51 protein-coding genes (1 of these 51 running past the window's edge) are annotated in these 57,671 nt (G+C 50.8%); 44 read left to right on the top strand and 7 right to left on the bottom strand.

What is annotated here, in order from left to right; translation table 11 throughout:
• From QOL74_RS16530 to xylB, 24 genes are all read left to right on the top strand, one after another.
• Window positions 1-1,056 carry the 3' portion of a BMP family lipoprotein gene (locus QOL74_RS16530; protein ID WP_283410615.1) on the top strand. It extends 99 nt beyond the left edge of the window, so only the last 1,056 of its 1,155 coding nucleotides appear in the window; its start codon lies beyond the left edge, outside the window; the stop codon is at window positions 1,054-1,056.
• 108 nt (window positions 1,057-1,164) lie between these two features.
• A complete protein-coding gene (locus QOL74_RS16525; protein ID WP_283410614.1) occupies window positions 1,165-2,703 on the top strand; it encodes an ABC transporter ATP-binding protein in 1,539 nt (512 codons plus the stop codon).
• A complete protein-coding gene (locus tag QOL74_RS16520; protein ID WP_283410613.1) occupies window positions 2,696-3,928 on the top strand; it encodes an ABC transporter permease in 1,233 nt (410 codons plus the stop codon). Before QOL74_RS16525 ends, QOL74_RS16520 begins: the two co-directional genes overlap by 8 nt.
• A complete protein-coding gene (locus QOL74_RS16515; protein ID WP_283410612.1) occupies window positions 3,925-4,887 on the top strand; it encodes an ABC transporter permease in 963 nt (320 codons plus the stop codon). The genes QOL74_RS16520 and QOL74_RS16515 overlap by 4 nt, the downstream gene beginning before the upstream one ends.
• Before the next feature lie 89 nt (window positions 4,888-4,976).
• Window positions 4,977-5,708 carry a GntR family transcriptional regulator gene (locus QOL74_RS16510; protein ID WP_283410611.1) on the top strand — a complete coding sequence of 244 codons (732 nt, stop codon included), beginning with the start codon at window positions 4,977-4,979 and terminating at the stop codon, window positions 5,706-5,708.
• 53 nt (window positions 5,709-5,761) lie between these two features.
• Window positions 5,762-6,799 (top strand): S-methyl-5-thioribose-1-phosphate isomerase, encoded by a 1,038-nt coding sequence (gene mtnA, locus QOL74_RS16505; protein WP_488153925.1) that lies wholly within the window; start codon window positions 5,762-5,764, stop codon window positions 6,797-6,799.
• A gap of 12 nt (window positions 6,800-6,811) precedes the next feature.
• Window positions 6,812-7,582 carry an S-methyl-5'-thioinosine phosphorylase gene (locus QOL74_RS16500; protein ID WP_283410610.1) on the top strand — a complete coding sequence of 257 codons (771 nt, stop codon included), beginning with the start codon at window positions 6,812-6,814 and terminating at the stop codon, window positions 7,580-7,582.
• A 530-nt stretch (window positions 7,583-8,112) separates the two neighbouring features.
• On the top strand, window positions 8,113-9,615 hold the full coding sequence (locus QOL74_RS16495; protein ID WP_283410609.1) for an aspartate ammonia-lyase: 1,503 nt from the start codon (window positions 8,113-8,115) through the stop codon (window positions 9,613-9,615).
• 73 nt (window positions 9,616-9,688) lie between these two features.
• Window positions 9,689-10,408 carry a 4Fe-4S dicluster domain-containing protein gene (locus QOL74_RS16490; RefSeq protein WP_283410608.1) on the top strand — a complete coding sequence of 240 codons (720 nt, stop codon included), beginning with the start codon at window positions 9,689-9,691 and terminating at the stop codon, window positions 10,406-10,408.
• A gap of 14 nt (window positions 10,409-10,422) precedes the next feature.
• A complete protein-coding gene (locus QOL74_RS16485) occupies window positions 10,423-12,042 on the top strand; it encodes an FAD-dependent oxidoreductase (protein WP_283410607.1) in 1,620 nt (539 codons plus the stop codon).
• 32 nt (window positions 12,043-12,074) lie between these two features.
• The gene (locus QOL74_RS16480; RefSeq protein ID WP_283410606.1) at window positions 12,075-12,944 is read left to right on the top strand and encodes a CoB--CoM heterodisulfide reductase iron-sulfur subunit B family protein; all 870 of its coding nucleotides are present in this window, start codon (window positions 12,075-12,077) and stop codon (window positions 12,942-12,944) included.
• On the top strand, window positions 12,916-13,305 hold the full coding sequence (locus QOL74_RS16475) for a 4Fe-4S dicluster domain-containing protein (RefSeq protein ID WP_283410605.1): 390 nt from the start codon (window positions 12,916-12,918) through the stop codon (window positions 13,303-13,305). Before QOL74_RS16480 ends, QOL74_RS16475 begins: the two co-directional genes overlap by 29 nt.
• A 28-nt stretch (window positions 13,306-13,333) precedes the next feature.
• The gene (locus QOL74_RS16470) at window positions 13,334-15,310 is read left to right on the top strand and encodes a CoB--CoM heterodisulfide reductase iron-sulfur subunit A family protein (protein ID WP_283410604.1); all 1,977 of its coding nucleotides are present in this window, start codon (window positions 13,334-13,336) and stop codon (window positions 15,308-15,310) included.
• Window positions 15,310-15,741 (top strand): hydrogenase iron-sulfur subunit, encoded by a 432-nt coding sequence (locus QOL74_RS16465; protein ID WP_484477160.1) that lies wholly within the window; start codon window positions 15,310-15,312, stop codon window positions 15,739-15,741. The genes QOL74_RS16470 and QOL74_RS16465 overlap by 1 nt, the downstream gene beginning before the upstream one ends.
• A complete protein-coding gene (locus tag QOL74_RS16460) occupies window positions 15,729-16,745 on the top strand; it encodes a 4Fe-4S dicluster domain-containing protein (protein ID WP_283410602.1) in 1,017 nt (338 codons plus the stop codon). The genes QOL74_RS16465 and QOL74_RS16460 overlap by 13 nt, the downstream gene beginning before the upstream one ends.
• A complete protein-coding gene (locus tag QOL74_RS16455) occupies window positions 16,742-17,806 on the top strand; it encodes a 4Fe-4S dicluster domain-containing protein (protein ID WP_283410601.1) in 1,065 nt (354 codons plus the stop codon). The genes QOL74_RS16460 and QOL74_RS16455 overlap by 4 nt, the downstream gene beginning before the upstream one ends.
• Complete coding sequence (locus tag QOL74_RS16450) at window positions 17,796-18,617, top strand: FAD/NAD(P)-binding protein (RefSeq protein WP_283410600.1); 822 nt, start codon at window positions 17,796-17,798, stop codon at window positions 18,615-18,617. The genes QOL74_RS16455 and QOL74_RS16450 overlap by 11 nt, the downstream gene beginning before the upstream one ends.
• A 76-nt stretch (window positions 18,618-18,693) precedes the next feature.
• Window positions 18,694-20,190, top strand: a complete 1,497-nt coding sequence (gene scpC, locus QOL74_RS16445; RefSeq protein ID WP_283410599.1) for a succinyl-CoA:acetate CoA-transferase ScpC — start codon at window positions 18,694-18,696, stop codon at window positions 20,188-20,190.
• A gap of 237 nt (window positions 20,191-20,427) precedes the next feature.
• The gene (locus QOL74_RS16440) at window positions 20,428-21,405 is read left to right on the top strand and encodes a LacI family DNA-binding transcriptional regulator (RefSeq protein ID WP_283410598.1); all 978 of its coding nucleotides are present in this window, start codon (window positions 20,428-20,430) and stop codon (window positions 21,403-21,405) included.
• A gap of 103 nt (window positions 21,406-21,508) precedes the next feature.
• Window positions 21,509-22,993, top strand: coding sequence for a sugar ABC transporter ATP-binding protein (locus tag QOL74_RS16435; RefSeq protein ID WP_283410597.1), 1,485 nt, complete (start codon window positions 21,509-21,511; stop codon window positions 22,991-22,993).
• Between the two features lie 16 nt (window positions 22,994-23,009).
• Window positions 23,010-24,008, top strand: coding sequence for an ABC transporter permease (locus QOL74_RS16430; protein WP_283410596.1), 999 nt, complete (start codon window positions 23,010-23,012; stop codon window positions 24,006-24,008).
• 52 nt (window positions 24,009-24,060) lie between these two features.
• Window positions 24,061-25,044 (top strand): sugar ABC transporter substrate-binding protein, encoded by a 984-nt coding sequence (locus QOL74_RS16425; protein ID WP_346771762.1) that lies wholly within the window; start codon window positions 24,061-24,063, stop codon window positions 25,042-25,044.
• Between the two features lie 64 nt (window positions 25,045-25,108).
• Window positions 25,109-26,161: an NAD(P)-dependent alcohol dehydrogenase gene (locus QOL74_RS16420; protein ID WP_283410595.1), complete on the top strand. Its 1,053-nt coding sequence runs from the start codon at window positions 25,109-25,111 to the stop codon at window positions 26,159-26,161.
• A gap of 3 nt (window positions 26,162-26,164) precedes the next feature.
• Window positions 26,165-27,649 carry a xylulokinase gene (gene xylB, locus QOL74_RS16415; RefSeq protein WP_283410594.1) on the top strand — a complete coding sequence of 495 codons (1,485 nt, stop codon included), beginning with the start codon at window positions 26,165-26,167 and terminating at the stop codon, window positions 27,647-27,649.
• 96 nt (window positions 27,650-27,745) lie between these two features.
• On the opposite strand, the gene QOL74_RS16410 is transcribed toward xylB, so the two are convergent.
• From QOL74_RS16410 to QOL74_RS16385, 6 genes are all read right to left on the bottom strand, one after another.
• Window positions 27,746-29,173, bottom strand: coding sequence for an FAD-binding oxidoreductase (locus QOL74_RS16410; RefSeq protein ID WP_283410593.1), 1,428 nt, complete (start codon window positions 29,171-29,173; stop codon window positions 27,746-27,748).
• A 100-nt stretch (window positions 29,174-29,273) separates the two neighbouring features.
• Window positions 29,274-30,443 (bottom strand): YkvI family membrane protein, encoded by a 1,170-nt coding sequence (locus tag QOL74_RS16405; RefSeq protein ID WP_283410592.1) that lies wholly within the window; start codon window positions 30,441-30,443, stop codon window positions 29,274-29,276.
• Window positions 30,444-30,566: 123 nt separating this feature from the next.
• Window positions 30,567-31,556 carry an electron transfer flavoprotein subunit alpha/FixB family protein gene (locus QOL74_RS16400; protein ID WP_283410591.1) on the bottom strand — a complete coding sequence of 330 codons (990 nt, stop codon included), beginning with the start codon at window positions 31,554-31,556 and terminating at the stop codon, window positions 30,567-30,569.
• Window positions 31,553-32,362: an electron transfer flavoprotein subunit beta/FixA family protein gene (locus QOL74_RS16395; RefSeq protein WP_283410590.1), complete on the bottom strand. Its 810-nt coding sequence runs from the start codon at window positions 32,360-32,362 to the stop codon at window positions 31,553-31,555. The genes QOL74_RS16400 and QOL74_RS16395 overlap by 4 nt, the downstream gene beginning before the upstream one ends.
• 418 nt (window positions 32,363-32,780) lie before the next feature.
• Window positions 32,781-34,001, bottom strand: a complete 1,221-nt coding sequence (locus QOL74_RS16390; protein WP_283410589.1) for a sensor histidine kinase — start codon at window positions 33,999-34,001, stop codon at window positions 32,781-32,783.
• Window positions 33,991-35,064 carry a cobalamin B12-binding domain-containing protein gene (locus QOL74_RS16385; RefSeq protein WP_283410588.1) on the bottom strand — a complete coding sequence of 358 codons (1,074 nt, stop codon included), beginning with the start codon at window positions 35,062-35,064 and terminating at the stop codon, window positions 33,991-33,993. The genes QOL74_RS16390 and QOL74_RS16385 overlap by 11 nt, the downstream gene beginning before the upstream one ends.
• A gap of 187 nt (window positions 35,065-35,251) precedes the next feature.
• On the opposite strand from QOL74_RS16385, the gene QOL74_RS16380 reads away from it, so the two are divergent.
• Window positions 35,252-36,214 (top strand): dipeptidase, encoded by a 963-nt coding sequence (locus QOL74_RS16380; protein ID WP_283410587.1) that lies wholly within the window; start codon window positions 35,252-35,254, stop codon window positions 36,212-36,214.
• A 131-nt stretch (window positions 36,215-36,345) separates the two neighbouring features.
• Here QOL74_RS16380 and QOL74_RS16375 read toward each other — a convergent pair whose 3' ends face one another.
• Window positions 36,346-37,554, bottom strand: coding sequence for an argininosuccinate synthase (locus QOL74_RS16375; RefSeq protein WP_283410586.1), 1,209 nt, complete (start codon window positions 37,552-37,554; stop codon window positions 36,346-36,348).
• Window positions 37,555-38,021: 467 nt separating this feature from the next.
• Between QOL74_RS16375 and cdaA the strand changes: the two genes are divergently transcribed.
• From cdaA to glmS, 19 genes are all read left to right on the top strand, one after another.
• Window positions 38,022-38,849, top strand: a complete 828-nt coding sequence (gene cdaA, locus QOL74_RS16370) for a diadenylate cyclase CdaA (protein WP_283410585.1) — start codon at window positions 38,022-38,024, stop codon at window positions 38,847-38,849.
• Complete coding sequence (locus tag QOL74_RS16365) at window positions 38,842-40,065, top strand: CdaR family protein (RefSeq protein ID WP_283410584.1); 1,224 nt, start codon at window positions 38,842-38,844, stop codon at window positions 40,063-40,065. Before cdaA ends, QOL74_RS16365 begins: the two co-directional genes overlap by 8 nt.
• 148 nt (window positions 40,066-40,213) lie before the next feature.
• A complete protein-coding gene (locus QOL74_RS16360; RefSeq protein ID WP_283410583.1) occupies window positions 40,214-41,944 on the top strand; it encodes a sigma-54 interaction domain-containing protein in 1,731 nt (576 codons plus the stop codon).
• A 269-nt stretch (window positions 41,945-42,213) separates the two neighbouring features.
• A complete protein-coding gene (locus QOL74_RS16355; RefSeq protein ID WP_283410582.1) occupies window positions 42,214-43,122 on the top strand; it encodes a phosphate butyryltransferase in 909 nt (302 codons plus the stop codon).
• Window positions 43,123-43,142: 20 nt separating this feature from the next.
• Window positions 43,143-44,243 carry a butyrate kinase gene (gene buk / locus QOL74_RS16350; protein ID WP_283410581.1) on the top strand — a complete coding sequence of 367 codons (1,101 nt, stop codon included), beginning with the start codon at window positions 43,143-43,145 and terminating at the stop codon, window positions 44,241-44,243.
• A complete protein-coding gene (locus QOL74_RS16345) occupies window positions 44,233-44,913 on the top strand; it encodes a nucleotide-binding protein (protein WP_283410580.1) in 681 nt (226 codons plus the stop codon). The genes buk and QOL74_RS16345 overlap by 11 nt, the downstream gene beginning before the upstream one ends.
• Before the next feature lie 46 nt (window positions 44,914-44,959).
• Window positions 44,960-45,184, top strand: a complete 225-nt coding sequence (locus tag QOL74_RS16340; protein WP_283410579.1) for a 4Fe-4S binding protein — start codon at window positions 44,960-44,962, stop codon at window positions 45,182-45,184.
• A 24-nt stretch (window positions 45,185-45,208) separates the two neighbouring features.
• On the top strand, window positions 45,209-46,270 hold the full coding sequence (locus QOL74_RS16335; RefSeq protein ID WP_283410578.1) for a 3-methyl-2-oxobutanoate dehydrogenase subunit VorB: 1,062 nt from the start codon (window positions 45,209-45,211) through the stop codon (window positions 46,268-46,270).
• Window positions 46,270-47,019, top strand: a complete 750-nt coding sequence (locus QOL74_RS16330; protein ID WP_283410577.1) for a thiamine pyrophosphate-dependent enzyme — start codon at window positions 46,270-46,272, stop codon at window positions 47,017-47,019. The genes QOL74_RS16335 and QOL74_RS16330 overlap by 1 nt, the downstream gene beginning before the upstream one ends.
• Window positions 47,020-47,571: a 2-oxoacid:ferredoxin oxidoreductase subunit gamma family protein gene (locus tag QOL74_RS16325; protein ID WP_283410576.1), complete on the top strand. Its 552-nt coding sequence runs from the start codon at window positions 47,020-47,022 to the stop codon at window positions 47,569-47,571.
• Between the two features lie 213 nt (window positions 47,572-47,784).
• Window positions 47,785-48,057: an EsaB/YukD family protein gene (locus QOL74_RS16320; protein WP_283410575.1), complete on the top strand. Its 273-nt coding sequence runs from the start codon at window positions 47,785-47,787 to the stop codon at window positions 48,055-48,057.
• A gap of 22 nt (window positions 48,058-48,079) precedes the next feature.
• Window positions 48,080-49,297 carry a HesA/MoeB/ThiF family protein gene (locus QOL74_RS16315; protein WP_283410574.1) on the top strand — a complete coding sequence of 406 codons (1,218 nt, stop codon included), beginning with the start codon at window positions 48,080-48,082 and terminating at the stop codon, window positions 49,295-49,297.
• Complete coding sequence (locus QOL74_RS16310; protein ID WP_283410573.1) at window positions 49,294-49,863, top strand: ubiquitin-conjugating enzyme E2; 570 nt, start codon at window positions 49,294-49,296, stop codon at window positions 49,861-49,863. The genes QOL74_RS16315 and QOL74_RS16310 overlap by 4 nt, the downstream gene beginning before the upstream one ends.
• A gap of 34 nt (window positions 49,864-49,897) precedes the next feature.
• Window positions 49,898-50,974: a LysM peptidoglycan-binding domain-containing protein gene (locus QOL74_RS16305; RefSeq protein ID WP_283410572.1), complete on the top strand. Its 1,077-nt coding sequence runs from the start codon at window positions 49,898-49,900 to the stop codon at window positions 50,972-50,974.
• A 1-nt stretch (window position 50,975) separates the two neighbouring features.
• Window positions 50,976-51,326 carry an RING finger protein gene (locus QOL74_RS16300; RefSeq protein WP_283410571.1) on the top strand — a complete coding sequence of 117 codons (351 nt, stop codon included), beginning with the start codon at window positions 50,976-50,978 and terminating at the stop codon, window positions 51,324-51,326.
• A 110-nt stretch (window positions 51,327-51,436) separates the two neighbouring features.
• Window positions 51,437-51,949, top strand: a complete 513-nt coding sequence (locus QOL74_RS16295; RefSeq protein WP_283410570.1) for a DUF8052 family protein — start codon at window positions 51,437-51,439, stop codon at window positions 51,947-51,949.
• 28 nt (window positions 51,950-51,977) lie between these two features.
• Window positions 51,978-53,582, top strand: a complete 1,605-nt coding sequence (locus QOL74_RS16290) for a carbon starvation CstA family protein (protein ID WP_283410569.1) — start codon at window positions 51,978-51,980, stop codon at window positions 53,580-53,582.
• A gap of 239 nt (window positions 53,583-53,821) precedes the next feature.
• The gene (gene glmM / locus QOL74_RS16285; RefSeq protein ID WP_283410568.1) at window positions 53,822-55,165 is read left to right on the top strand and encodes a phosphoglucosamine mutase; all 1,344 of its coding nucleotides are present in this window, start codon (window positions 53,822-53,824) and stop codon (window positions 55,163-55,165) included.
• 551 nt (window positions 55,166-55,716) lie between these two features.
• Entirely contained in the window at window positions 55,717-57,546 is a 1,830-nt protein-coding gene (glmS, locus tag QOL74_RS16280; RefSeq protein WP_283410567.1) for a glutamine--fructose-6-phosphate transaminase (isomerizing), read from the top strand.
• The last annotated feature ends 125 nt before the right edge of the window (window positions 57,547-57,671 follow it).

Here is a 57,671-nt window from a genome sequence, read left to right as displayed (position 1 = left end):
AATGGCGGCCAGGCAGAGGCAGATGGAGAGGCACTGCGCATTGCCATTGTCACCAGCCCTTCCGGTGTTGATGACGGCAGCTTCAATCAAGACAACTACAACGGAATTCTGGCTTTTGTGGAAAACCACGGCAATGCCACGGTGAATGCGGTTCAGGAAACCACCGGTGATGTGGCGGCGGCTGTACAGGCAGTGGCTGATGTGGTGGCAGATTATGATGTCATCGTCACACCCGGCTTCCAGTTTGCCGACATTTCCAGTATTGCCAAAGACAATCCTGAAAAGAAATTCATTCTGGTGGATGCCAACCCGACACCTCAGGATGGGCAGGAGCTTTTTGACAATGTCTATGCCATGACCTTTGCAGAAGAAGAAAGTGGTTTCTTTGCAGGTGTGGCAGCAGCCCTTGAAACCAAGACAGGCAAAGTGTCCGTGGTCAACGGTATTGCCTTTCCTTCCAATGTGAACTATCAGTGGGGATTTGAATCGGGCGTTATGTATGCCAACAAGCATTTCGGTACCAGTGCCCAGGTGGTGGAGCTGCCCTCCTATGCCGGCACAGACGTGACCAACACCAATGTGGGTGGCAACTATGTGGGTAACTTTGCTGATCCGGCCACCGGCAAGGTGGTGGGCAATGCCCTCATCAACGAAGGGGTTGACATTCTCTTTGTGGCTGCCGGCGGTTCCGGTATGGGCGTGTTCACCGCCGCCATGGAAGCAGAAGGCATCTATGTGATTGGTTGTGATGTGGATCAGTTTGACGACGGCGTTTACAGCGGCGGCAATGTGATTCTCACCTCGGTGCTTAAAAATATGTCCATCAACGTAGAACGTCAGCTGAATGCCATTGTGGAAGGATCTTTCCAGGGATCCAATGAATTACTGCGGGCCAACACCGATTCCACCGGATTTGTATGGGGTGACGACCGGCATCAGCTGTCGGCAGAAACCATGGAGAAACTGGAAGAGGTTTATGAGCTGGTACAGGCCGGCACCATTGTGCCTTCAGCCAACTTCAACGGCCACAGCCCTGATAATTTCCCCGGTCTCTAATCACTCAGACAATTCATCGCATCACCGGCAGGAGAAAAATGACAACCGTTTTTCTCCTGCTTTCTGTTCATCTCAGGTATGCTGTACCTTTGGCAAAGGAGCTGTCCCATGAAAGATGCAATGATCAGCATCAGGAACGTGACCAAGCGGTTTCCCGGCATTGTGGCCAACGACAACATTTCACTGGAGATCCGGAAAGGGGAGATTTTTGCCCTGCTGGGTGAGAATGGTGCCGGAAAATCCGTGTTGATGAGCATGATTTTTGGGCTCTATGAGCCCGACGAGGGTGACATATGGATTAAAGGCCAGCGGGTGACAGATTACTCTCCCCGTCAGGCAGCCCGCATGGGAGTAGGCATGGTGCACCAACATTTCAAACTGGTGGAAAACTACACCATTGCCCAAAACATTGTGCTGGGCATGGAGCCGGTGAAGAAAACGCTGGGATTTCTGCCTCTCGTGAACCTGACAGAGAGTGAAAAGGAAATTGAGGCTCTGTCACACCGGTATAAGCTGGATGTGAATCCCCGGGCCCGGATTGAGCAGGTGAATGTGGCCACCCGTCAAAAGGTGGAGATTCTTAAAATGCTTTACCGGGAAGCGGACATTCTGATTTTTGACGAACCCACAGCCATTCTCACCCCTCAGGAAATCGAATACCTGCTGGAAATCATCCGCGAACTCCGTGAAAACGGTAAAACCATCATTCTGGTCAGTCACAAGCTGGAAGAAATCAAGGAAGTGGCCGACCGCTGTGCGATTTTAAATCGGGGACGCCTGGTGGATATCAGAGACGTTGCCACCACATCAACCCGGGAAATGGCCAATCTCATGGTGGGCCGGGAAGTGATGCTGGAGGTTAACAAGCCGGCTCCCGCCTTTGGAGAAGTGGTGTTGGAAGTGGAAAACCTTCGGGTGAAAAACCAGGACCAGGTGGAGGTGGTGAAGGGGGTCTCTTTCCAGATTCGGGGCGGAGAAATCTTTGCCATTGCCGGTGTCTCCGGAAACGGACAGGCAGAAATTGCCGAAGCCATCACTGGCCTTAAGCCTGTCACAGACGGAACCATCCGGCTGAATCAGGTGGAGATCACCCATTACCCGGTGCGTCAGCGCAACCTGGAAGGCATCGCCTATATTCCGGAGGACCGCCAGGCTTACGGACTGATTTTGGAAGATCCCATCACCGATAACCTGGCACTGAAGCGGTATTTTCAGGAGCCTTTCTCAACGCCGGGCGGAAAGTTAAGACCAGAAGCCTTCGTCAGTTACGCACGACGCCTGATTGACACCTACGACATTCGCAGCAACAGAGGCGAAGCCAGTATCACCCGCAGTCTCAGCGGCGGTAACCAGCAAAAAATGATCATTGCCCGGGAAATCGAACAGGATACCCCCCTCATCATTTTTGTGCAGCCCACCCGAGGGCTTGATGTGGGTGCCATCGAAAACACTTGGCAGCAAATTCTAAGGGAGCGGGAGAAGGGAAAGGCCATTCTGCTGATCTCTCTGGAGCTGGACGAAATCATGGCCCTGGCAGATACCATTGGCGTCATCTATAATGGTGAAATGCTGGAAATTCAGCCGGCATCTGCCCTGACGGCCATGGAGATCGGCGCCTATATGATGGGGGTGAAAGAGCATGAATAAAAAAAATCCACTGACCGCCTTCCTGGGCAACGAAAAATGGCAGTGGCTTTCCATCCCCGTTTTTGCCGTGGTGCTTTCCATAGTGGCCGGCAGTGTGGTGATGCTTCTTATGGGAAAAAATCCCCTGGCAGCTTATGTGGGCATTCTTCAGGGAGCGGGCCTGGTGCCCAAACCCAATTATGCAGGCGGTACGGGCATGCTCACCGATTTCACCAGCTTTCTTGATGCCCTGGCGCCCATGATTTTTGCCGCGCTGGCGGTGACGGTTGGCTTCCGTGCAGGCCTTTTCAACATCGGTATCGCCGGACAAATGCTGCTGGCCGGTTTTTTTGCCACACTGCTGGTGGGTTACAGTGATCTGCCCTGGTATCTGGCAAAGCCGCTGGTGCTCATCATAGCCGTGACGGCAGGCGCACTGGCGGCAGGCCTGGTGGGCTACCTGAAGCATCGTTTCAACATCAGTGAGGTTGTCTCCACGATTATGATGAACTACATTATTGCCTATGTCACCAGTTATTATATCAAAAGCTATTTTGTCAACCCGGTGTCCCGCCAGTCGGAATACATTCAGCCGGCGGCCTCCCTCACCCTCAAGAATCTTCGGGTGGGAGGTGTTCGCATCGATGTGTCCATTGGCATTGTGCTGGCCGTGGCAGCTGCCCTGCTGGTGTACTATTTACTGTATAAAACCCGCCTGGGGTTTGAAATCAAGGCAGTGGGAGCCAACAAGCAGGCGGCGGAATACGCGGGCATTCACATCGGAAAAACTACGGTGACAGCCATGATGATCAGCGGCGGCCTGGCGGGTTTGGCAGGCGCCACCTTCTATCTGGGTCATTATGCTTCCATGCAGCCAGGGGTATTGGCGGGTCTTGGCTACGACGCCATTGCCACTTCTCTCTTGGGGAACAATCATCCCCTGGGGGTGTTGCTGGCATCGGTGCTCATCACCACACTTGATAAAGGCGCCACCTACATGAGCTCAAAGGTGGGGGTGGTGCGGGAAATCTCCGGCGTGATCACCAGCCTGATTCTTCTCTTCAGCGCTACCGGCACCTATATTCGGTACCGGGTGAACCGCCAGCGGCAGGAACAAAAAGAGCAGCAGGAACACCGGGAGCCGCCTGAAGAACAATCCGCTTCACCTGCACCGGGTGAAGTGTCGGCCCAGCAGGTGGAAAAAAGCCGGGAGGCCAACCTGAAAGAAGGGGGCGATGAAGCATGATGGATCGGATGATCATTGACGGACTGGCGTTTGCACTCCCCCTGTTCATTATTGCTGTGGGAGGCATCTATAGTGAGCGCAGCGGCATCATCAACCTGGCACTGGAAGGCCTGATGGGCTTTGGTGCTTTTTCAGGAGCCCTGGCGGTGGTACTGGTGCTGCGGTCCTTTCCCGGGCTGCAACCCCAGGGAATTTACATTGCCATGATATTTGCCATGGTGGGAGGGGCTTTGTTTGCCACCATTCATGCCGCCCTGTGTATCTATTTCAAGGCCAATCAGGTGATCTCAGGTGTGGTCATCAATATTCTCAGCGTCTCCCTCACCGCCTTTCTGACCCGGCAACTGAACAGCCTGATTTTCAAAGCCCCTTCAGACCGGTTTCAGCTGGGCGTGGCCAACCGCATCACCATCCCCGGTCTTTCGGAAATACCCGTGCTGGGAGCTGCTTTCAGAAATCTGTACCCCTTTCAGATTGCCATTATCCTGGTGGCGGTCGCCGCCTATGTCCTCTTTGAAAAAAGTCGTTATGGAATGCGGCTGCGGGCCTGCGGCGACAATCCTCATGCGGTGGCAGCAGCAGGAGTGGACGTGGAACGCATTCGTTTTTCAGCGGTGGTAATTTCGGGAGCACTGGCAGGCTTGGGGGGCATCAGCTTTGCCTATTCCATTTCAGCCAACTTTTCACCCATGATCTACATGGGCTACGGCTATTTGGCCATTGCCGCCCTCATTTTTGGCAACTGGGGGATGACCACCACACTGGGAGCGGCACTTCTGTTTGGTTTTGCCCGATCCGGAGGATATGAGCTGGCCCGGGCACTGGAGATGAGCAGCACCTTCAACGATATCACCATGACCCTGCCCTATGTGCTGACATTGATATTGCTCATCTTTTTCTCAAAAACCAACCGTGTTCCCCGGTCTTTGGGAGAAATCTATGACAAAGGAAAACGATAAATAAAACCAATCAATCAAATATAATGGATTTAACAGCAGTAAACAGGCAGCATCATACAGAAGGCTGGCCGCGGGGGGAGTCGTGAACCATGAAAATCAAGGAAAAAACCGTCTCATTGAGCACACAGGCAAAAAAGAAAATTCTGGAATATATTCAGGAAAAAGAACTAAAAGGTGATGACCAGCTGCCACCGGAGGCCGTTCTCATGGAAAGCATGGGCGTCAGTCGCCACACTGTTCGAGAAGCATTGGCCTTACTGGAACAGGAACGCATTATTTACAAAATACAGGGAAAAGGCACTTTTGTCAGTATTCCACCGGTACCCATTGAAGGCGGCCTGGAAAAGCTGGAAAGCATCACCCGCATGATTGAAAACGCCGGTTATGAGCCGGGAACAAGGTGGCTCAGCATCGCAGAGGTGAGTCCCACTCAGGACATGGTGGAAAAACTGGCGTTAAAGCCTGGAGAAACCGTGGTCACTTTCACCCGGCTGCGCACAGCCAGCGGCCGTGTGGCCGCCTATTGTGTCGATTCGGTACGCCGGTCGGCGATCAGCGGCCCTGTACCCCTGGAAGTCACAGAAGAATCCATGTTTGAGTACCTGGAAGAACACTGTCAGCTCTATCCGGCCTATGCGGTTGCAGAAATAGTCCCCACGCTGACAGATCAGCGCATGATGCTGGACGCCGGCATGCAGAAAAATCAGCTGCTGCTGTTATTGCACCAGATTCATTATGACCGCCAGCGTGAGCCGTTGATCTATTCCATGGATTATTTCAACCCGGAACTGTTCAAATTTCGGGTGAATCGTATGAAATAGCGGCTGAAGCCACTTAGGCAGACAGAGGAAATCAGATAACAGGAGGAAATAGAATGAAGGAAATCATTGCATTGGAATATAAGCAGGGTGAGCTGCACATGATTGATCAGCGGAAACTGCCCCAGGTTTTTGAAATGTTCGTCTGCAAAACCTGGAAAGAGGTGGATTTTGCCATACAGGACATGGTGGTGCGGGGAGCACCGGCCATTGGAGCGGCAGCAGCTTACGGCGCAGCCCTGGCAGCCAGAGAGTACGAACAGGAAAGCAAGGATGTTTTTTTGTCGAAAATGGAAGAGAGCCTGGCGGCCCTCAACGAATCCCGTCCCACAGCAGTGAATTTAATGTGGGCGGTCAAACGTATGCGTAACCTGTTGGACAGGCATCAACAGGAAAACGTTGAACAACTGGTGGAACGCATTGAAGCAGAGGCCCATGCAGTGGTGGCGGCAGATCAGGCCATTAACATTGCCATGGGTAACCATGGTAACACCATTATTCCTGAGAAAGCCACCATTCTCACCCACTGCAACACCGGTGCCCTGGCAACGGTGGGAATCGGCACTGCTTTGGGAGTGGTGCGTCAGGCCTTCCGCAGCGGCAAGAACATCTTTGTGTATGCAGATGAAACCCGGCCCCGGCTCCAGGGCGGGCGCCTCACTGCCTGGGAGCTGATGCAGGAGGGAATTCCCGCAAACCTCATAGCAGACAGTGTGGCCGCCACACTGATCCGTGATGGTAAAATCGATGTGATTCTGGTGGGTGCTGACCGCATTGCCACCAATGGCGATACCGCCAATAAAATCGGCACCTTTATGCTTTCGGTGCTGGCAAAAACCTACAATGTACCCTTCTATGTGGTGGCCCCCACCACCACCATCGACTTTGATATGGTAAGCGGCAGTGAGATTGTCATTGAAGAACGCAGCAGTGAAGAGGTGACCCATATTGACGGCCACCGCACAGCCCCCGAAGGCATCGGAGTATATAACCCGGCCTTTGATGTTACCCCCCACGAGAACATTACCGGTATCATCACTGAAAAAGGCATCGTCAGAGCGCCTTTCAACGAGCAGATTCCAAAGTTGAAATAAGGAGGTGCAGTCATGAAAAAAGCCATTATCGGCGGTACCGGTGTTTACGGCATGGGGGGAGAAGCCCGCATTGAGACAGTAACAACCCCCTACGGCCCTGTGGAAGTTGACCTGGTGACCCTGGGGAACGAAGAGGTTGTTTTTCTGGCCCGTCACGGTAAAAAGCACTCGGTACCTCCCCATCTCATCAACTATCGGGCCAACATGAAAGCACTGGAACAACTGGGCGTAAAGTGGATCTATGCCACGGCGGCAGTGGGTTCCTGCAATGAAGATTTTGCCCCGGGAGACCTGGTGGTGATCAACGATTTTCTGGATTTCACCAAAAATCGGCCCGTCACTTTTTTTGAAGGCGGCGGTGAACCGGTGGGGCATGTGGATATGACCACCCCCTATTGCCCCATGCTCCGGGATCATTTCATGGCGGCTGCAAAGGTGGAGAACATCACCGTTAAAGGAGAAGGGGTCTATGTATGCACCGAAGGGCCCCGGTTTGAATCCCATCAGGAAATTCGCATGTTTCGGATGCTGGGAGGCGATGTGGTGGGAATGACCAATATACCCGAAGCCATTTTTGCCAAAGAGCTGGGGATGTGCTACGCCACAGTGGGGATGATCAGCAACTGGTGCACCGGTATGCAACAGGAGCAGATCGCCCTGCATGATATTGAAACGGCACTGGGAAACAACAAGGAAAAGCTGACCCGGGCATTTCTCAGGGTATTTGACCAGTCGCTGGATCAACAGCAGTGTACCTGCAATCGTTCGGTGGTCACTTTGTAAAAGAATCCCAAAAGCATGTTTCTCATGCGAAATACTTATCATGACAAGGCCCGTGATCAGGGGAACACCCTGATTAACGGGCTTTGTTGTGTGCTTGGGAGATTTGCCGGTGACTATTTTAAGGCTAAAGCCATTTCAAATCCAATAACAGAAAAATCACAAAATAGAAATGATAGAGAGAATAGAGACTATAACTTTTATTCGAGAAAGGGTTGCTTTTTGACGCAATAATGTTAAAATATTAACGAAATGAGTTTTCGATAAATTTATAAAAATACATCCAGGGTAATGAAACAGATCCATCCAAAAAAAGTACATGCAGGAAATAAAGGAAATCCGGAGAGTGATGCGACGGCAGATGGTGTCAGAATGACAGAAAAAGAAGCGTATCAATCAGAAAATAGAGAAACACACAAGGAAATATAGTTAAAAAAATAACTTAGTTTTTGAAGAAAATAACCATCAATTTTCAGATTATCGCGTGGACACAAAATGAATGAATCAACTATCAGAACTGGAGGGCGGTCACGATGGATCAGGCAAAAAATCAGCAGGCATTGGTTTCGCAGATTGGCTCCGTCGATACACAGCAGCAATGGTTAACAGAGAAAGAAAACGATTGCACAGATACCCGCATTGAAATGGATTCGCTGGGTGCCAAGGAAGTGCCGGCAGCGGCTTATTACGGTGTGCAGTCCATTCGTGCGCAGGAAAACTTTCCCCTCACCGGGAACCGGGTACACCCGCAGCTCATCAGAGCCATGGGAATGGTAAAACTGGCCTGTACCGAAGCCAATCAAGCAACTGACAGCCTGGAGCCCCGCATTGCAGAAGCCATCAAGCAAGCCTGTATTGAGTTCATTGCCGGGCAGTACCAGCAGGACATGATTGTGGAAGCCATTCAGGGAGGCGCCGGTACCTCCATCAATATGAATGTCAATGAAATTTTGGCAAACCGGGCGATTGAAATACTGGGAGGCAGGAAAGGCGACTATGGAGTGGTTTCTCCCAACACCCATGTGAACATGGCCCAGTCAACCAATGATGTGGTACCCACTGCCTTCAAAGTGGCGGTGCTCATGATGCATGAAGCGTTGATTTCAAGCCTGGTAAAACTGCATGAAACTTTACAGCGCAAAGAAATGGATTTCGATGAAATCGTCACCATCGGACGCACACATCTGCAGGATGCCATCCCCATTCGCCTGGGCCAGCGTTTCGGTGCCTATGCCAAATTCGTCAAACGGGATATCGAACGCATCAAAGAGTCCATGGAAGACCTGAAGACGGTTAACCTGGGTGCCACCGCCGTGGGGACGGGCCTCAATGCCGATATGGCATACATTGAAAAAGCCATTGAAGAACTGGCTTTAATCACCGGATTCGACATTCGGCTGGCAGAAGACCTGGTGGACGGCACACAGAACACAGATGCCTATGTGCATGTTTCCGGAGCGCTGCGCACCTGTGCGCTCAATCTGTCAAAAATGTGTAATGACTTACGCCTCATGGCCTCCGGTCCCATCTGCGGTCTTATGGATATTCACCTGCCTGCCATGCAGCCCGGATCTTCCATCATGCCGGGCAAGGTGAACCCTGTGATGCCAGAAATGATGAACCAGATCTGTTTCCAGGTACAGGGAAATGACCATGCCATTGCCATGGCGTCAGAAGCCGGTCAGTTTGAACTCAATGTCATGGGGCCGGTACTCTTCAAGAACCTTTTTGAATCCATGGAACTGATCACCAACGGGGTGGATGCACTGGTGGAGAAATGCATTCGCGACCTCCAGGCCAATGAAGCCCGCTGCACCCAGCAGGTGAACCGAAGTGTGGGACTGGTAACAGCACTGAATCCACACATTGGTTATGAAAAAAGCGCTGAAATAGCCAAAGAAGCCCTTGACAGCAAACGCAGTGTCCGGGAAGTGGTGCTGGAAAAAGGCATTTTGACCGAAGCACAGCTGGATCGTATTCTTCAGCCCCGGGAAATGACTGAACCAGGCATTGCCGGTGGTCGCATGGATCATTAAAAGAGAATAAGAACGGGATGATGCCCGCCGTCATAAGAGGCGGGCCTACCTTTGTGATAAGGAGGCCACTGTTATGGAAGAAATTCGCACCACATCTGAAGCAGCCCCCCCAAGTGCCATTGAAAAGGAATCTGTGAATATTTTCATCATGGGAAAGCACTATGAGGTGCCTGCATCCCTCACCATTATGAAAGCTTTTGAGTATGCTGGATACACGCTGATACGCGGGTGTGGGTGCCGGGCAGGCTTCTGCGGTGCCTGTTCCACCGTTTACCGCATTGGAAACCGGCATGAACTGAAAGTGGGATTGGCTTGTCAGACCAAGGTGGAAGAAGCCATGTACCTGACCCAGATTCCATTTTTTCCAGCTCATCAAGTGACGTATGATCTGCAGGAGCTGCAGCCCAGCGGCAATCAGGTGGTTGCCATTTACCCTGAAATTACCAAATGCCTGGGCTGCAACTCCTGTTCCAATGTATGCCCTCAGGATCTGAAGGTGATGAAATATGTCTCCCACGCCATTCGGGGAGAAATTAGCAAGGCGGCCGATGAATCCTTTGATTGCCTTATGTGTGGGCTGTGTGCTTCCCGATGTCCTGCCAATATAGTTCAGTATAAAGTGGCCCTTCTCTGTCGGCGGTTGCATGGCAAGCACCTGTCTCCCCAAAACAGCCATGTGAAAGACCGGGTGGCTGAAATTCAAGCCCAACACTATGAAGCAGACCTGCAGCAATTAATGGAAGCAGATCGCCAAAGTCTGGCAGAACGCTACGACAATCGGGATATCGAATAAGAGGAGGCAATGCCATGAGCTACACACAGGCCATGAGAGAACTAATCAAGCGTGTTGAAGAAACCCGTCATCAGCGATTGGGGTACTATTTTCCCCGCATGACACCGGAAGAAAAGCAGGAAGTGCTGCGCAGCTACCATCCTGATTATATTGAAAGCCAGTTTCGTCAGGTGAAGGTGGGGGTAAATGAAGGTGATCGCTTTCCCCACGAACTGTGTGATGTGTTGGAAGCCCATCCCCGCATCAGCCCCCTGGCCATCCCGCCCACAGTGAATGACCAGGAGGTGGATGTGCTGATTATCGGCGGCGGCGGTGCCGGTGCTTCAGCGGCTCTCCTGGCCCATGAGGCGGGTGCCAATGTGCTTCTGGCAACGAAGCTGCGCTTTGGAGATGCCAATACGGTGATGGCTCAGGGAGGCATTCAGGCAGCCGACAAACCCCAGGACTCTCCGCCAACCCACTACATTGATGTGATGGGAGGCGGGCATTATACCAATATTCCAGAGCTGGTTAAAGCGCTGGTGAGTGATGCGCCAGCTGTCATTGACTGGCTGGAGTCTCTGGGCACCATGTTTGATAAAGACACCGACGGAAGCATGCACACCAATCATGGTGGCGGCACCTCCCGTAAACGGATGCATTCTGCCCGGGATTACACCGGCGCAGAAATCATGCGGGTGTTGCGTGATGAAGTACTTTGCCGCAATATTCCGGTGGTGGAATTCAGCCCGGCAGTGGAATTGTTGCTGGACGAACAGGGTCGGGCAGCAGGGGCGATTCTTTACAATATGGAAACCCAGGAATATCAGATGGTGCGGGCGAAAACAGTGGTGCTGGCCACCGGCGGTTTGGGACGGCTGCATACCCAGGGTTTTCCCACCTCCAACCACTACGGGGCCACTGCAGACGGCCTGGTGATGGCCTACCGGGCAGGAGCAAAGCTGGCTTTTATGGATACGGTCCAGTACCATCCCACAGGAGCCTCTTATCCAGAGCAGGTGGAAGGATTTCTCATCACAGAAAAAGTGAGAGGGCTGGGAGCAACACCTCTTAACATAGAAGGTGAACAGTTTGTGTATCATCTGGAAACACGGGATGTGGAAGCTTCTGCCATCATCAGGGAATGCGCCCGGGGCAAGGGAATCACAGCGCCCTCAGGCATGCAGGGTGTCTGGCTTGATTCCCCCATCATTGAAACAATTCATGGAGAGGGTACCATCGAAAAGGAACTGCCGGCCATGTTGCGCCAGTTCATCAGATTTGGCGTGGACATCCGTAAAGATCCCATTTTAGTCTACCCCACCCTCCATTATCAGAATGGCGGCGTTCTCATCAATGACCAGGCAGAAAGCACGGTGGAAAACCTCTTTGTTGCAGGTGAGGTATCCGGCGGTGTTCACGGCCGCAATCGACTCATGGGTAATTCCCTGCTGGATATCCTGGTTTTTGGCCGCCGGGCAGGTCGCAACGCAGCGGCCCGGGCGCTTGAAACCAGCCGCCAGCCAGTGGATCTCACACTTTCCCATGTGACAGCTTATGTTCAGGAACTGAATGAACAGGAACTTAGTGGGCACTTGACATCGCCCATACTCATTCCGCTGAAGAAAAATTTAAATCCGCGGTTTCAGGACTAAACTGCCACAGAACAAAGACAGGAGCTGATGTCATGTTAAGTTATTATCCCGGATGTACCGTTCGGGCTCAACAAGATGACGGATTCGAAAGGGAAGCACTTGCCCTTTTGGCCAGCCTGGACATTCAGACTCACGAGCTGGAAGAGTGGGAATGCTGCGGTGCGGTTTATCCTGAAGCCCGGGATGAATATGTGGGACTGCTGTCTTCGGTGAGAGCTTTGCAACGCACTTGGGACGCAGGTTCCCAGGGGATGTTGACACTTTGCAGTGCCTGCTTTCATGTGATGAGACGGGTCAACCACAGAATGAAGCGGGATGAAGAGGCACAGCGACGGGTGGGTGGTTATCTGGGAAACATGTACCAGGGCGAAACGAAAGTGTTTCACCTGTTGGAAGTACTCCGCGATCTGGTGGGTTATCCGCGTATTCAGGAGGCGGTGGTGACCCCTTTAAAAGGAGAAAAAATGGCCTGTTACTACGGGTGTATGCTGCTTCGTCCCAAAGAAGAACTGGGACTGGTTGACAGTGAAAACCCCCGGCTCATGGAAGCCCTCATGGAAACACTTGGAGCAACAACAGTTCGGTTTCCTTATCAGACAGACTGCTGTGGCGCCTATCATGTTTATCGGGAAGCTCCCCTGGCAGCCGCTGCCAGCCTAAAGGTGATCACAGCGGCCCGGGAAGCGGGTGCCACTCAAATTATCACAGCCTGCCCCTTGTGCAAGCATAACCTGGAAGCCTGTCAGGCTTCATTGCCTCAAAAGGAACGTCTGCCGGTGGCATATATGACAGCCCCCCTGGTAAAGGCGCTGGGAGGCGTGCAGCGTCTGGAGCAAATGGCCTTCCAGAATGGTGAGAAAGGAGATCCGTCCCATGCGTTTTCCGGAGAAAACAGCCAGTAATTCCCAGCGGGAAGATGTGAAGCACATGACTGGCAAAGAAGTGAAAGACTGTTACCAGTGCATGAAATGCAGTGCCGGATGCCCCATGGCATCCCACATGGATCGGTTGCCCCATGAAATGATGCAATTGGCCAAGCTGGGACTGCTGGAAGAGGTATATGCCAGCAAAAGCCTGTGGATTTGCGCTTCCTGCATGGCCTGTTCCAGCCGCTGTCCCCGGGATTTGGAACCGGCCAGTGTGATGGAGAGTTTTCGGGTCACCTTGTTAAGAGAAACGCCCAATCGTGAAGAAACCTGCGACGGTGATCTGACTGTTCCCCGGCAGGCCATGATTGCATCCATGAGAAAGCATCGCCGATAAATGCCAACAACTGGCGGGGAGGGAAACCATGAGAATCGGAGTATTTGTATGCTGGTGTGGCAGTAACATTAAAAACACAGTGGATGTGGATGCGGTAACAGCCCGGGCGAAAACCATGCCACAGGTCGTCTATGCCCAGGATGTCCAGTATCTGTGTTCAGAAGTGGGGCAGTCGGAAATTGGCCAGGCCATCGACACCCACCGGCTCGACAGAGTGGTGGTGGCCGCCTGTTCACCGCGTATGCATGAAACCACTTTTCAAAAATTGATGGCCGCCAAAGGTCTCAACCCCTATTATGTTGAAATTGCCAACATTCGGGAGCATTGCTCCTGGGTGCATACTGATAAAGAAAAAGCCACCGTAAAGGCCATTGACCTGGTGAAAAAAGCGGTTGCCAAGACGGCCTTTGCCATTCCCCTCACATCAGACCAGCTTCCTGTTACCAAGCGGGCGCTGGTCATTGGCGGGGGCATCGCAGGTATTCAGGCGGCGCTGGACATCGCTGATGCCGGCTATCCGGTGGATCTGGTGGAAAAAGAATCGTCCATTGGAGGAAAGATGGCACAGTTTGACAAAACCTTTCCCACATTGGATTGTTCCGCCTGTATTCTCACACCTAAAATGGTGGAAGCCGCCACCCATGAAAATATCCGCCTGTACACCTATGCAGAAGTGGCGGCAGTTTCTGGCTATGTGGGCAACTTCAATGTCACCATTAAACAGAAAGCCACCAGTGTGAACCCTGAAAAATGCAATGGTTGCGGTGATTGTGTCACCAAGTGCCCTAAAAAAGTACCCAATGAGTTCGACTGTGGCAGCAGCAAGCGAAAGGCTGTGTACACCCTGTTTCCCCAGGCGGTACCCAATAAGCCGGTGATCGACAGGGACAACTGTATTTATTTTGCCACGGGAAAATGTGGTCTTTGCGCCAAAGTATGCCAAACAGGTGCCATTGAATACCAGCAGCAGGACGAAATGATCGAAAACCAGTATGGTGCCATTGTGGTGGCCACCGGTTATGAACTGAAAGTACCCGACCACCTGGGAGAGTATGCCTATGGGCAGCATCCCGATGTGATCACCAGCCTTGAACTGGAACGAATGCTGAATGCCTCCGGTCCCACCAGTGGCAAAGTGATACGTCCCTCCAATGGGAAAATGCCCCGGCGCATTGTTTTTATCCAGTGTGTGGGTTCCCGTGACAGGCATGACGGCAACCCGTACTGCTCAAAGGTATGCTGCCTTTACACCGCCAAGCATACCCTGCTGTTGAACGAAAAATTTCCGGGCACAGAAAGCTATGTCTTTTACATGGACGTGCGCACCGCCGGTAAGAACTATGAAGAGTTTTATGAGCGGGCGCGGCAGCAAGGGGCCATGTACCTCAGGGGGCAGGTATCAAAGGTGGAACCCCTGGGAGACGCAGACAACCGGGTGCTGGTGAGAGGTTTTGACGGTTCCCTGCAACGACAGGTGGAGATAGCCGCTGATTTGGTGGTGCTGGCCACCAGCATGGAAGCTCAACCCAATGCCAAAACCCTGGGAGGCATGCTGGGCATATCCACCGATTTGAACGGTTTCTACACCGAAGCTCACGCCAAGTTGCGCCCCGTGGAAACCCAGGCCCAGGGGGTGTACCTGGCAGGTGTCTGTCATGGCCCCAAAGATATTCCGGAAGCGGTATCCCAGGCCAGCGGGGCAGCGGTCAAAGCCATCATCCTCTTTAACAAGGGGCAGGTGAAAAGTGTTCCCACCACGGCCATGGTGGAAAAAGACCGGTGCAGCGGATGCATGCAGTGTCAGCCCGTGTGCCCCTACGAAGCCATCAGTCAGGAAATGGTGGTGGAGCGGGTTCATGGTAAAGAGCGGCAGCGTGCCGTTGCTACAGTGAACCGGGCGCTTTGCCAGGGATGTGGTGCCTGCGCCGGGTTATGCCGCAGCGGGGCCATGGATCTGGGCGGCTTCACCAGCCGACAATTAATGGCGGAGGTGGACAGCTTATGATGAACGAAATCTATGAACCTAAAATAGTGGCTTTCTGCTGTAACTGGTGCAGTTATGCAGGGGCTGATCTGGCGGGTACCGGCCGCCTGAAATACCCGGAGAACATTCGCATTATCCGTGTACCCTGTTCCAGCCGGGTAGAGGTGGCCATGATTCTTCGTGCCTTCCAGAACGGTGCCGACGGTGTGCTCATTGCAGGCTGCCATCCGGGAGACTGTCACTACGATACGGGTAACTACCACACCCGCAAACGCATACATCTGCTAACCAGCCTCATGGATTTCATGGGACTGTCACCGGAACGTCTCTGGCTTCGATGGATATCAGGCAATGAAGCCGATAAATTTCAGGCAACTGTGACAGCCTTTACCCAGGAGTTGAGGGCCATGGGAGCTTCAGACAAAGTGAGGGATCTCAGATGCAGTCGATAATGGCGTCAATCACTCAGTCAATTCAGCAAACAGCCGCAGCGTTACTGGCTGCAGGAGAAGTGGATCTGGTACTGGGATACACCAGAGGAGAACGGCCTCATCAGTCGGTGCCTTTTGTGGCCACCACACCGGCGGCAGCAGCCCAGCTTCACTGGGACCCTTTCTGTGAAAAAGCCCTGGCACCATACCTGATGGAAGAAAGCTACCAGAATAAGCGGGTGGCCGTGGTGATGAAAGGCTGCGACGCAAGGGCGCTGCGCCTGATGATCAGCGAAAGCCGTGTTGATCGGGAAAAATTGGTGGTGTTGGGGGTTCAGTGTCAGGGGATGATACCCCGGGAAAAACTGGAAGCAGCGGCAGGGGAGCCTCTCCATCAACTGACACTCACCTGGCAGTCGGAAGGCGTGGAACTGACGGGCAGAAAAGGGAGCCAAACCCTTTCCTATGAAGCGGTTCTTTCCCCCTTTTGTCTGACCTGCCAGCATGCCACCCCGGCGGTGACAGAAGTGGATCAGATCATTGCCGGAAGCGGTGAAAAAGCCTTGGTTAAGGGAAAAAACATCCCGCCGAAAGAAGCGTTCAGTGATATCGAAACCATTGAAAAAATGGGGGCAGAAGAACGCCATGCATTTTGGATGCAACAGCTGAACCGGTGCATTCGATGCTACAGCTGCCGAAATGCCTGCCCTGTATGCACCTGCCGCAGTTGTATTTTCGACAGGGAAAACCCGGATTATCTGGATGCTGCCAAGAATCAGCCGGCACAACATCAGTTCTATCACGTTATTCGGGCCTTTCATGTGGCAGACCGCTGTGTTGGCTGCGGTGAGTGCGCCAGAGTGTGTCCCGAAGGGATTCCCCTTCACCTGCTGAATCAAAAGTTGATTCAGGATCTGACACAGCATTATGGTGCCTTTACACCAGGTGTTGATGAAGTTCCCAATCCCCTGTCCTGTGCCGGTGCCCATGAAGTTGATCCCTTCGGAAAGGAGGCAAAGAAATGATGATGGTGAAACTGCCCGGGTATGAAATGTTGATTCATTACCTGCAACAAGGGCTGGGGGAAAAGCAGGTATTTGTTCCCGTTTCAGAAGAGGGAAAAGAAGGTCATGTGCCGCTGGGGTCCCTGAACAAAGTGGATCTGGCTCAAATGACGGCCCTCACATTCCAGGAAAAACCCCTGAGAAACAGCATCAAATCTTTGTTCTTTCCTGATACCGAAACCTATCTCACCTACCGAAAAGAAGAAGGCCGCATGGTGATGGAAACACCGGGAGAGATGATGTCGCAAATTTTGGTGGGGGCAAAAGCCTGCGACTTGGAAAGTTTGAATCTCATCGACAGGGTGTTTCTGGCAGATCCGGTGGATACACTGTATGCAGAAAAAAGAGCCAAAACCTTGATTCTGGCGGCTCCCTGCCGACAGCAGGGAACCTATTGCCGATGTGAATCCTTTGGTGTTGACCGCATCAATCCGGCGGCAGATGTGACCATGTACCAGGAGACGGCAGATGCCGCCGAACCCCTGTATCTTAAATCCCTGACGCCGGCCGGGGAAACCTTTCTTGAAGAAATGATGAAGTGTGGCACTGAAGGAGAGGCAGTGGCGGTAACAGAGATTCCCTGGCAGGCGGTGCCGCCTGGGGAGAAGCCCCTTTCTCCTCAGGAAGTAAAAGATCAGATGGACACCCTTTTTGAACATCCCCTCTGGGAAGAACTGGCCATGCGCTGCCTGGGCTGTGCCACCTGTACCTATTACTGCCCCACCTGCCATTGTTATGATATCCGCGACTTCAGCAGACAGGGGCAGGAAGCCGGTGAACGATACCGCACCTGGGATTCCTGCATGTTCACCAGTTTCACCAATATGGCCGGTGGTCACAACCCGCGGCCGCACCGAAAAGACAGGATTCAAAACCGTTTCTTCCATAAACTCAACTATTTTGTCAAAAAGCAGGGTCCCTTGGCCTGTGTGGGCTGCGGACGCTGTGGTGACGCCTGTCCGGTGGGTATATCCATGGACACGGTGCTGAATCGGATAGGAGGCGACCGCCATGACGCATAATCCCCTGGTACCCATTAATGGAGAAGTGATCACCATTCTCACAGAAAGTCACGATGTCAAAACCTTTCAGGTGCGTCCTGAAGTTCCCATGGCACACATGCCGGGACAATGCGCCATGCTCTCTCTGTTGGGAGTGGGCGAGGCACTGTTTTCCATCACGTCTCCCCCCGGCAGAGATTATCTGGAGTTCAGCATTAAGCGGGTGGGAAAACTGACAGAGGCCCTGCATCAGATGGAAGTGGGGCACCAGGTGGGCATTCGGGGCCCCTACGGCAACCATTTTCCCGTGGAAGACTTAAAGGGAAAACGGCTCCTGTTCATTGGCGGCGGCATTGGCCTGGCACCCCTTCGGTCGTTGGTGCAGTACACCCTTGACCGTCGTGAGGAGTACCCGGATGCTTTTCAACTGGTGTATGGATCCCGGTCTGCCGATGATCTTCTTTTTCGCCGTGATATCCTGAACCAGTGGCCGGAAGCCCCCGATTTTAAAGTGGATCTGACCGTTGATGTGGCAAGTTCCGGGTGGGATGGTCATGTGGGTTTTGTTCCCGCCTATCTGGAAGCCCTGGCACCCAGTCCTGAAAACACCATCGGCATCACCTGCGGCCCTCCCATTATGATCAAATACGTGCTGCAAACCCTTGAAAAGCTTGGATTTAAACCGAATCAAATTGTCACCACCCTGGAATACAAGATGAAATGCGGTGTGGGTAAATGCGGGCGATGCAATCTGGACGAGCATTACATCTGCAAAGACGGCCCCGTGTTTTATCTGTCGGAACTGGAACAAATCAAGTGTGATTTCTGTTAAAATAGAAATAGTCCTTTGTCAGAAGCATTGACCGTGGTAAGACGCCGTGAAAGAATCAGCAAATGGAGGAATTCACATGAATCACTCTGAACGCATGAAATGCGAAGCACTGAAAGACCGCATCACCACAGCGGAAGCCGCTGCCACCCTGATTCGCTCGGGGATGACTCTGGGAACCAGCGGGTTTACACCGACGGGTTACCCCAAGGCCGTACCTGCGGCTCTGGCAGCCAGGTTCCAAAAGGAAAAAGGCTGCTGCATCAACCTGTACACCGGTGCCTCGGTGGGCAAAGGGCTGGACGGCGCCCTGGCGGAAGCCGGTGCCATTAACCGGCGCATGCCCTATCAAACCAACACAACGGTTCGAAAAAAATTAAACCAGCGTGACATTCGCTACAGCGACATCCATCTCAGTCATTTTGCCCAGGAAGTCCGCTATGGATTTTATGGAAAAGTGGATGTGGCGCTGGTGGAAGCCCTGGAAATAACCGAAGAGGGACATATTGTGCCCACCACCTCTGTGGGAGCCAGCCCGGTGTTTATCAGCCAGGCAGAGACGGTGATCGTGGAAATCAACACCCGCAAGCCCCTGTCGCTGAAAGGGATGCATGACATCTACCAGCCCCAGGATCCACCCCACCGGCAGCCCATCCCGCTGGTGAATCCGGAAGACCGCATCGGCACCACTGCCATTCCCTGTGACCCCACCAAAATCAAAGCCATTGTGTTCACTGATCTGGATGATGATCCCATCAGTTTTACCCCTGCCGATGAAGACAGTCAGCAAATTGCCCGTCACCTCATCAGCTTTTTTCAGCAGGAAGTCATGGCAGGTCGTCTGCCGGAACAGCTGCTGCCCCTTCAGTCTGGTGTGGGCAGTGTGGCCAACGCGGTGCTGAAAGGGATGTCAGACAGTCCTTTTAAAAACCTGGTGTTTTATTCAGAAGTCATCCAGGATAATGTGCTGGACCTGCTTGACAACGGCACCTTCCGGTTTGCATCGGGAACATCTTTCACCCTCTCACCAGATGGATTTGATCGGTTATATGCCAATATGGAAAAGTACCGGAATCAGATCATGCTCCGTCCCATGGAAATCAGCAACAACCCGGAAATCATCCGCCGTATTGGTTCCATCGCCATGAATACCGCCATTGAGGCTGATATTTTTGGCAATGTGAACTCCACCCATATCATGGGCCGCCGCATGATGAACGGTATCGGCGGGTCCGGCGATTTTGCCCGGGCCGGGTATCTGAGCATTTTTGCCACGCCTTCCATGGCCAAAGGCGGCGCCATCTCCGCCATTGTTCCCATGGTATCCCATGTGGACCACACAGAGCATGACGTGAAGGTGATTGTGACTGAACAGGGGCTGGCAGATCTGCGGGGCCTCAGCCCCTGGGAGCGGGCAGAAAGTGTCATCGAAAACTGCGCCCATCCTGATTACCGTCCCGCTCTGCGGGATTATCTGGCAGCCGGCATGAAAGAACCCGGGCATACGGCCCAGCTCATGCACGAAGCCCTCAGCTGGCACCAGCGTTTTGAAGAGACAGGCACCATGAAACCCTGATTAACTCAAACATAAAAAACCGGCACCTGCTGAAGGTGTCGGTTTTAGCATGTGCTGTCGACATTCCGGGCAGAGAAGAATCAGCCAATGATGCTTCTCTGCCTTTTGAAATGGAACACAGCAGAATTTTTAGTCAAAATTGTTTGACAAATAGTGATAATCGGTATATGATAATAACATGCAAAATATGGAACATGTTTCATTCATTATGGAACATGTTCCACAGGAGGTGAAACAGTGGCATCCATCAGAGATATTGCAAAATCCACAGGTCTCAGCATCTCCACCATATCCAGATACATCAATTCATCAGGCTATGTGAGTAAAGACTCTGCTGAACTCATTCAGAAAGTCATTGATGAAATGGATTATGTTCCCAACAGAAATGCCCAGGCGATTTTCAACAAGAAATCTGGCAGCATCGGCCTGGTCATTCCAAGTCTGGTGAACCCGTTTTTTTCGGAAATGGCAACCATTATCGGCAACAAAATTCAGGATGATGGTTACGGCTGCGTTTTATGCTTTACCGAAGATATTCCCGAGAAAGAGGAGGATGCGCTGGATCTTCTGAAAGGATACCGGGTCGATGGCATCATCGTTGCAAGGGGTAGGTCAGTGGATAAAATTCAGAAGCTTTCCATTCCGGTGATTTCCTTTGAGTCCATTATCTCAGATGAGATTATCACAGTCAGTGCAGACAACTACCAGGGGGGCCGAATGGCCTTTGAACATCTGTATGAAGAGGGCTGCAGAAAGATGATCCACATTAAGGGACCCAAAGGATTTATTGCACCTGAGGAAAGATGCAAAGGTTTTCTCGATGCATCGGCAGATAAAGACGTCGCAGTTGAAGTGCTGGAGCTGAGCACCGACTATCTTTTGGAGGAAGACCTGGATAAAGCACTGAATCAAGTGGATTTCAGAATGTATGACGGACTGTTTGTGTTCAATGATATCAACTGTATTCACGTGATCAGTTATTTAAGGAGACAGGGATTCGCCATTCCCGGAGATCTTCAGGTCATTGGATTCGATAACTCCTATTTGTCGGAAATGAATTTGCCCAGACTGACCACCATTGAGCAGTCACCACAGGAAATCGCCCAGGTAAGCTATCATTGCCTGAAAGATCTGATGGATGGAACCTGCCGTTCCACTGCGAATAGAATTATACCGGTGAAACTGATCAGGCGGGACACAACAGGATCAACCTAAGGGTGATTCAAAGCAATAAAATGACAGAAAGTGCCAGAAAAAAATTAAAACAGCCTGTTATAAGGCGTAATCCATTCCATGGAAAACCAATGGGAGGTGCACCATGAGGGGGAAAGTGAAGTTGAAGGTTTCAGGAATTGAGAAATCCTTTCCTGGCGTTAAAGCCCTTGACAGTGTTCATTTTGAAGTAAAAGAAGGAACAGTGCATGCACTTTGCGGCGAAAACGGAGCCGGCAAATCCACCCTGATGAAAATCATCAACGGAATTCATCGTCAGGATGCAGGGGATATCCACATAGATGGTGAAAAAGTGGCCATCAATCATCCCCAACATGCACAACAGTTGGGAATTGCCATGATTGCCCAAGAGCTTAACTTTGTTCCGGAACTCACCGTGGAGGAAAACCTGTTTCTCGGAAGGCTCCCTGGGAGTTCTGCACGTGTCGACTGGAAACAAGTGAGAAAAAGCACCATTGAGTTGCTTGAGAGAGAAAACCTCCCCTTCAAACCAACCCAACTGATGAAAACGTTGTCCATTTCAGAAATCCAGCAACTGGAAATATTAAAGGCCCTGTCCATTGACGCCCAGATCATCATCATGGATGAGCCGACATCTTCCATATCCAATAAAGAAGTGGAAACACTTTTCCAAAAAATTGAACAGCTGAGAAATCAGGGACGGTCAATCATCTATATTTCTCACAAACTTGATGAAATTTTCAGGATTGCCGATGAAGTAACCATTCTCAGAGACGGAACTGTCGTGGGCAGCTATCCCATCGAAGAGATGGATGAGGAGAATATCATACGCCTGATGGTGGGCAGAAAGCTTGATAACGTCTATCCCAAGGAAGCGGTTGCGGTGGGGCAGACCATTTTCGAAGTCAAAGACTTTACGAGTGAAGGTGAGTTTAAGGGAATCACATTCAATGTAAAAAGAGGCGAAATTGTAGGTTTTGCAGGACTTGTGGGTTCGGGAAGAACAGAGGTGATGCGGGCGCTGTTTGGCCTTGATCCACATACCTCAGGATCAGTTTACCTGAAGGAACAGGAGATCAACATCAATCACCCGCGGGACGCCATCGCAGCAGGCATTGGAATGATAACAGAAGACAGAAAGCGCTCAGGAATCGTGCCTGTCAGAAGTATCAAAGAAAACGGTTCTCTGGCGAGTCTTGAAAAATTTTTCACTGGTGGAAGACTTCAATGGAAAAAAGAAGAAGAAACCAACAGAGATTACTTCGAAAAAATGGATGTCAAAGCACCCTCTCTTGAAACACTGATCCAAACACTGAGCGGGGGGAATCAACAAAAGGTGATTCTTGCCAAATGGATGATGCGGGAACCTGACCTGCTGATCATGGATGAGCCCACGAGAGGAATTGATGTGGGAAACAAATTTGCCATCTACCAACTGATGCAGCAAATCGCAAGAGAAGGGAAGGCCATTCTCATTGTCTCATCAGAGTTGCCGGAGCTTTTGGGTATGTGTGACAGAATCTACGTCATGAATCAGGGAACCATCACCGGAGAGCTGAAAAGAGAAGCCTTCGACCAGGAAGTAATTATGAAATACGCAACAATGTAACATAAGGAGGGGGAGCATGTTCTCATTTAAAAAAAGCAGTGTCGATATAAGTAAGTTTTCCATCTTTCTGATATTGGTATTCTTCATCATTGTTTCCAGCTTTCTGAACCCGAATTTTCTTTCCAGCGGAAACATCATTAACATCTTAAGACAGCTGGCGGTCCCTGTATTGCTGTCCTTTGGAGCCATGATGCTGGTCATCAGCGGCATGATAGATCTTTCAGCAGGTTCTGTTCTGGCCCTGGCAGGAGTGCTGTCAGTCAGTTCGTACAAAATAACCGGATCACTGGCAGTGGCTGTGGTTGTAGGTTTGGCAGTAGGCGTGTTTGCAAATCTCATCAATGCTCTCATGGTGGTGGAGTTTAAAGTGCCGGCGTTTATTGCCACACTGGCCATGCAAATGGTGGCCAGAGGCGCGGCCCTTCATTATACCGGCGGACAAAACATTCTGCAAATTGGCAGTTACACTGTGTTTGGCCAGGGGCATATTGGCCCCATTCCCATATCGGTCATCATCATGACGGCGGTCACCGGAATCATTTACTACATTATGAAGCACACCAAACTGGGAAGGTCAATGTATGCCATTGGCGGCAACGAAGAAGCCGCAATTGCTTCCGGCATCAATGTGAAGAAAAACAAATATCTGACCTACATGATCAACGGACTTCTTGTGGGAGCGGCGGGAATCCTCTTTATGTCCCGTGTCAATGCCGGTCTTTCCAACGGAGCCATTGGCTATGAAATGGAAGGATTAACCGCAACCATTGTCGGCGGCACCAGTTTTTCAGGCGGAGCAGGTTCCACCTTTGGCACATTGATAGGTGCACTGATCATCGGTGTTTTGAACAACATCATGAATCTGACAAGTGTCAATACGTATATACAGCAAATTGTGAAGGGTACTATCATTGCTGTTGCTGTTGTATGGGACATTAAATCCAAGAGGGGAGGTAGAAAAACAACCAGAAAAATAAGAGGTGAGAAGAATCCTGAACAGTCAGTGGAAGGTTAGTCTGGTGTTGAATCATTGAAAATCAACAACAAGGGAGAAAAGGAGAATGAGCATGAACATGAAGAAAATGATCGCGGTATTCTTGATGGTGGCAATGATGATCGTCAGTTTGGCAGGTTGCAACAGCGGTGGATCATCTTCAGGCGGCGCCGAAACAGACACATACCGAGTGGCATTTGTGGCACGTACACAGGCAGATTCATTTGCTGCATGGCTCGTTAATGAAATGAAATCAGCGGCAGAGCAATATCCGGATTTAACACTGGATGTCTTCGACGGACAGGCTGATGATGAAAAAGTGAACGCTGCAATTGAAAATGCCATCACCAACGGATACGATGCCATTATTGTGCAGCCCAACAATGGAGAAGCACAAAGGCCGTACGTTGAAAGCATCGTCGAAGCCGGCATTATTGCCATTACAACCAATGCCAGAATTGAAGGAATCGACGGAGCCTCTTCAGTGGATGCAGATCCATATGTACAGGCAAAGGTGAATGCGGATATCGCCATTGATCAAATTCCTCAGAATGCAAAAGTCGTTGTATTGAACGGGCCGTCAGGCAACTTCCATGCAGACGAACGGCGCCGGGCGTGGGAAGTGGAATTCTTTGAAAAACGCCCTGATGTTCAAATTGTTGGAGAACAGATTGCAGGCTGGAACAAGGATGAAGCCGTTCGGTATATGGAAGACTGGGTAACAGCCAACAGTGAAATCCACGCCATCATCTCAATGAACGACAACATGGCTGCAGGAGCACTGGAAGTGGTGAAGAACAACCCTGCTCTTAGCGATATACTGTCCTATGGAGTGGACGGAACTCCAGAGGCAACACTTCTGATCAATGAAGGAACGATGACATCCACATGCTTACAATCAGCCATTGACCTGGCCGAAGCAAACATAAGCACCGTGCACAAGCTTCTCACAGGAGAAGAAGATGAAATTCACATGGACATCGATGCCATCCTCATTACAGGGGAAAACGCACAGGCATATGTTGATATGTATACAGAAAGAGGTCTGATTAACTAATTCGGTTCACACAACAGGGATGGCATCATCGTGTGCCATCCCAACGCTTCCAGGAGGAGATCCAATGAGCGAAAAAATGAAAGTCGCTGTGATGACAGCCTTAAATGAATTGGAAATGCAGGAAAGAGATGTGCCAACGCCACAAGCAGACGAAGTGCTTGTCAAAGTGGATTATGTGGGAATCTGCGGCTCAGACCTTCACTATCTGGAACATGGAAGAATCGGGAACTTCATCGTGGAATACCCCTTTGTGCTGGGACACGAAGTGGGAGGAACTGTGGTTGCCCTGGGAGATGAAGTGAAGCACTTGCAGGTGAATGACAGGGTAGCCCTTGAGCCGCAGATCACTTGTGGTGAATGTGAATTTTGTAAAAGTGGGAAGTACAATCTGTGCAGTGATGTGGTCTTTTTTGCCACTCCTCCCGTTGACGGTGTTTTTCAGGAATATGTGGCCCACAAGGCCAACCTGTGCTTTAAGCTCCCTGAAAATGTGAGCACCATGGAAGGGGCACTGATGGAACCCCTGTCGGTGGGACTGCATGCCGTATTTCAGGGAGGAGCCACCATCGGCCAGACGGCTGTGGTGACTGGCACCGGTTGCATCGGCCTCACTTCAATGCTGGCCCTGAAGGCCATGGGGGTTTCAACCGTCATTGTTGTGGATTTGGTGGACCAGCGGCTTGAAAAAGCAAAGGAACTTGGAGCAGACTACACTATCAACGGAAAAAATGAAGATACTGTCAGGCGCATTTTTGAGATAACAGGAGGAAAAGGGTTTGACATCGGAATCGAGACAGCAGGTTCGGAAATCACCACCCGGCAGCTCATCGAAAGTGCTAAAAAGGGCGCAAATCTTGTTTTGGTGGGTTACAGTCCAACGGGTGAAGAAACCCTTCCAATTGGAATGGCCCTCGACAAAGAACTGACTTTCAAAACAGTTTTCCGGTACAGAAACAGCTATCCCACAGCGATTAATGCCGTTTCATCAGGAGATATCAATGTCAAAGACATCGTAACACATACCTATGATTTTGAAGATATCAAAACGGCGCTTTCAGACGCCATCAACAAGAAAGACGAAGTCGTCAAAGCCGTTGTGAGAATAGGAAGGGAATAAGACATGTACTATATTGGAGCTGACTTGGGAACCACAGGGCTTAAAATGATCTTGATAGATGAAACCGGCAGAATCACCGCTTCGCGAACAGAAAAATACCCCATTGCCTATCCTTTTCAAAGCTGGGCGGAGCAGGAACCCACAGATTGGTTCAATGCGCTTGTTAAAGGCATCCGGAAGCTGACAAAAGGAATTGCTCCTGAAGCGGTTAAAGCCATTGGCATTGATGGCCAGATGCACGGCCTTGTGATGCTTGATTCACAGGATCAGGTGATCAGGCCGGCCATTCTATGGAATGATACCAGAACCACAGAAGAAGTAACCTATCTAAACGATGAAATCGGAAAGAGCAAGCTTTCAGAACTCACAGGAAACATCGCTTTCGCAGGGTTTACAGCTCCTAAAATCATGTGGGTAAGGAAGAATGAACCTGAGAACTTTGAAAAAATGAAGCGTGTCATGCTTCCGAAAGACTACCTGAACTACATGTTGACAGGAATCCTCTCATCAGATTACTCCGATGCCTCTGGTATGTTGCTTTTGGATGTGGAGAAGAAGCAGTGGTCACAGGAAATGATGGCAATTTGCCACATTACTGAAGCAAATTTACCAAAGCTATATGAAAGCTATCAAGTGGTGGGAACCCTTAAAAGCGACATGGCGGAGAAGCTGGGTCTCGGAAATCATGTGAAGGTAGTTGCAGGTGCGGGAGACAATGCAGCGGCGGCAATCGGAGCTGGAACCGTTGGTGACGGAAGGTGCAATATTTCCATCGGAACCAGCGGAACTGTATTTGTGGCAAGCAAGGACTTTAAGGAAGGAAAGAATCATGCGGTCCACAATTTTGCCCATGCTGACGGCACTTATCATTTTCTTGGCTGCATGCTCAGTGCAGCATCCTGCAACGATTGGTGGATGGAGAAAATTCTGGGAACCAATGACTATTCAATGGAACAGAATGCCATTGAAGACTTGGGGCATAATCACCTGATTTATCTGCCGTATCTCATGGGCGAACGGTCACCTCATAATGATCCCAATGCACGCGGGGCTTTTCTGGGTCTTTCCATGGGAACCACAAGACAGCAGATGACCCAGGCAGTGCTTGAGGGTGTCGCCTTTGGTCTTCGGGATTCCCTTGAGGTTATCAGGGAAGCGGGGGTGGTGGTGACGTTTGCCACATTCTGCGGCGGCGGAGCCAAAAGCAAACTATGGCAGCAAATGGTTGCCAATATTCTGGGCATCGAAGTGGGAATACTGGACAATGAGGAAGGCCCTGCTCTGGGTTCTGCCATACTGGCGGCAGTGGGAGACGGACTTTATGAAAATGTGGAAGAGGCTTGTCAGGCCATTGTCACTGTTAAGGAAGTCGTGAAGCCTGATCAGGAAATTGTTGAAAAATACAATCGTCTATATCAAGTTTACAAAAATAGTTACCATGCCGTGAAGGGACTGCATGACCAGTTGAGCAGCCTGGCAAAAGGGTGATATGCCAGAGTCAAAAAACAGAAAAAGACGGGCGGGGATCAATGAATGGACCCCTGCCCGTCTTTTGGTGTAAATCCGTTTATCTCAATCAAGGCGTTAATGAATACCGGTAAGCCCGTTTTCGGTGCCGTTGGGTTCGTCGAAGAAAACGCCGGGATTCAAGATCATCGCCGGATCAAAGGCCCGCTTCACCAGCTGCATGATCTGTATTTCCCGGGGGCTGAACTGCAGTGACATAAAGGCCTTGCGGGTACGGCCGGTGCCGTGCTCCGCACTCACGGTGCCGCCGAAGCGGATGGCCACCTCATACATGGCCTGGCGCATTTCCTCAAAATAGTCCGGGAGTTTGCCATCCACCATGAGGATGATGTTATGAATATTACCGTCTCCAATATGCCCCACGGTGGGTGACTGGGTGCCGTACTGGTCAACCACTTGCATCAGCTCGTCAAGAAAAGCCGGGAAGTGAGCCGGGGGAACGGCCATATCGATGGCATCGGCTGCTTTTTCCTTAAAGGAAGTGTAGACATTGCTGCGGATATCCAGGATCACTTTCTGCTCCTTGCCTGTTTCGGCAATGAGGCTGTCCACGGCACCATTGGCATCGCAGATATCCACTATTTTTTCCGTGTTGTCGAAAAGGTCGTCTTCAGTGGATTCTTCCAGAATCAGCATCAGATCCACCGATCCTTTTTCTGCCGGCCAGGTGAGGCCCAGATGATCTGCCGCCTCCTGGGAAGCTGACCGGTCAATGTACTCCATGGCCAAAGGGACCATTCCCTGCTTTAAAATCTGAGAAACCGACTTGGCGGCAGCCTGTCGGGTTTCGAAAGAAATCAGCAGGGTGCCCTTGTATGCCAATCGGGGGTAGAGGCGCAGAATCACTTTGGTGACAACGCCCAGGGTGCCTTCGCTGCCAATCATCAGATGAAGCAGGTCATACCCCATGTTGTTTTTCAGCAGCTTGCCTCCCATCATCACCACCTCGCCGGTGGGCAGCACCACTTCCATTCCCTTGATGTGGTTGCGCATGATGCCGTGTTTCACCGCACCCACGCCGCCGGCGTTTTCCACCGCCATGCCGCCCACCTGGGCGCCTTCATCACCGGGGTGCACCGGGAAAAACAGGTCGTTTTCTTTGGAAAGAAAGGCATTCAGTTGTTCCAGGGTAACACCGGCTTCCACGGTAATCATCAGATTGTCTTCGTCCAGTTCCACAATTTTATTCAGCCTCTCCAGGCTTAAGACAATCCCCGGCAGTGTGGGAATGGCTGCACCGCAAAGGCCTGTGCCGCCACCCCGGGGAAATACGGGTACACTGCTTTCGGTGGCGTAGGTCATGATGGCGGCGATTTCTTCCGGTGTTCCCGGTTTTACCACCAGGCAGGTTTCATCCGCCTGGGGGCGCAGCAGGGGCTCGGTTTCGTCATACAGATAGCCCAGGGTTTGTTCCAGCTCGGTGAGTACCCAGTCGGGGCCGGTGATGGATTTCATTTTTTCGATGACAGCTTCACGATTTTTCATGGCACCTTCTCCTTAATATTTTTTCTGATATATATTTATCTGACAGGAAATTAAAAGATGTTAAAACAATCTGATTTTAGTATGGCGGGACAAACCGGTCTCAGGCATCGGTGCCGGGAGCCGGAGCGGGGACAGACTTGAACAGCCCGGGCAGAAACCCTTTCAGCAGGACCGGAATGATGATGACCACAATTCCCACATAGCCCAAGAATCCGTAACCACGGGCCACCAGGGGAATCAGGCCGAACTGTGCAATGGACCAGGTAAGCAGTACATAGACAGAAGAACTGGCGATGCTTCGTTTGCGAAGCAGGGCGGGGGAAGCGGGGGTGGCATCACGGTTTCCCAGCCAGGTGACAATCCGGTTGGTCATGCCATAAATAAAGTTGACACCGGTGGAAACAGCTCCCAACACGATGAGCACAGAAATCAGCGGCACCATCCAGGCGGCACCGATGCCGTTTTGTACAATGTAAAGTGCCGGCACGGCTTCAGCGGCGATCCCTTCATGGTAGTAGATCAAAATGCCGAAGGTGGCCAGGGCCAACAGGCCATAGTTGAGAATGAACCCGCCGATGGCGGCTTTTTTGGCTTCAGCAGCGTCTTTAATGGCGTCGGAGTGGGCCAGGTAAGCACCCAGGGCACAGGTTTGGAAGGCGGCATAGAGAATGGCACTCCACAGAGCACCGCCAAAGGTGCCGGGATTTTCCAGGGCACCACTTTGGAGTGCTCCAATATTTTCCCAGATTTGAGACCAGGAAACAATCACGTTGGGAATATAGATCACCAGAAGACCGGCAATAATTAAATAGGCAATGTACTTGGCAGCTTTGCGCACCACCCCGGCTCCAAATATGGTGAGGAGGAGAAGGGCTGCGGCAATGACGAAGGTGTTCAGCAGATAGGGGCTTCCAGTGACCGTGGTGATGGTGGCTCCTCCGGTGGCGAAGGCCACGGCAGTGGCAGTGAGCAGCACCAGCAGGTACATCACTTCAAAGAGACTGGAAAACAGCCCTTCCATCGGACGGTAGAAAGAGAGTGCCCAGCTGCGGTAGTCATAGAGTCGGTGCTCCACTGCATACCGCCAGGCAAAGTAAAAGACCACCGCCTGCAGCCCAATGGCAACAACGGGCATGAGTGCCGCATACCAGCCATACTCCACAAAGAAGGAGATAATCTGACGGCCGGAGGCAAATCCGCCGCCAAAATGGGTGGTAAACCAGACGAACACCAGGGTTAATACGCCGGACTTTGCTGCCTGTTGATTCATTCATGACACCTCGCTTTTTTAATTTCCGGATCAGGCGGTGAGCCTGATCACTGGATGAAATTCCCTGCCGAAGGCAGAGAAGGTGATCCGATCATGTGTGGCACCTGTGATGGCCTGCCCCGGCTAAAGAACCGGCCAGATGCCGCCGTAACGGCGAATCATCTGGGGCACCACCTCATAAAGGTCTCCCACAATACCCACATCAGCCACCTGAAAAATGGGGGCAGAAGGGTCGGTGTTGATGGCCACGATGACATCGGCTTCTTTCATACCGGCCAGATGCTGGGGAGAACCTGAAATGCCGCAGGCAATGTATACCTGAGGTTTCACCCGGTGGCCGGAATAGCCCACCTGATGATCTTTGGAAATGAAGCCGTCTTCCACCACCGTGCGGCTGGCACCCACTTCGCCGCCCAAAGTCCGGGCCAGTTCCCGGAGCATGGCAAAATCATCCTGCTGTTTCAGGCCGCGGCCGCCGGAGACCACCACAGAAGCTTTGGTGATGTCCACTTCCAGCTGTCGGAGTTTTTCAATGAGGACTCCTGTATCGGGTACAGGAAGGGGGAGCGGCAGGCGCACCACTTCTCCCTGATGTTCCGGGTCCGGCATCGCCTGGGGAAATTCCTGGTAACGGACAGTGGCCATTTGAGGCAGGGTGTCGGTCATGATGTTGGCCAGAATATTCTCGCTGAAGGCGGGGCGGGTTTGTACCAGCCGGCCGTTTTCATCCATGTGAAGATCGGTGCAGTCTGCCGTCAGGCCGGTGTTCAGGGCCGCCGCCAGCCGGGGGGCCAGGGAACGGCCAAAAGAAGTGGCACCGGTGAGGATCACTTCCGGTTTCAGCTCCTTGAGGAAAGCAGTCATTTGGGCAACGAAGATCTGTTCCTCCGGCAGGGCGAAGCAGGGGTCTTCCATCAGATACACCCGGGTTGCCCCCCGGTGAATCAGTGCGGCTGTTTCCATGCCCGGCGTGCCGCAGAGCAGTACATCTAGGGAGGCCTGACGGGCATCTGCCAGCTGGCGGCCTTTGTGCAGCAGTTCATAAGCAACAGGATGGGGCTGCTGTCCCTGAGGTTCTGCCACAATGAGGATGCTTGGTTGAGCGGGGCTCATGCCTCCACCTCCTTCAACAGATGTTTTGATTTCAGCAAGGTTTCCAGATGGTCCAGCGCTTCAGGCAGGGCGTCCCGATAGCATTGCCCCTGACGCTGAGGTGCAGGAGGAATGACAATTCGTTTCACTTTAGTGGGTGAGCCGGAAAAACCGGTTTCAGAAGCATCCAAATGGCCCGCCAGATCTGCCAGTTTCCAGCAGGGGATGACAGCTTTCCGGGCTTTCATTTTATCCCTGACACCCGGCAGGCGAGGGGTGTTGGCGGTTTTTGTGAAGGTAAAGAGGCCTTTGCCTGTCACAGTTTTACGGTAGAATCCATCCCATAGAGAGACCACTGCTGCCAGTCTCTTCCCTTCCTCCCAGCACAGTGACTCCACATAGCTCACCAGCGGCAGGGCCAGCAGCTGGGCCACCTGGGCACCTACTTGTCCCGTATCACCATCCACCGTTTTTTCCCCGGCAAAAATGGCATCATAAGCGCCGATTTTTCCAATGGCAGCCGCCAGCGTACGGGCAGTAGCCCAGGTATCAGAACCGCCAAAGGCGGCGTCGCTGAGAAGCAGGGCTTCATCTGCCCCCCGTGACAGGGCTTCCTTCAAGCTTTTTTCTGCCTGGGGGGGCCCCATGCAGAGGGCGGTGACCGTTGCACCCGCAGACTCCTTCAGCTGAACGGCGGCTTCCAATGCATTTAAATCAAAGGGATTCACCTCTGTTCCCGCAGATTTCCGGTCAATGACCCCTTTTTCAGTATCAAATCGAACTTTCTCCATATCCGGCACTTCTTTCATTAAAACAATGATATGCACCGGAACACCTCCTTTAGTCTGATCTCTATATGGCTTTGATGATGGTGTGGCTTCGTTTCAGCCGTTTCCCGAACGTTGAACTCGATTCGGCAAGTGGTTCATTTGTCAAACAAAATGGAGGCAGATGCCGGCAATTTACCAATTCGCCGCACTGCCTGATAAAAGCGATGAGAATAAAAAAACAGGCAAATGAAAAAAAATTCACCTGGTGGGTTTAGACCAGTATAATGTAGGAAGAATCACTGGTCAACTGTTTCTGTTAATTCGGTAAAAAGTTGTAAAGCCGCCATGTTCTTTGAGGGCATTCTGACAATTCGCAGAGTGTTCACAGAAACGAGCAACGATTCTTCGGGCAGCGTTTGACAAAAAACCACTGTGTCAAAAACAGCGGCTGGGGTTGGAGAGGGTATGATTCATTTTATGTCTGAGCATCCTGGTTTGCCGGCAGGGTGAGACAAATACGGGTGCCCTGTCCCGGTTCGCTGTAGGCTTTCAGACTTCCCCGATTTTTTTCCACCATCAATCGGGTCAGCACCAGCCCGAAACCAGCTCCCTGCTCGCCGGAAACCCCTGGGGTTGACTTATTGGCTTTGATGTCAAAAAGTGAATCCAGTCGATGGGCAGGTATACCCACGCCGGTGTCAATAACACTAAACTGACAATACTGGCCATCGCCCCGGTATTCGACTGTGATACTTCCCCCGGATTCGGTGTATTTGATGGCGTTGGACACCAGGTTGCGAAGTGCCGCGGCAATCATTTGCCGATCTGCATACACGCTGGTATCGTTACCGAACACCTTCAATCGAACCTGCTTGCGGTCGGCTTCTTCCTTAAAGTGAGACAGGGCTTCATTTGCAAGTTCGCCGGCATCCATCTGTAAGGGTTGCACCAGGTCATTATTCTGAGAATAGCGATACCATTGAAGCAAATCCTCCAAAAACTGCATTGTCTTGGCAGTGGTTTGTTGAACGGTTCGAAAAAGGCCTGCTTTCATGGCATCCTCATAACTGCCTTGATCAATGGAAACAAGGCTCATCAAATTGATGACGCTGGATAAGGGGGAGCGGAGGTCGTGGGCAATGATGGAGAAGAGAAGGTCCCTGGTATCAATAAGCTCCTGCAGTTGTGAGTTAAGTGCTTCTTTTTGATCCAGCAACCGGGAGATGGCTGCATTTTTTTTCATCAGCTCCCGTTTCATGTTGATGAGCTCGTTGTTAAGGCCGCTCATTTGCTCCATATAATCGGCAGGAGGCACTTCGGTCTTTATTCTGTTTCGAAGTGTTTGAGTCAGCTCATGATTGATTTGGACAAGTTCTTCACAAAGATCCATTTCTCTTGAAGTTCCCGCCACCAGATAAAGATCATTATGGCAGATGCAGCTGAAATCGAGGAGTAAAGGTTTGTTCTCACTGTCGATGACAGGTATCTCATGAAAAAAAACAGATTTCTTATTTTGTGCTTCATGAATAAAGGTGAAGTATCGTTCCAGACAATCGGGAGCAATGATCTGTGCCATAGAATCGCCGGGTCGAAGGGAGAAAGAGATCTCTTGCAGACCCAGAATATGGTTGATGTGAAACGCCGCATCGCAGAGAAAAACACACCATTGGTGACCTGATTGGTTTTCAGATCTCAAGAACTTCGCCTCCTGTCAGTGTTTCGATGGTATCGTAAATGGCATCAAAGCTGCCGGCAGTGCCATTGGCGCCGGTTTTATGCCACAGCAGGGGATCGATGTTGAAGGGATACCCGCCCACCAGTATGGGAATGGGAATATCAGCCTTCCTTAAACGCTGTATCAAATGACTTGCTTTGGGTATGTGGTACATCATGGTGCAGGAAATGGCTATCACGTCAGGCTGATTTTCCATGACCGCCTGAATCACAGCTGACTCAGGCATGTTGGCTCCCAGATAGTGGGTGTTCCAATGGAGGCATTCCAGATAATCACAAACCATTCGGATGCCCATTTCATGAAGTTCACCGGAAACACAGGTGGCCAGAAAAACTTTGTCGCCTTTGGGAAGAGAAAGAATATGGTCGTACAATAATGACATAATATACTGGGTGGCTGCAGTGGCGAAGTGTTCCTGTGCGACGTTGATTTTATTTGCCTGCCACAGGCGCCCCAGTTCAATTTGAAAAGGATGGAAAAGGTGGCGATAAAGGTCTTTCACATCCACGCCATTCTGAAGCAACTGCTGAACCAGTTTGGCCGCTCCGGATCGGTCGGAAGCCAGTAAATGCCGGGTGTATCGTGTCAGCTCATCCTGGAGAGGCGTTGCTGGTGCTTCTGCGGCAGACGCTGAACCAGTGTTTGACTTCATGTGAGCAAAACCCTGGGAAATGATTTCTTTGATGCGTTGGTAATGGGCGGTGGTAAAATGAATGTCGTCCACTTCCTGCAACAAAACTTCCATGACCACTTCAAAAAAATCAGTAGGTGTGATGAAAGAAGAGTTTGGGTGAGTCATCAACTCAGCGGCCCATTGGGCGTAGGCATTGAAAAGAGCTTGACTTTCAATTTCGATTGATGTGAATAGATTGTCCAGGTGAAAATTGGCATCATTCGTCGCCTGAAGATGGGTCTCATCATCCATGAGGTGAAAATCCGATTGATACATATGGCGGAGAATGGTAGTCACAATTCGGGAACGCTGGCTGCGAAGATGTTCCAGCCAGAGAAATCGATTAATCATCGGATAAGCTCCTTTCACGGAAGCCAAGGATTAACCTCATCATAACATTTTCCTGTCATGAAAACCATATCATTCAACCGATGGGAATGTCATTATGGTAGAATAACAGCAGTGACAGTGTCTGGCGTCGGCCGGGTTAGTTGTCAGATGAGATGCGAAAAAATCATTTAAGGCAGGAGGCAACAGCATGAAGATCTTTGACGGTCACACAGATATTCCCGCAGACATTGCGGATAAGAGAAGTCGGGGTGAAGAAACGGTTATCAGGAGATACCATTGGGATAAGTTGCAGCAGGGGGGTGTGACTGCTGCCAACTTTGCCCTGTGGCTTGAGCCGGGAAAGGCCGGGCCGGAGGACATTCAACAGGCACTGACGCATGTCAATAATGAGTTGACACAGGCAGCATTGGATGTGCAGATGGTGAAGCATTCGGTTGACTTCCGCCTTGCAGAGCAACAACAGAAACTGGCGCTGGTGATGGGCATGGAAGGATTGTCGGCCATTGGGAAGGATCTTAACTGGATGAGCAGGCTTTACGAGGCGGGTGTTCGTTGTGCCAGCCTCACATGGAATGAGGAGAATCTGCTGGCAACGGGAGTGGAAGGAACCCCGCAGCGGGGATTGACCGACCGGGGAAAAGAAGTGGTGAGTTTCATGGAGGCTGTGGGGATGCTGGTGGACGTCTCCCATCTAAATGAAACCAGTTTCTGGGACTTGATGAAGATCACCCAAAAACCGGTGATGGCTTCGCATTCCAATGCATGGACCCTGTGCCGGCATCCCCGGAATTTGAAAGATGATCAGATCAAAGCCATTGGAGAGGCCGGAGGGGTGATAGGGGTGAATGCCTGGCCAGATTTTCTTCATGAAAAGCATCCCAGTCTGAACCACTACATCGATCAGATTGAATACCTGGTGGAGCTGGTTGGTATCAGTCAGGTGGCACTGGGTTTCGATTTTTGTGATTTTCTTCCGCTTGACCCCGGCAAAGATCCCGCAGATGTTCTGGAAACCTGCGGGCTTGAAAACGTGTCTGCTGCCGGAGCTGTGCTGCAGCAACTGAAAAAAAGGGGCTATCAGACAAGTGACATCGAAAAAATTGCCTACGAAAACTTTGTGAGTCTGTATGAAAAGGTTCTTGCAGGATAGCTGGAATCCCCCAAAAGAGGTTCACCACGCCGTTTTAATGGCCGTCAATGGCCGGCGGAAAAAGCGAAACAAGGTGTAAAAAAGCGGGAAGCCCTCGATGTGAAGGGCTTCCCGCTTTTAAGAAGGGAGGACTACTGAGATTTTTTTTCGTTCATGATGGCGCGAATTTTCAGTGGCAGCGAGAACAGGTTGATAAAGCCTTCTGCATCATACTGGTTATACACTTCATCCTCACCAAAAGTAACAAACTCTTCATTATAAAGAGAGTTGGGAGAAGAAGAACCTGCGTTCATGCAGCTACCCTTGTAAAGCTTCAGCTTCACTTTTCCGGTGACGGTTTCCTGAGTGCTGTCAACAAACTTATCCAGCGCATCTTTCAGGGGTGTAAACCAAAGACCATCATATACCATCTGGGCATACTTCTCTGCCACTGTCTTTTTGAAGCTCAGGGTCATGCGATCCAGCGTCAGTTTTTCGAGAATTTTATGGGCCTCGAAAAGCAGGGTGCCGCCAGGAGTCTCGTAAACCCCGCGGGATTTCATGCCCACCAGTCGGTTTTCAACGATATCAATGACACCAACGCCGTTGGCACCGCCAATTTTATTCAGCTTCTTCAGCATTGTCACCGGGTCCAGCTTTTCGCCGTCAACGGCTACTGGAATACCGGCTTCGAACTCAATTTCCACGTAGGTGGGCTCGTCGGGGGCCTGCTCGGGAGGGGTGGTCATTTTATAGATGGACTGTTCGTGTTCGTTCCACGGATCTTCCAGATTGCCACCCTCATGGCTGAGATGCCAAATATTGCGGTCGCGGCTGTAAATGTCTTTCTTCGTCACAGGAATGGGAATACCATGCTCGGTGGCAAAATCAATGCAGTCTTCACGGGATTTCAAATCCCAGGTTCGCCAGGGAGCAATAATTTTCAAATGGGGATTCAACGCTTTCACAGTGGTTTCAAAACGTACCTGGTCATTTCCTTTTCCGGTGCAGCCATGTGCGATGCCGACGGCGCCTTCTTTTTCAGCAATTTCCACCAGCACTTTACCCATTAATGGCCGGGCGAAAGAAGTTCCCAGTAGATAGTCATCTTCGTAAATGGCCCCGGCTTTCAGGGTGGGGTATACATAATCGGTGATGAACTCTTTTGTGACATCGGCTGTATAGGCTTTAATGGCACCGGTGTTTAGGGCCTTTTGGTACACTTCTTCCAGATCCTCTTCCTGACCCACATCCACACAAACAGTGATAACATCATAGTTATAATGGGTTTGCAGCCACTTTAGAATAACAGATGTATCAAGGCCGCCGGAATAGGCCAGAACAATTTTTTCTTTTGACATGGTAGTCCCTCCTCATCAATCTTTCAAATGTTTATGGATATTATACGTGAATATGAATAAAAATGCAATACCTTTTATAAAAATACTTTTCGGAATCTGTGGAGACGCGGATTGGCCGGTGAAAGAGGTGGGATCACAAGCGATGAGGTAGTCAAATGATCTCATTTATTCAGCCACGCATGGTGATGGGGAAACAGACAAGTAAACCAGCTAAGCGTCCTTTACAGAGATGGTGGAGTGGACTACAAGCGAAGTTCGTTCGGGCGCAGTGGGTACAATCACGTTAACTGGACGGGCAATACAGGAGGAGAGAGAATGACACGGTTAATTGATAAGTTGGCATAGTGATGTCAGTTTTATGCATTTTTTCATCACCCTTATCTTTTTGTACGGTAGATGTTATAATGAAAGGGCAGTCATGGCATCATGACCGATTCGTGACACCAAGAAAACCAGAGGTGGACTCCATGCAGGATATCATCAACATTTTTCGAAATATTGGCATCTGGGATATTGTCGATATGGCCATTGTGGCCTTTGTTTTTTACAAGCTCTATACTTTGATTCGTGAAACCCGGGCAGAACAGCTGATCAAGGGTATATTAGTGTTGCTTGTTGCCACGCCCCTCAGCGAAGTGCTGCAGCTCCATGTGATTCATTGGATTTTAAGGAACACCATGACAGTGGGGCTGATTGCCCTTCTGATTGTATTCCAGCCTGAAATGCGCCGGGCGCTGGAGTATATCGGCCGCACCAAGTTTTTGACAAAATCCATTGCGGATATTGAGCAGGAAGAAATTCAACGGCTGGTGGAAGAGGTGGGAGAAGCGGCGGCTTCCCTTTCCCGCCAAAAAATCGGGGCACTGATTGTGATTGAGAAAGATACCGGGCTTAATGAAGTGGTGGAAACCGGCACGCTGATCACCGGACTGGTGTCCCGTGCACTTTTAATTAATATTTTCATTCCCAACACCCCTCTGCACGATGGGGCGGTGGTGATTCGAAAAAACAAAATCATGGCAGCGGGCTGTTTTCTGCCCCTCACTGAAAATACCTACCTGAACAAAGAACTGGGCACCCGTCACCGGGCCGGCCTGGGGATCACCGAAAAATCAGATTCGCTGGTGGTCATTGTTTCTGAAGAAACCGGGGCTATTTCCATTGCTGAAAATGGCAAACTTACCCGCTACCTGGATGTGGATACTCTAAAAAAACGTATTGACAGCAGCTTCGAAATGAAAGACAACCAACAGTGGAAGTTCTGGAAGTATAAGTGGAGGCGTAAAAATGACTAAGCTCATGAATCGAAATTTGGCAGCCAAGCTCGTTGCGGTGTTTTTTGCGATGATTCTCTGGTTGTATGTGATGAGTGTCATTAATCCCCGGGTGACATCAGAACAACTGAATATACCGGTGCAGCTGGTGAATGAGTCGGTGATTCGGCAATCGGGGCTGGTGGTTTTCGGACAACCGGAGCCCACTATTCGGGTGCGTCTGACAGGCAATCGGGATCAGGTGCATCGTATTTCCCGGGAACAGATTGAAGCACGTCTTGACCTGAGGGGGTATACTGAAGGCGTCAACTCCATACCCATTGAGGTGAACGTACCTGGAGGGGTGGAAGTGGACTGGAGTCCCAAGTTCGCCACCATCGAACTGGAAAGGATCATCAGCCGTCAGAAAGAAGTCTCTGTCGAAATTGAAGGCCAGGCAGCCTCGGGGTATGTACTGGGAGAACCGGAGCTGCGGCCCAGCCTGGTGTGGATAGAGGGGCCTGAAAGCTACGTGAATTCTGTGGAACGGGTGTTGGCTCAGCTAACACTGGAAGACCAGCAGGAAAACCTGTCGGTGAGTCTGCCCCTGCGGGCGGTGAACAGCCGGGGTGAAGAAGTGAACCAGGTGGATGTGCGCAGCACATCAGTTGACTTGTTTGTTGCCGTTGACCAGTTGAAGTCGGTGGCGGTGGATATGAACCTGGACATTGAAACAGCCGAAAATTATCAAGTGGTCAGCACGGTGATCGAACCAATCAATGTGACCATACAGGGACAGGCAGGCCTTCTTTCCGGTATCAATCGTATCTCCACAGAATCACTGGTGTTGGAAGAACTTTCTGAAAGTCAGGAAATTGAAGTGTTTCTGGCATTCCCTGAAGGGGTGCGAGGTTTTGAACGCCAGTCGGTGATTGTTCGCATCAATGTGGAAGAGGTGCTGGAAGAGACCTATGTGGTGCAACGGGAAAGCTATCGGATCATGAATCTGTCTGCCGATTTGGTGCTGGAGCAGGAAACATTGCCGGAACGGATGGAAATAACGGTTCGTGCACTGGAAAGCATCATTGAAAATCTGGACCCCCGCACCATTCAGGTCTATGTCGATCTGGATGACCTTGAAGCCGGGATTCATCTCATTGAACCTGATGTGCGACTGCCCATGAATATGGAAATGAGTATTGCCACAACGGCGATTTCACCGGAATCTTTTTCAGTGGAATTAACCCCCCGTGAATGACAAAGAGGAACAGGCGAAAGGGTGCGGTGACCAGGGTATCGCATGACAGGATAACGCCCATGTACATTGATGCCGCCAGATGAAAGCCGTGGTGGATTAAGCCAGGGAAACCCTGGCAACCACAGGCCATAAGGAGACTGAATCTGCCATGGACCGGATGATTGAAACCATCTTGAAAACCACCAAAGAAGCGGTGATGGCCACCGACCGCCATCACCGAATCGTTCTTTTCAACCAGGCTGCAGAAATCATCACAGGATGGCATGCTGCGAGCGTTTTGCAGCAGTCGGTTACCACCGTTTTTCCAGAAAGCCGGCTGCCTGAAGTCATGGAAACAGGTGTTGCCGAGCTGGAGCAGCGTCAGCGTCTCAGTGGTGTGGAAATCATCGTGAACCGGGTGCCGGTGGTGCGGGACGGCCAGGTGACAGGGGCAGTGGCGGTGTTCCGTGATGTCAGTGAAGTGGCTGATCTCAGCCGCCAGATTGACCGTTTGAAGGAAATGCAAAGTCTTCTGGAAGGCATTCTGCATTCTACGCAGGATGCCATTTCTGTCTGTGATGAAAACGGCATTCATGTCATCATTAACCCGGCGTATACCCGGCTGACAGGCCTTTCTCAGGAAGAAATTATCGGGAAGCCGGTGACTGTTGATATTGTCGACGGCGAAAGCATTCACTTGCGGGTCCTCAAAGAAAAAAAACCAATATCCAATGCCCGCCTGACTGTGGGCAGACATCAAAAAGAAATTATAGCCAGTGCCGCTCCCATCATTGTTGATGGTGAGCTGAGGGGAAGCGTGGGTATCTTACAGGATTTGACAGAAATGAAGAAGTTGAGCCGGGAACTGATGCTGGCCCGTCAGATCATCAGAAAACTGGAAGCAAAGTATACTTTTGACGACATCATTGCCCTGGATCCCAAAACGCGCCTTCAGGTGGAAAAAGGGAAACAGGCGGCTATGACGCCGGCCAGCATTCTGCTTCGGGGAGAAAGCGGCACCGGCAAAGAACTCTTTGCCCATGCCATTCACAACCTTTCAGACAGGCGATACAATCAGTTTATTCGGGTGAACTGCGCAGCCATCAATGAAAATCTGTTGGAAAGCGAATTATTTGGCTATGAAGAGGGAGCGTTTACAGGCGCGCGGAAGGGCGGCAAAAACGGCTTATTTTTGGAGGCGCACAATGGCACTATTTTCCTGGATGAAATTGCTGAAATACCAGTGAGTACCCAGGTAAAGCTGCTCAGAGTGCTTCAGGAAAAAGAAATCATGCCGGTGGGCTCCACACGCACCATCAACGTGGATGTCCGGGTGATTGCTGCCACTAATGCAAATTTGGAAAAGGCGGTGGAGGCAGGTCGTTTCAGAGAAGATCTCTATTACCGTCTCAATGTGATTCCCATTGTTATTCCACCTCTGAGAGACCGAAGAAAAGATATCCAGCCGCTGGTCATGAGCATGGTTCAGAAATACAATCAGGAATACGGGCGCAGTGCCCAGGCGGTTTCGCCACGGGTGATGGAACGTCTGCTGGCCTACCACTGGCCAGGTAATGTGAGAGAGCTTCAAAACTACGTGGGGCGAGCCATGGTGAACATGAAAGTCACTGATTCAGAGCTTGAGGAACGGCATCTGCCCAAGTTTTTTGACAACGATCTGGCGCCTGCCGCAGTTAAATCTGACATTGAACTCACCCCGGCTAAAACTGCCGTCACACTGGCAGAAGCGGTGGAGGCCACTGAACGTGAACTCATTCTGGCAACGCTTGGAAGTTATCACGGAAACCGAAGCAAAACAGCGAGTGCCCTGGGCATTTCCATTCGAAATCTCTACTATAAAATGGAAAAGTACCAGATCGGTGACCCGGTAGAATTATAAAGAAAGTTGACAGGAACCGATGGAAGAGGAGATGCAATATTTTGCATAGTTAAATGCAAAATATTGCATGCAAAATATTGCACGACTAACCCGGCTGGTCACCCTTCTGCAGCTTATCTGAAAGTTCGATAGAGTAAAAGCACTGCAAATACAACATCTAAATTTAGATTCATGCAATCATTAACCATGGCACATCCTTTGCATAGATATATGAAGGATGTGTTTTTTCGTGTCAAAAACCAAATTTGGGAGAAAGAGGTGCAAACTGGATGATTAGAACATTAGCACAAGTCATGGAGATTGCCAGAGAACGGGGACCCAAAACAGTATCTGTAGCCTGTGCCCAGGATTCAGATGTGTTGACAGCTGTTACGAAAGCGAAAGCGGCAGGTGTGGCTGATGCTATTCTGGTAGGTGACAAAGAACAGATTGAAGCCATTGCTGCAGAACACCAACTTGATTTAACCGGTTTTGAAATTGTTGACATTAAAGACCCGGCGGAAGCCTCTCTGAAAGCGGTTGAACTGGTTTCCAGCGGAAAAGCACATATGGTCATGAAGGGAATGGTGGATACTTCTGTCATTCTTAAAGCCGTTTTGAACAAAGAAGTCGGTCTGCGAACCGGCAATGTATTGAGCCACATAGCTGCCTTTGAGGTGAAAGGGTTTGACCGGCTGTTCCTGGTGACAGATGCCGCCATGAACATCGCGCCTGACCTGCAAACTAAAAAACAAATCATTGAAAACGCGGTAGTGGTTGCCAAGGCGCTGGATATCGAAGAACCCAAAGTAGCGGTGATTTGTGCCAAGGAAAAGGCTAATGAAGCCATGCCGGATACCATGGATGCAGCAGCATTGACAGAAATGAACGTAAAAGGAGAAATCACCGGCTGCATCGTGGGCGGTCCCTTCGCCATTGATAATGCCGTGTCTGTTGAAGCAGCCAAACATAAGGGCATTAACCACCCCGTCGCCGGTTACGCTGACGTTCTGGTGGCGCCTGACATCGAAGGCGGCAACATTCTTTATAAAACCCTGGGCTTTATGGCTTTTGCCCAAAGTGCGGCCGTGATTCTGGGAGCCAAAGCTCCCATCGTTCTCACCTCCCGGGCAGACAGCGATGAGTCAAAACTCAACTCCATCGCTTTGGGTGTGTTATGTGCGGCAAAACTATTCTAAATTACAGGATGTGACCACTTATGGATGTATATCGAATTCTGGCCATTAACCCGGGTTCCACCTCAACGAAAATAGCGATTTTCGACAACGAAAAGCCCCTTTTTGAAGAGGTGCTGCGTCACTCGGCAGAAGAAATCGGTCGTTATAAAACCATCTTCGATCAATACAGCTTTCGGAAGGAAGTTATTCTGGAGACGCTAAGCCAGAAAGACATTAATATTACCAAACTGGCAGCAGTGGTGGGCCGGGGCGGTTTGCTTCATCCCATCCCCGGCGGTACCTATCAGGTGAATGACGCCATGCTGAAAGATTTGAAAACGGGGGTACAGGGAGAGCATGCTTCAAATCTGGGAGGCGTATTGGCCTTCGAGATTGCAGCTCAGCTAAATATTCCCGCCTTTATCGTCGACCCGGTGGTGGTGGATGAAATGGAGCCGGTGGCCCGTTTTTCGGGGATTCCAGAATTCCCCCGCAAAAGTATTTTCCACGCTCTGAACCAGAAGGCCGTTGGTCGCCGGGCCGCCCGTGATTTGGGCAAAGGCTACGACGAAGTGCGGTTGATTGTGGCCCATTTGGGCGGCGGTATCTCAGTGGGTGCCCACGCAAACAGTCGGATCATTGATGTGAACAATGCACTGGATGGGGACGGCCCTTTCTCACCTGAAAGAGCAGGCGGCGTGCCGGCGGGAGATTTGATGCGGGCAGCCTTCAGCGGAGAATTTACCCAGGCTGAACTGTATAAAAAAATCCTTGGTCGGGGCGGCTTGGTGGCTTACCTGGGAACCAACGACGGCCGGGATGTGGTGGCTCGCATCAAAGAGGGAGACAAAGAAGCTGAACTGGTTTACCAGGCAATGGCATATCAGGTCTCCAAGGAAATCGGCAGTGCCGCGGCAGTGCTGAAAGGCCGGGTGGATGCCGTTGTGCTCACCGGCGGTCTGGCGTATGACCAGATTCTCACCGGATGGATTCAGGAACGTGTATCGTTCATTGCCCCGGTAAAGGTGTACCCCGGCGAAGATGAAATGATTGCTTTGGCTGAAGGTGCCCTGCGCATTCTGCGGGGTGAAGAAAACTCAAAGGAATATCAGATAGAAGAGGACACGCTCCATGCTGAATGATAACCGCATTCGCGTGATCACCGGCAGTTACGGCACTGGAAAAACCGAGTTTTCCGTGAATTATGCCCTGAAAATGGCGGCGGCGGGAAACAAAACCGCGCTGGTGGATCTGGATGTGATCAATCTATACTTCAGAAGCCGCGAAAAACAGCAAGAGCTGGAAGCTGCCGGTGTGCGGGTGATTTCCAGCTCCATCAAGGGACGGGGGGCTGACCTGCCGGCAGTATCGGCAGAAGCCGCCGCGCCCCTGCAGGATACCAGCTGGCAGGTGGTGCTGGATGTGGGTGGTGATGCCATGGGAGCAAGAGTTTTGAGCCGCTACCGCACCTACTTACAGCCTGGTGAATATGACATGTTTTTTGTGGTGAATGCCAACCGGCCTGAAACCGCCACTTTAGATGGTGCCCTGGAACAATTGGAGGCCATTCAGCGGGTGTCTCAAATCCCTGTCACGGCATTGGTCAACAATACTCACCTGGTGAAAGAAACCACACTTGAAGATGTGATAAGGGGGCAGGCGCTGTGCCGTCAGCTGTCTGAGGCCACGGGCCTTCCCCTCCGGTACACAAGTTTACTGGAAACCCTGGTACCACAATTGAAAACAACTGAGATACTTGATGGCATTATTTTTCCGTTATCACTTATGATGCGGGAAACGTGGATGTCTTAGTCCCTTTTCCCGCTGAATGAATACTATGAAAGCAGGAGGTTTAAACATGGTAAAAGCAAAAGGCCGCGTCGAATTTGATGTCGAACGCTGTAAAGGGTGTGGGTTGTGTGTCACAGCCTGTCCCGTGAAGATCGTTGAAATGGATCAGACACAGATCAACAGCAAAGGCTATCACCCGGCTGGCGTTCAGGAAATGGATAAATGCATCGCCTGTGCCAACTGTGCCACCATTTGTCCAGACCTGATCATCACCGTTTATAAAGAAGATTAATCTGATCTCAAGGAGGATATCACCATGAGCAAGGTATTGATGAAAGGGAACGAAGCCATTGGTGCAGCTGCCATTAAGGCTGGATGTAAGGCTTTCTTTGGTTATCCCATCACACCACAAAATGAAATTCCCGAATATATGTCCCGGGAAATGGCAAAAAGTGGGGGTGTTTTTGTTCAGGCTGAGTCTGAAGTGGCGGCCATTAATATGGTTTATGGCGCAGCGGGCGCAGGCGTTCGGGTCATGACATCCTCGTCTTCGCCAGGGATTGCCCTGAAACAGGAAGGCATCACTTATATTGCAGGAGCCGAGCTTCCCTGTGTGATTGTGGACGTGAGCCGCGGCGGCCCGGGGCTGGGCAGCATTCAGCCGTCCCAGGGAGATTATTTCATTGCCACCCGGGGTGGTGGAAACGGCGACTACCGCCACATTGCCCTGGCGCCTGCCAGCATACAGGAAGCGGTTGACCTGGTGACAGAAGCATTTGATATTGCAGACTATTACCGAAACCCGGTATTTGTTCTGGCTGACGGAATGATTGGTCAGATGATGGAACCTGTTGAGTTCCGCGACATGCCTTCCCGGGAACTACCGGAAAAAACCTGGGCCACCGATGGCACTAAAAACAGCCGAAAGCCCAACATTATCAACTCATTGGCCCTTGACCCCGCGGTGTTGGAAGAGCACAACATTAAACTGGACAAGAAGTACCAGCAAATGGAAAAAAATGAAGTGCGTGTGGAAGTCTTCAACATGGAAGAGGCTGAAGTGGTACTGACAGCCTATGGCACCACAGCCCGTGTTGCCAAGAATGCCATTGAACTGCTGGAAGCAGAGGGCATTAAAGCGGGTCTTATTCGTCCCATCACTCTGTGGCCATTTCCCCATCAGGCATTCCGGGAAATCCCCGGGACAGCCAAAGCCATTCTGACGGTGGAAATGAGCATGGGTCAAATGATTGATGATGTGAAAATTGCCAATGAAGGCCGTCTGCCGGTTCATTTCTATGGACGATCCGGCGGTATGTGCCCTGAGCCTCAGGCCATCGTTGACAAAGTGAAAGAAATTCTGGGAGGTGTGAAGTAATGGCGACACCTGTATTTGAAAAAACCAAGGGTCTGACTGATAAACAGTTCCATTACTGCCCCGGGTGTACCCACGGCATTATCCACCGACTGGTGGCAGAGGTGCTGGAAGAGTTGGGTGTTACCGGTGAAACCATTGGGGTGGCACCTGTTGGCTGTTCTGTATTGGCCTACGACTATTTTAACTGTGATATGCATGAAGCTGCCCATGGCCGTGCACCGGCAGTGGCCACCGGCATTAAGCGGGTGCGGCCGGATAACACGGTGTTCACTTACCAGGGTGATGGCGATCTGGCAGCCATTGGGACGGCAGAAATCGTCCATGTGGCGTTGCGTGCAGAAAAAATCACCACTATTTTTGTCAATAACGCTATTTATGGTATGACAGGCGGCCAAATGGCTCCCACCACTCTCATTGGCCAGAAAGCAACCACCTCTCCCTATGGCCGCAGCGAAGCCGACACAGGAAAACCCCTGCGTGTGTGTGAAATGCTGGCTACCATTGATGGAGCAGTCTTTGTGGAGCGGGTATCTGTACATGATGTTCCCCACATTCGAAAAGCCAAAAAAGCCATCAAGAAGGCGTTTGAAGTGCAGCTGAGGGGCGAAGGATTCGCCCTGGTGGAAGTACTTTCCACATGTCCCACCAACTGGGGAATCACACCCGTTGATTCACTGGCCTGGTTGAAGGATAATATGCTGCCCTATTTTCCGCTTGGCAATTTCCGGACACCAGAGGAGGGGAAATAAATGGCCACTGAACGAATTATTATGGCAGGTTTCGGCGGTCAGGGCGTCATGTCCATGGGACAGCTGCTCACCTATGCCGGTATGATTGAAAACAAACAGGTTTCATGGCTGCCAGCTTATGGGCCTGAAATGCGTGGCGGAACAGCCAACTGCTCCGTTATTGTTTCAGACAGCCTGGTGGGATCGCCCATCATCACTCAGGATGCTACCTGCGCCATTGTCATGAACCTGCCCTCTATGTTGAAATTTGAACAGAATCTGGTTCCTGGCGGCAAACTGATCATCAACACCTCGCTGGTTGACCGGGAGCCGTCAAGAGACGATATTGAAGTGTACAAACTCCCGGCCAATGCCATTGCCGACCAGGTGGGAAATCCCCGGGTGGCCAACATGGTGATGCTGGGAGCGTACCTGGCGCTGACTGGCCTTGTTTCCACCGATTCAGTGGTGGAAGCCTTTAAAAAAGTGTATGGTGCCGGTAAAGAGCATTTTATACCCATGAACCAGCAGGCGCTGGCAGAAGGCGCCAAAGCAGTATTGGAAGTACAGTAGTCAAATGATGATCTGATAATCATCACCTGATCACCATATGGTCATCATCTGCTCGTCGGTTCATTACGAAACGAAAGTTGATTCAAGTTCACGAGGTACCAACCACAGAAGAGGAGGGCAGCGGCTGGCCGCTACTATCCTCTTCTTTTTTGTGATAGAATAGAGGTATTAGAATATAACCTGTGCCATGGCACTGGAAGAAGGAGGAGCAGCATGGGAAAAGTAAATGTGTATATAGTGGATACAACAGGCAACAAGGAACAACAGGCCAGTTTACCCGATGATGTGCCGGTAAATCGGATTTTGGTGAAACTGGCAGAGAAAATGGAACTTCCGATGACCGGTCCCGACGGGAATCCCATCAGCTACAAATTTATTCATAAAGCCTCAGGCAAACAGCTAACGGATGAACAGACCCTTGAAGAAGCCGGCGTGGCTGAAGATGACGTGTTGCGTTTGCAGCCTGAGATTACAGCCGGATCATAGGCTTTAGCCGGGAGGAAACCCATTGAAACCCATTGAAATTGACTTGGAAAGGGAAGATCGCTATGCGCGGCTGCGGCTGATTCCCTGGTGGGATCAGGAAAAACTGCGGCAGGCCCGGGTCATGGTGGTGGGAGCCGGTGCCATCGGTAACGAAATACTTAAAAACCTGGCGCTTTTGGGTGTGGGAACCATCCTGGTGGTGGATATGGATCGTATCGAAAACTCCAACCTATCCCGGGCCGTGCTCTACCGGGAAACCGATGAAGGTGCCCTGAAAGCTGAAACAGCTGCCCGGCAGGTGATGGCCCTTAACCCGGATGTGAAGGCCATTCCCATGACGGGAAATATCATTACTGATGTGGGAAATGGTTTTTTTCGCCATGTGGATGTGGTGCTGGGCGGTCTGGATAACCGGGAAGCCCGGCTGGCCATCAACCAGAAATGCTGGAAAGCGGGCACCCCCTGGATTGACGGTGCCATTGAAGTGTTTCAGGGATTTGCCCGGGTGTTCATACCCCCTGCAAGTGCCTGCTATGAATGCACCATGAATGAAACAGACTATCGTCTGCTGAATTTCAGAAAATCCTGCTCACTGCTTACCCGGCAGGAAATGCTCTCAGGCAAGGTGCCCACCACCCCCACCACGGCCTCTGTCATTGCCGGCATTCAGGTGCAGGAGGCAGTGAAACTGATTCATGGTGACCCTGCCTTGAGACCCTTGTCAGGCCAGGGCTTTGTCTTTAATGGGCTCACCCATGATTCCTACACGGTTACCTATACAAGGCGGGAGGACTGCTTCAGTCATGAAAACTGGGAACCGGTGACAGAGCGTCTTTTCACAGCGGCAAACACCACACTGGCACAGGCTGTTGAAGCATTGCAGCAACAGCTCACGCCGAAAACCGTTCTGGAAACCCCTCAGGAATGGGTGCTCACAGGTACATGTCTTTGTGGCGGGGAGAAGTCTTTTTACAGACCGCTCATTCAGGTGGCCCAGGAAGAGGCTCGTTGCAGTGCTTGCGGAGATGAAATGAGCCTGGAAATGACCCATCGCTTTACAGGAACCGAGGTCTTTGCCAATGAAACACTTCAAGCTCTGGGCTTTGCCCCGGGGGAGATCCTACATGGCAGAGATGGTCTCCAAAACGTGTATATTGAATTAACCGGCGATATTCAGCGGGTCTTCAGCAGCCCGGCTGAATTTTCCGCAACAGAACAGACAGGGAGGAAATGCCCATGAGTGCGCGATTACGGCGACTGGCGTCGGATTATGATAATCTGAAGCTGGAATTTGCCCGACATCCCCATATTGATATTGAGCCCATTTCAGGCGACCCGCCAGATAAGTATCTGGTCACATATAAGGTGAAGGGATTCAAGTTGGACGAAAGAACGGGAAAGCCGGTACTGACCAACCGTCATCAGGTGGAGGTTTACCTGCATGCCGCCTATCCCAGGGAAAAGCCCCGCTGCCAGATGAAAACACCTATTTTTCACCCTAATTTCCGTTTTCAGGTGTGTATCGGCGATTATTGGGGTGCCGGTGAGCGGTTGACAGATATCATCATTCAGATAGGTGACATGATTCAGTATAAAAACTACAATCCCAAAAGTCCGCTGAATATCGAAGCCTCTCATTGGGCCCGCGAAAATACCCATCTATTTCCGGCGGATAATGTGGACTTGTGGCAGCCTGAACCGGAGATTCTCATGGGCAACCGGGAACAGGATGACTTTTCCATCACCCTAAAACCGGCGAAGCGGAAGCTGGAGAAGCCCGATGATGTGGATATCAAGCTTTGGTGATCCGGCAACCATTCTTTGAAGAGGAGGAACCAACATGACGGCTACCCCCCGGGAGACCGGTGATCAGTCCCTGGATTTTGACATTGAGCTGGGTGAAGTGCGGGCATTGCCGCCCCGGCATCAACAGGTGCGTATCTCTCTTGATCCCCAGGTGTATCAGCAGATTTATGATTATGCATCATCGGACACCGGTAAGGAGTTGGGGGGTATATTGCTGGGAATCCCTCAGGAAACAGAAGAGCAGGTGATGCTGGAAGTGACGGCAATGCTGAAGGCGAAAAAAACGTCAGCCAATAAAACATCCCTCACCTTCACACATGAAACATGGGATCAGATTCACCATGAGAAAGAAATCCTTTATCCCGAGCTGAAAATCGTCGGCTGGTTTCATACTCATCCCGGTTTTGGGATTTTTCTGTCTGCCTACGATCTGTTCATCCAGCAAAACTTTTTCAACTTGCCATGGCAGGTGGCTTATGTCATTGATCCGGTGAAGCATGAGCAGGGTTTTTTTGCCTGGGAAGGGTCGGAAATCAAGCCGGCTGTGTATCGTTTGGGAGAGACTGATCACTGGCAAGAGGCAGATACAGAAGAGTCGATGGATTTGCAACAGAACAAAAATGTATCGGCATATCAAACGCAGAAGCAAGTCAGGAGAAGCAGCCATCAAAAGCCCATCACAGGCACCAAATCTACGGGCAGCAGAAAATCGGTGCCTTTGTGGATGAACCTGCTGATGGTGTTGCTGGTATTGTTACTGGCAGCTTCCAATGCCCATCGATTGGTCACGCCGGACGAAGCTCCGCCGGTTATGGAACAGCAACTATACCAGGAGCAGGCGACGGCATTGGCAGATCAGGTGGATCGACTTGAACAGCAGTTGCTTGAAATACAGCAGGAAAATCAGGAGATGGGCGAACTGGTGGTCCAGCTATCCGGCGAGCGGTTTTTCCTGTATACTGTCAATCCGGGGGATACACTGTGGTCCATCAGCCGGCGATTCTATCAAGACCCCATGGAGTACGAACATGTCATGCGATTGAACAATTTGGAGAATCCGGACAATCTGGAAGTGGGGCAGTACTTATTATTATACAAAACTGGTGATTAATATGCAAAAACGTCAACAACAGCATGTCTTCGAAAATGCAATCTGTCCCTATTGTCAGGCCCCGATTCGAATGGGAGAAAACACGGTGGTTTGTTCCTGCTGCAAAATGCCCCACCATTTACAATGCTGGATGGAAAATGGACGCTGCACCACCTACGGCTGCAAGGGACATCGACTGGCGAACCCATCCATATCGCCCCACCGACGCCAGAAACTGCCGATTATTGAAATTGATTTTGATGACCCCTCTCCGGTTTCAAGCGGTATGTTTCGGCGGTGGAAGGCATGGATGATAGCGGCAGCAGTGGTGCTGATTTTGAGCGGCGGCATTTATATTGTCAAGTTTTTGTGAATAATTTCCCACTTTTTTGTTGCGCTTTAAAGCGAAAAAGTTTACAATAAGCATAGAGTCATAATTGTAATGATCACATTCAAAAAACCTTTTCACTCAGGGAGGTACCCATGGAAGAAACTGCCTATCTCGACTTGATTGAAGGCAGGCTGGCAGCCTATTTTGATATTGAGAGGCCTGCTGAATATCAGCGGCATCCGCTGGCAATGTATGCCAGTTCATCGATTCGAAATGAACGCTATTTTGCCTCAAAAAAAATTAAAGTATATGCCATTGAGAATATGGAACACGTTTTCATCAAAACGATTGACAGATTGACAGAGCGAAACCTTGAAGATTTCTGGCAGATGCTGGTAAAAGCGGCAGATGAATTGCCGGTGCCACATGAAGAACATATGTCGACCATTATTAACGGAATCATCCTTACCACGGAAAGTCCAGATCTTTTACTTCAGCAAATCATACAGAAGAAAAAATATGAAAAGTCATTTCTTTTCGGCCTCAAAGGCTGGGTTTATGTTCGGCTGGTTATTGTGAACCTGCATGACGTCTCGCTGGTTCACAACAAACGAGGGAAGGAGGTGAACGAGCTTTACGGTCCGGCGAAACCCACTTTAACATAATTGCCATTATTCATGAAGGAGGGTCAACATGAACGCATTAGTATTAATTCTTATTTCTATCGTGGCTTTTTCCATTGCTTATGTCACTTATGGTGCATGGCTCACCAAGCAGTGGGGTGTCGATGATTCCAGGGCAACTCCGGCCCATACCCGCCCCGACGGTGTTGACTATGTGCCGGCTTCCGCTCCTGTACTGCTGGGGCATCACTTTGCCTCCATCGCAGGTGCCGGCCCCATCACAGGTCCCATCGCCGCAGCTGTTTTCGGTTGGGTACCGGTGCTGCTGTGGATCATTGTAGGAAGTATCTTCTTCGGCGGCGTGCAAGACTACAGTTCTCTGTTTGCCTCCATCCGTCACGAAGGCAAATCCATCGGTGAGGTAATTCACCTGAACATGGGAACAAAAGGAAAACGTTTGTTCTCCATCTTTGCCTGGTTGACATTGCTGTTGGTGGTGGCTGCATTCACCAACATCGTGGCCAATACCTTTGTCAGTGTGCCGGCAGCGGCCTCCGCTTCCATGATGTTCATCGTGCTGGCCATCGTATTTGGTTTTGCCGTTTATCGAAAGGGTGTCTCCCTGAAAATTGGTACAGTGATCGGCGTTGCAATGCTGATCGCCTGTATTGCTCTTGGCAATGTGTTCCCACTGGTCCTTTCCCGCAACGTATGGATTGGTTTCCTGTTGGTGTACATCTTCATTGCTTCCACCACCCCTGTGTGGATTCTGCTTCAACCCCGTGATTACCTGAACTCATTCCTGCTGTACGCTATGATCGGTGGTGCAGTATTGGGTCTTATTATCACCCGGCCCACCATGCAACTAACCCCATATGCCGGATTTGTGGTGAACGGCCAGTTTCTGTTCCCCATCCTCTTTATCACCATCGCCTGCGGCGCCATCTCCGGGTTTCACTCCCTGGTAGGCTCCGGAACATCTGCCAAGCAGCTGGACAAAGAAAGTGATGCAAAGATCGTGGGATATGGCGGTATGCTCATTGAAGGTGTACTGGCAACCATCGCCATCATCACCGCTGCATATATCACAGGCGACAAACTGGCAGAACTGCTGGCTGCCGGCGGCCCCACCAACGTATTCTCAGACGGAATCGGGGTCTTCATGACCAGCTTCGGCATTCCATTTGAAATTGGCAAATCTTTCGTAGCGCTGGCTGTATCAGCTTTTGCACTCACCAGCTTAGATACTGGAACCCGTCTTGGTCGCTTCATTCTTCAAGAATTCTTTGAGCCCGAAGATGTGAATGCACCGAAACCAATTATGACCAACATGTATGTTGCAACCGGAATCACAGTGGTACTGGGTGGTCTGTTGGCAACCACCAGCTGGCAGCAAATCTGGCCGGTGTTCGGTTCTGCCAACCAGTTATTGGCAGCCCTTGCACTGATGGCTGTTGCGGTTTGGCTGAAGAAGTCTGGTAAAAACAATAAAATGTTCACCATTCCCATTATCTTCATGTTTTCAGCCACGCTCATCGCACTGATATTGCTGGCCCGCACCAACCTGGCATCTGGCAACTTGATTCTGGTTCTTTTCCCGGTTGTGCTTTTTGTTCTGGCCATTGTTCTGCTGATTCAGGGCTTCGGGATTCTGTTCAAAGCAGAAAGCAAATAACAGCTGCTTTATCGGCAAATCGTTTCAAAGTACATCATTTCAATGCTGGGAGAAGCCAATGGCTTCTCCCTTTTCATATTGATGCTGCACCATGCACAGGGTGGTTTCATCATAAAAAAGGCTGAGCCGGCACCATAAGCACAGATAAGCAGGGCAAAGGGCTTTGTTGTCAAGGATGCACCAATATGGTACAATGAATCCAATATTTCGAAGTGTTATCAGAATAGGAGCGAATGTGTGTGGGCAGACTTTTTGGAACAGACGGGGTAAGGGGCATTGCCAATCAGGATTTGACAGCAACACTGGCATTTCAGCTGGCGCAGGCCAGTGCAGTGGTGCTGCGTCAGGATCATCCTTCACAGGTGGTGCTCATCGGTAAAGACACCCGCCAATCCTGTGATATGCTGGAAGCAGCACTGAGTGCCGGTTTTCTATCCATGGGTTTATCAGTGATTCGACTGGGTGTGATTCCCACACCTGGAGTCGCCTGGCTGACACGGTCAACCGATGCCGTCTGCGGTGTCATGATCTCAGCATCCCATAACCCGGCAGAATATAATGGTATTAAGTTTTTCAGCCATGATGGATATAAGCTGCCAGATGAAACAGAAGATGCCATTGAAGCGCTGATACAGGAAGGACAATGGAAGTTCACTGAGCCCCAGACAGTTGGTGTATGGCGGGAAGACAGGCAGTTGCCAGCCCGCTATGAGGCGCATTTAAAGCAAACTATTGAAGGTGACCTGGAAGGCCTTACCATGGTACTGGATACAGCCAACGGAGCAGCCAGCTATCTGGCACCGGCGATATTCCAATCACTGGGGGCAACCGTTCATGTGATTCACCATGAGCCGGACGGCCAGAACATTAACCGGAACTGTGGCTCAACCCACACCCATGATTTGCAGCAAAAGGTGGTTGAAACCGGCAGTCAGCTGGGTTTTGCCTTTGATGGTGACGCCGACCGCCTGATTGCTGTTGATGAAACAGGTTGCCAGGTGGACGGCGACCGCATCATGGCCATGCTGGCCCTGAAAATGAAAGAAGCCGGTAAGCTTCCTGAGAACACACTGGTGTCGACCGTCATGAGCAATCTGGGACTTGAACTGGCTATGAAAGATGCAGGATGCAGGCTGATGCGCACCAAAGTGGGTGACCGATATGTGCTGGAAGAGATGAAAAAAAACCAGTATACCCTGGGTGGCGAACAGTCCGGGCATATTATTATGGCTGAACACACCACCACAGGTGACGGTATTTTAACAGCCCTGCATCTGGCGGCGCTGGTGAGGGAAAAACAGGAAACACTTTCTCAGATGGCAAGAGTCATGACATCCTACCCCCAGGTGCTGGTAAATGCCCGGGTGCACCAGCATTTGAAAGAAGCCTATCTGAAAGACCCTGAGATAGTTCGTGAGATTAAATACCTGGAAGACCGCATGGCTGGTCAGGGGCGGGTGTTGATACGTCCTTCAGGCACAGAGGCGCTGGTACGCGTAATGCTGGAGGGTGCCGATCAGCAGCAGCTCAACACCATGGCTGCCAGTCTGGCCGGCCTCATTGAGCAGCGATTGGGATCATAGAAACATTAACACTAAAGCAGCATTATCAAAAGGATATGATCCAACGGCCGTGAAACTTTTATGGACAGGCAGCGTCATTAATTAAAGGATGATCTGAAACGGACCGTCCATTTTCAGATCATCCTTCTTAAAAAACCACTGAGAGGGGGAATGCCACTGGAAGAGAATACAACTGAATAGTCATACAAGCGCCTGAACTCATTAAAATGAGTTGACGAGGAACAGGGAGAATCGAAAATTCGGCGGATGCCCTGCGGTGACTTCACCACCGAGAAAGAGCCCACAAAACTGGCAAGTGATTGGCAGTACAAAAGGCTTAAGTGAAAGACCTGTGACATGAATCAGAGGTCTTGTTGGTGTGCCTATTTTTTAGACGACAGCAACTTCGTCGGCATCAACAAAGATTTATCAGCATTAACCTAATAGAATCGGCAACGGCACCATGATGACGCAAGCTTTATACCAGCGGGTGTGACCAGTGGCCAATCACAGTAAAATCACAAAAGCGCAGGCTTAACCAAAAATAGAAGACCGAGAGGAGAGATCCGCTTATGTGCGGTATCGTTGGATATATTGGGCAACAACAAACAGTTCCCATTTTAATGGAGGGGCTTCAAAAACTGGAGTACCGGGGGTATGACTCTGCTGGTGTGGCCATTTACAGCGGTAATGATATTCTGGTTAAAAAATTTAAAGGACGGTTGTCAGTTCTGGCAGATCATCTGGCTGAAAATCCGCTGCCAGGCAAGGTGGGTATCGGACATACGCGTTGGGCCACCCATGGTGAACCCAACGACATCAATGCGCATCCCCATACCAGTCACCACGGCAAAATTGCTGTAGTTCACAATGGAATCGTTGAAAACTACCTGAAGCTGAAAGACTGGCTCACCACGAAGGGCACCGTTTTTCACACCGAAACTGACACCGAAATCATCGCCCACCTCATTGAATACTATTATGAAGGGGATCTGGTGAAGGCTGTGCAAAAGGCCATTCTTCGCATGGAGGGTGCCTATGCCATCGGCGTCATCTGCAAAGACCAGCCAGATACACTCATTGGCTACCGTAAAGATAACCCACTGGTGGTGGGCATCGGCCAGGGAGAAAACTTCATTGCCTCCGACATCCCTGCACTTCTGAAATATACCCGGGATGTATATTTCCTGGAGGATGGCGAAATGGCTGTGTTAACAGAGGGAAATATCCAGATTCTTAATGAGCTGGGAGAAACCATGATTCGGGAGCCTTTCCATGTCACCTGGGATATCGAAGCAGCTGAAAAAGGCGGCTATCAGCACTTTATGCTCAAAGAAATGCACGAGCAGCCAAAAGCTGTAAAAGATACGCTGTCTCCCCGGATTGATGACGAAAACCGGATTCTGCTGGATGAACTTCGTCTCACCGGTGAAGAACTGAACCACTTCAATAAAATCACTATTGTCGCCTGCGGTACTGCCATGCATGCCGGCCTGGTGGGCAAGCATGCCATCGAAACCTTTGCCCGTATTCCTGTGGAAGTGGAAATTGCCTCTGAGTTCCGGTACCGGGATCCCTTTGTTGACGAACGAACCCTTCTCATTGCGGTCAGCCAGTCAGGAGAAACTGCCGACACCCTGGCAGCCCTGCGGGAAGCCAAAGCAAGAGGCGCTCATGTACTGACCATTACCAATGTGGTGGGGAGTCGCATTTCCCGTGAAGCCCACGACGTTTTCTATACCTGGGCAGGACCTGAAATAGCTGTGGCCAGCACCAAGGCCTACATCACCCAAGTGGTGGCACTCTATCTCATAGGGCTGTATCTGGCAGAACTTAAAGGCACCATGACCCGTCAACAGGTGGGTGAAAAAGTGGCCGAGCTGAAAACCCTGCCTGACAAAATCCAGCAGATTCTGGACCAGCAGGAAACCATTCAGGAGCTTGCCAACAAACAGTTCAACCAGCAAAGCGTCTTCTTTATTGGCCGGGGCATTGATGATTATACCGCCAAAGAAGGTTCCTTGAAACTCAAGGAAATTTCCTACATTCATTCAGAAGCCATTGCTGCCGGCGAACTGAAACATGGTACCATCGCCCTGTTGGAGGAAGGTACTCTGGTGGTGGCGCTGGCAACCCAGGAACAACTCTACGACAAAATGCTTTCCAACATGAAAGAAGTGAAAGCAAGGGGCGCCTATGTGGTGGCCGTTACCGAAGAGCCCCGGGCAGCAGAGGTGGCGCTTTCTGCCGATGTGGTGCTTACCATTCCCGATACACACAATGAGTTTACACCCGCTCTGGCAGTGGTTCCGTTACAGCTTTTTGCCTACTATACTGCCGTGGCCCGTGGAGCAGATGTGGATAAGCCCAAAAATCTGGCCAAATCCGTGACAGTGGAATAGCAGAAATATGACAGCCCCAGGCACATGTCCCATTACACAAAACATCTACACTGCCGTAAAAACATTTACACTGTGACAATAAACATTTACTCTGGCATGATCACAATTAAAAGGAAGAAACATTA

It is taken from the genome of Anoxynatronum buryatiense, assembly GCF_900182905.1.
In the GTDB taxonomy this organism is placed as follows: Bacteria; Bacillota; Clostridia; order Peptostreptococcales; family Tindalliaceae; genus Anoxynatronum; species Anoxynatronum buryatiense.
The sequence above is the reverse complement of the archived record's forward strand: the minus strand, read 5'-3'. Positions and strand labels throughout refer to the sequence as shown.

Excerpts from the sequence above, each read along its gene's own strand:
- QOL74_RS16525 (WP_283410614.1), top strand. The coding sequence starts at position 1,165 with ATGAAAGATGCAATGATCAGCATCAGGAACGTGACCAAGCGGTTTCCC.
- QOL74_RS16520 (WP_283410613.1), top strand. The coding sequence starts at position 2,696 with ATGAATAAAAAAAATCCACTGACCGCCTTCCTGGGCAACGAAAAATGG.
- QOL74_RS16515 (WP_283410612.1), top strand. The coding sequence starts at position 3,925 with ATGATGGATCGGATGATCATTGACGGACTGGCGTTTGCACTCCCCCTG.
- QOL74_RS16510 (WP_283410611.1), top strand. The coding sequence starts at position 4,977 with ATGAAAATCAAGGAAAAAACCGTCTCATTGAGCACACAGGCAAAAAAG.
- mtnA (WP_488153925.1), top strand. The coding sequence starts at position 5,762 with ATGAAGGAAATCATTGCATTGGAATATAAGCAGGGTGAGCTGCACATG.
- QOL74_RS16500 (WP_283410610.1), top strand. The coding sequence starts at position 6,812 with ATGAAAAAAGCCATTATCGGCGGTACCGGTGTTTACGGCATGGGGGGA.
- QOL74_RS16495 (WP_283410609.1), top strand. The coding sequence starts at position 8,113 with ATGGATCAGGCAAAAAATCAGCAGGCATTGGTTTCGCAGATTGGCTCC.
- QOL74_RS16490 (WP_283410608.1), top strand. The coding sequence starts at position 9,689 with ATGGAAGAAATTCGCACCACATCTGAAGCAGCCCCCCCAAGTGCCATT.
- QOL74_RS16485 (WP_283410607.1), top strand. The coding sequence starts at position 10,423 with ATGAGCTACACACAGGCCATGAGAGAACTAATCAAGCGTGTTGAAGAA.
- QOL74_RS16480 (WP_283410606.1), top strand. The coding sequence starts at position 12,075 with ATGTTAAGTTATTATCCCGGATGTACCGTTCGGGCTCAACAAGATGAC.
- QOL74_RS16475 (WP_283410605.1), top strand. The coding sequence starts at position 12,916 with ATGCGTTTTCCGGAGAAAACAGCCAGTAATTCCCAGCGGGAAGATGTG.
- QOL74_RS16470 (WP_283410604.1), top strand. The coding sequence starts at position 13,334 with ATGAGAATCGGAGTATTTGTATGCTGGTGTGGCAGTAACATTAAAAAC.
- QOL74_RS16465 (WP_484477160.1), top strand. The coding sequence starts at position 15,310 with ATGAACGAAATCTATGAACCTAAAATAGTGGCTTTCTGCTGTAACTGG.
- QOL74_RS16460 (WP_283410602.1), top strand. The coding sequence starts at position 15,729 with ATGCAGTCGATAATGGCGTCAATCACTCAGTCAATTCAGCAAACAGCC.
- QOL74_RS16455 (WP_283410601.1), top strand. The coding sequence starts at position 16,742 with ATGATGATGGTGAAACTGCCCGGGTATGAAATGTTGATTCATTACCTG.
- QOL74_RS16450 (WP_283410600.1), top strand. The coding sequence starts at position 17,796 with ATGACGCATAATCCCCTGGTACCCATTAATGGAGAAGTGATCACCATT.
- scpC (WP_283410599.1), top strand. The coding sequence starts at position 18,694 with ATGAATCACTCTGAACGCATGAAATGCGAAGCACTGAAAGACCGCATC.
- QOL74_RS16435 (WP_283410597.1), top strand. The coding sequence starts at position 21,509 with ATGAGGGGGAAAGTGAAGTTGAAGGTTTCAGGAATTGAGAAATCCTTT.
- QOL74_RS16430 (WP_283410596.1), top strand. The coding sequence starts at position 23,010 with ATGTTCTCATTTAAAAAAAGCAGTGTCGATATAAGTAAGTTTTCCATC.
- QOL74_RS16425 (WP_346771762.1), top strand. The coding sequence starts at position 24,061 with ATGAACATGAAGAAAATGATCGCGGTATTCTTGATGGTGGCAATGATG.
- QOL74_RS16420 (WP_283410595.1), top strand. The coding sequence starts at position 25,109 with ATGAGCGAAAAAATGAAAGTCGCTGTGATGACAGCCTTAAATGAATTG.
- xylB (WP_283410594.1), top strand. The coding sequence starts at position 26,165 with ATGTACTATATTGGAGCTGACTTGGGAACCACAGGGCTTAAAATGATC.
- QOL74_RS16410 (WP_283410593.1), bottom strand. The coding sequence starts at position 29,173 with ATGAAAAATCGTGAAGCTGTCATCGAAAAAATGAAATCCATCACCGGC.
- QOL74_RS16405 (WP_283410592.1), bottom strand. The coding sequence starts at position 30,443 with ATGAATCAACAGGCAGCAAAGTCCGGCGTATTAACCCTGGTGTTCGTC.
- QOL74_RS16400 (WP_283410591.1), bottom strand. The coding sequence starts at position 31,556 with ATGAGCCCCGCTCAACCAAGCATCCTCATTGTGGCAGAACCTCAGGGA.
- QOL74_RS16385 (WP_283410588.1), bottom strand. The coding sequence starts at position 35,064 with ATGATTAATCGATTTCTCTGGCTGGAACATCTTCGCAGCCAGCGTTCC.
- QOL74_RS16380 (WP_283410587.1), top strand. The coding sequence starts at position 35,252 with ATGAAGATCTTTGACGGTCACACAGATATTCCCGCAGACATTGCGGAT.
- QOL74_RS16375 (WP_283410586.1), bottom strand. The coding sequence starts at position 37,554 with ATGTCAAAAGAAAAAATTGTTCTGGCCTATTCCGGCGGCCTTGATACA.
- cdaA (WP_283410585.1), top strand. The coding sequence starts at position 38,022 with ATGCAGGATATCATCAACATTTTTCGAAATATTGGCATCTGGGATATT.
- QOL74_RS16365 (WP_283410584.1), top strand. The coding sequence starts at position 38,842 with ATGACTAAGCTCATGAATCGAAATTTGGCAGCCAAGCTCGTTGCGGTG.
- QOL74_RS16360 (WP_283410583.1), top strand. The coding sequence starts at position 40,214 with ATGGACCGGATGATTGAAACCATCTTGAAAACCACCAAAGAAGCGGTG.
- QOL74_RS16355 (WP_283410582.1), top strand. The coding sequence starts at position 42,214 with ATGATTAGAACATTAGCACAAGTCATGGAGATTGCCAGAGAACGGGGA.
- buk (WP_283410581.1), top strand. The coding sequence starts at position 43,143 with ATGGATGTATATCGAATTCTGGCCATTAACCCGGGTTCCACCTCAACG.
- QOL74_RS16345 (WP_283410580.1), top strand. The coding sequence starts at position 44,233 with ATGCTGAATGATAACCGCATTCGCGTGATCACCGGCAGTTACGGCACT.
- QOL74_RS16340 (WP_283410579.1), top strand. The coding sequence starts at position 44,960 with ATGGTAAAAGCAAAAGGCCGCGTCGAATTTGATGTCGAACGCTGTAAA.
- QOL74_RS16335 (WP_283410578.1), top strand. The coding sequence starts at position 45,209 with ATGAGCAAGGTATTGATGAAAGGGAACGAAGCCATTGGTGCAGCTGCC.
- QOL74_RS16330 (WP_283410577.1), top strand. The coding sequence starts at position 46,270 with ATGGCGACACCTGTATTTGAAAAAACCAAGGGTCTGACTGATAAACAG.
- QOL74_RS16325 (WP_283410576.1), top strand. The coding sequence starts at position 47,020 with ATGGCCACTGAACGAATTATTATGGCAGGTTTCGGCGGTCAGGGCGTC.
- QOL74_RS16320 (WP_283410575.1), top strand. The coding sequence starts at position 47,785 with ATGGGAAAAGTAAATGTGTATATAGTGGATACAACAGGCAACAAGGAA.
- QOL74_RS16310 (WP_283410573.1), top strand. The coding sequence starts at position 49,294 with ATGAGTGCGCGATTACGGCGACTGGCGTCGGATTATGATAATCTGAAG.
- QOL74_RS16305 (WP_283410572.1), top strand. The coding sequence starts at position 49,898 with ATGACGGCTACCCCCCGGGAGACCGGTGATCAGTCCCTGGATTTTGAC.
- QOL74_RS16300 (WP_283410571.1), top strand. The coding sequence starts at position 50,976 with ATGCAAAAACGTCAACAACAGCATGTCTTCGAAAATGCAATCTGTCCC.
- QOL74_RS16295 (WP_283410570.1), top strand. The coding sequence starts at position 51,437 with ATGGAAGAAACTGCCTATCTCGACTTGATTGAAGGCAGGCTGGCAGCC.
- QOL74_RS16290 (WP_283410569.1), top strand. The coding sequence starts at position 51,978 with ATGAACGCATTAGTATTAATTCTTATTTCTATCGTGGCTTTTTCCATT.
- glmS (WP_283410567.1), top strand. The coding sequence starts at position 55,717 with ATGTGCGGTATCGTTGGATATATTGGGCAACAACAAACAGTTCCCATT.